The organism is Sphingomonas degradans (assembly GCF_053502645.1).
The window spans coordinates 4,351,508-4,409,178 of the sequence record NZ_CP177172.1 but is presented as its reverse complement, the minus strand read 5'-3'; the positions used below and the strand labels follow the sequence as shown (position 1 = coordinate 4,409,178).

Below are 57,671 nucleotides of genomic sequence, written 5' to 3'. Positions count from 1 at the left end.
AGGCGGGCGAGGATGTGGTGATGCGCGGATCGGTCGCGAAGGTTATCGCCCGCGCGCGCTACAGCGATCTCGCCGGTTCGCTGACGCTGGTCGACAGCACGCGCAGCGGCAGCGGCGGCAACCCCGACCTGAAGCCCTATGCGGCGACCAATTTCGGTTTCTCGACCGAATGGTATTTCGCACCGGGCAGCTTCCTCGCGGGTGAAATCTTCTACCGCGACATCTCGAACTACATCACCAATTCGGCCGACAATGGCCCCGATGGGGACGGCGTTCCGATCACGAACACCGCGACCGGCCAGTCGCTGAAATATTTCCTCACCCGCCCGGTCAACGGCGGCAAGGCATCGGTGACCGGCTTCTCGATCTCGGGCAACGCCAACCTGCTCTGGGGCTTCGGCATCCAGGCGAACTACACCTTCGCCGACGCCGACACGCCGGGTGCCTCGACCGGCCTGCCGTACCTGTCGCGCAACACGGTGACGATCTCGCCCTATTTCGAAAAGGGTCCGTTCCAGGCGCGCGTCAGCTACAACCGTCGCTCGAAGTATTTCTACCGCTTCGGTCGCCAGCAGTCGCAGGACTATACCGACGCCTATCGCCAGCTCGATGCGCAGATTTCGTACAACATCACCAAGATGATCTCGCTGACGGTGTCCGCGTCCAACCTGCTGGACGAAACCTATTACCAGTACAGCAGCACACCGGACGCGCCGACGTCGATCTACAAGAACGGCCGCGTCTTCTCGGCAAGCACGAGCTTCCGCTTCTAACCTAGTGAAACATCCCCGGTGGCCCTCGCGGGCTGCCGGGGATGCAGTTTTTGGATAGTAACGATTAAGCGTACGCGTATCTTTTTCCCGGCCAGCGCCGGTGCCCCACCGGGCCAGCGCCAGCAGCCGCAGCGACTATCGACCGGCCTGGGCACGCCCATGGCCGGCTTCGCGCTTCATGCGATCATGCGCCTCCTGCGCGCCGGAGCATTACTCCCGGCAGCGCGGTCGCAGGCGCGCGCCCCCCGATTCACGCAACTCCGGGCCTCAGGCTTCGGGGCGGCGCGATGCAACGACCAATAAAAACCAACCAAAGGGAAGCACCAATGAAGAGATTGAACAGCTTGCTGCTGGCGACGACGTGCGTCGCCGGATTGCTGACGACGCCCGCGATGGCGCAGGACACCGCCGCGCAGGCCACCACCACTGCCGCCGACGATAGCGATACCGCGACGATCGTCGTCACCGGCAGCCGCATCACGCGCCCCAATTCGGCCGCAGCCGCACCGATCACGTCGGTCACGGCGGATTCGATCCGCGCACAGGCAGCGGTGAACATCGAGGAAGTGCTGAACCGCGTTCCCCAGATCGCGCCGGACAGCCAGCAGAACTATCAGGATTCCGACGGCCGCCAGCGCATCAAGCTGCGCAACCTCGGCTTTGAGCGCACGCTGACGCTGGTCGACGGCAAGCGCCTGGGCACGATGAACGGCGTCGACGCCAACATGATCCCGACCGCGCTGATCCAGCGCGTCGACGTGCTGACCGGCGGCGCTTCGGCGGTGTACGGTTCGGACGCCGTCGCGGGCGTCGTCAACTTCATCATGAACGACGACTTCCAGGGCATCCAGCTCAACGCGAACTACAATTTCTACGCGCACCAGAACAAGGCGGGCCTCGTCTCGCAGGTCGCCAAGCAGTACGGCTTCGCTCAGCCTTCGACCGGCACCAAGACCGATGGCGGGCGCCAGGATCTGTCGCTGACCGTCGGCAAGAAGCTGTTCGACGATCGCTTCCACATCTCGGCCTATGTCAACTATCGCAAGGCGGATCTGGTCCCCTATTCGGCACGCGAGACCTCGGGCTGCCAGTTGACCGAAACCACCAAGGACGGCCCGCTGAGCTGCACCGTCTCGACCTACACCAAGACGGGCTATGTCTCGCCGAGCATCGGCGCGAACGCCGGCAACGCCTATGTCAACAACCCCAACGGCACGCGCACCTTCGTGCCGTATTCGACTTCCCTGGCCGAAAACCCGTATGACGGCTTTTCCTTCCAGCGCGCCAATGAGCGTTGGAATGCCGGCGGCTTCACGTCGTTCAAGATCTCGGACGCTGCCGAAGTCTATGCAAACGCGATGTGGTTCCGCGACAAGTCGAACAACGTCTATCCCGCGCGCATCCTCAGCTCGAGCAACTACGCGGCACCCTATCAGCTGCCGTGCAACAACCCGTATCTGTCGGCATCGCAGGCGCAGACCATCTGCGGCGCGGCGGCAGGCACCTCGACGGTTGTTCCGGTCGAACTGCGCTATCGCCTGACCGGCGTTCCCGATCAGGAAGATCGCTACCTCAACCAGGGCACCCGCATCTCGGGCGGCGTCCGTGGCGCCTTTGCCGAGGGCTGGAGCTACGATGTCGGCGGCGTCTATGCGCGCAATCGCCAGGACATCAGCTGGGCAATGCCGAGCTATGCCCGGATCAACAACGCACTGAACACGGTCAACAACAACGGCACGATCAGCTGCAAGAACGACGTCGCCAATGGCTGCGTCCCGTTCGATCCGTTCAGCGCCTATTCGGCGACGAACAACAGCGCGCTGTTCAACTACATCCTGGCGGGCACCTACGGCACCCAGACCACGGTCAGCACGCTGTATAACGGCATCGCCACCGTCCAGGGCGACCTGGGCACCTATGGCATCAAGAGCCCGTTCGCGGACCAGGGCGTCGCGATCGCGTTCGGCGCGGAATATCGCGAGGACAAGCTGCGCAGCTATGCCGACGCCAACTGGCGCGAGCAGAATGGCGGCAGCGACCAGAATCTGGGTCAGCATGTCTGGGAAGGCAACGTCGAGCTGCAGGCGCCGCTGGCGCAGCACAAGCGCTTCTTCGAACTGCTCCAGGTCAACGGCGCCTATCGCCTGTCGAAGTACAGCAGCAACCCGGACAAGTTCTCGACCTGGAAGATCGAAGCACTCTGGGCACCGATCCCGGACATCACGTTCCGCGGCTCGATCAACCGCGCCCAGCGCGCACCGACGGTGACCGAGGCCTATCAGGCATCGAACAACAGCTATGGCCGCATCGACGTGAACTCGTTCAGCGACTTCTGCGCGCCGACCGTCACCTACACCACGGGTGCGAACGGCCAGCAGGTGCCCGTCTATGGCGCTCCCAAGGCATCGCGCGCGGTCTGCGCCGCAACCGGCCTGGCGGACAATCTGTACGGCAGCCAGACGCTGCTGTGCCCGACCGACGTCGGCTGCACCTATCGCAGCGGCGGCTTCACGGTGGACCCGGAAACGGCCTACACCAAGACGTTCGGTGTCCTGGTGCGTCCGAGCTTCCTGCCGGGTCTCAGCTTCTCGGTCGATCGCTTCATGATCGATCTGAACGACTCGATCGGGTATAACGACCAGAGCTACTTCACGAACGGCTGCCTTGCGACCGGCAGCGACTTCTTCTGCAAGATGTTCGTGCGCAACGCGAGCGGCCAGCTGTTCAGCAACCCGACCAGCAATCCGACCGCTGGCTATATCCGCCAGGGCACGACCAACTACTACAAGAGCAAGTCCTATGGCTGGGACTTCCAGGGCCAGTACGCCCTGAACCTTGCAGCGGCCGGTCGTCTGGACTTCGACTTCTCGGGCTCGCTGACCACCCTCGCCGGTGGCCAGGATTCGCCGATCCTGCCGAAGTACAACTGTGCGGGCTATTACGGCGGCGGCTGCGGCCAGCTGATCCCGAAGTGGACGCACAACCTGCGCGGCACCTACACCACGGCGGACCAGTTCTTCTCCGCTTCGGTGAACTGGCGTCACCTGGGGCCGCTCACCAACGTCACCAACTCGGGCGACGCGTCGCTCGGCTGGACTGCCGCTGGCGAGCGTTCGACGTTCTACCGCATCGACGCCTATGACTATTTCGACCTGGCGCTGAACTTCCGCGTCAACAAGTCGTACTCGTTCCGCGTCTCGGCGAACAACATCCTCGACAAGACCCCGCCGATCCTGCCGAACTCGTACAGCTACGCGCTGTCGCGTGCGAACACGCTGTCGGCACGCTACGACTCGCTGGGTCGCCAGATCGCAGTGGGCGCCACGCTCAACTTCTGATCCGGCGCCTTCGGGCATCAAGATCGGGCCCGTCTCCCTTCGGGGAGGCGGGCCTTTTTTCAAGGTTCCTTGGCAGGAACCCGATCACCGCCCGCCCCGGGCGGTCTGCATCTGCACAGCGGCACTCCCCGGTCTTGCCCCTCGCCGCGACCAGGCGTAGCCCGCACGCATGACCGATACCGCATCCGCCCTCGCCTTTGCCGAGGATCATCTGGACGACAGCCTCGACCGCCTCTTCGCGCTGCTGCGCGTGCCGTCGGTGTCGACCGATCCCGCCTATGCCGACCATTGCCGCACCGCTGCCGCGATGCTGGCCGACGAGCTGACCGAACTGGGCTTCGATGCCCGCGTCGCACCCACGCCGGGCCATCCGATGGTCGTCGCGCACCATGCGGGCGACGGGCCGCATGTGCTGTTCTATGGCCATTACGACGTCCAGCCGGTCGATCCGATCGCGCTGTGGAAGCGCGATCCGTTCGATCCCGTGATCGAGACGCGCGCCGACGGGTCGCAGGCAATCGTCGCGCGCGGCGCATCGGACGACAAGGGCCAGCTGCGCACCTTTATCGAGGCGTGCCGCGCGTGGAAGCAAGCCACCGGAAAACTGCCCTGCCGGGTGACGATCCTGTTCGAGGGTGAAGAGGAATCGGGCTCGACCAGCCTGGAGCCGTTCCTCCACGCCCATGCCGAGGAACTGAAGGCCGATTTCGCGCTGATCTGCGACACGCTGATGTGGGATGCCGAAACCCCCGGCATCACCATCGGCCTGCGCGGCATGGCGGCGGGCCAGGTGACAGTGCGCGGCCCCAGCCGCGACTTGCATTCGGGCCTGTATGGTGGCCCCGCGCGCAACCCGATCCAGCTGCTGGCGCAGATGCTGGCGGACTTGAAGGATGCCGATGGCCGCGTGACGCTGCCCGGCTTCTATGACGGCGTCCATCCGATCAGCGCCGATGTCCGCGCCAGTTGGGACGCGCTGGGCTTCGATGCCGATGCGTTCCTGGGCGAAGTCGGCCTGCGCATCCCGGCGGGCGAGCGCGGCTATGACGCGCTGGAACAGAGCTGGTCGCGCCCGACGGCGGAAATCAACGGCATCTGGGGCGGCTATACCGGCGAGGGGTTCAAGACCGTGATCCCCGCCGAAGCCCATGCAAAGGTCAGCTTCCGGCTGGTCGGCGATCAGGACCCGGATCAGGTCTGGGCCGCGTTCGAGGGCCATGTCCGCGACCGGCTGCCCGCCGATTGCTCGGCGGAGTTCGTCACGCGCGGGCCCGGCAGCCACGCCATCAGCCTGGCGAGCGACAGCGGCCCGTTTAGCGCCGCGCGCGCCGCGCTGGCCGACGAATGGGGCAAGTCCGCGCTGCTCGGCTGCGGCGGATCGATCCCGGTGGTCAATTCGATCCGCTCGATCCTAGGCATGGACAGCGTGATGGTCGGCTTCGCGCAGACCGACGACAATATCCACTCGCCGAACGAGAAATACGCGCTGAAGAGCTTCCAGAAGGGCATCCGCTCCTGGGTGCGCATCCTCGGCGCCCTCGCGGCCTGAAGTCCCGCGCACCGCTAAACCCGTGCCCCTGCGGCTAAACCCCGTGCCCCTGCGAAAGCAGGGGCCCAGGGCCGCAAGCAAATCGCATGTAGGCGCAGCCCCTACCCCGCCACACGCAGGTGCAGCAGCGTCGCGTCGTCGGACGTCTTGAACCGCACGAACCGCGTGCAGTCGGCATCCTCCCGCTCGACTGCGCGCAGTTCCTGCGCCAGCGCCGCCGCGCCGCGCGTCACCACGCCCTGCGCCAGTCCGGCCTCGTCATAGCGGTCATAGCTGTCGCACAGCGCCGCAAAGCCATCGGTCATCAGCAGCAGCGCGTCGCCCGGCGCGCAAGGGTAGCGGGCGATCTCGACGCGGTCCGCCGCGCCATCGACGCCCAGCACGGCGCGTCCGGGGCGGGCGCGGGCTTCGCGCAGGCTGTCGATCAGCGGCCCCTCGCGCCCCTTCACCGTGCCCAGCCCGTGCGCGGCGTTGCTGGCGGCATGCGCAGTCTCGGCATCGCGGCTGACGCGGGGACGCCCCAGCCGCCGCGTGCCGGCGGGGCCGTGGAGCAGCCCCACGCAATCGCCCAGCCAGCCGCATTCGATCGCATCGCCCGCGTGGCGCGCCAGCATCAGCGACGCGCAGGGCAATTCCCACGCCCCCAGCGGATCGCGCCGCCGGGCAACGGCAAAGCGCGCGGCAAGCCGCGCGGTCAGATCGGCAAGCAGGTCCGCCACCGGCCGCGCGGCGTCTGCGCCGGCCAGCAGGGCATTGGCCTGGTCCGCCAGCCACGCCGCCCCGCCCTGTGCCCCCACCAGCCCGGCGGGGCCCAGATCGGTCGCGCCGTCGATCACCCAGGCGAGCCCGCCCGTGGACCCGGCACGGTCGTCATTGGCAATGGCGAAATCGCCGGGCAGGCACAGCGACTGGATCAGATCGAAGGTCATGGCGCGGCGTTACCACCGCGCTATGACAATCGCGCTATTCCAACGCTTTCGCGCCCTGTGCCCAGACCTTCAATCCGCGAAGAGCAGCACCGGCGTTTCCAGCAGCTTCTTCACGGCCTGGACATAGCTGGCGGCATCCCAGCCATCGACGACGCGGTGGTCGCAGCTGATCGACAGGTTCATCAGCTTGGCGCGAACGATGTCGTCGCCGCGAAACACGGGGCGCTCGACGATCTTGTTCGGGCCGATGATCGCCACTTCCGGCCGGTTGATGACCGGCGTGGTCGCGATGCCGCCCAGCGGTCCCAGCGAGGTGACCGTCAGCGTCGATCCGCTCAGCTCCTGCGACGTCGCCTTGCCGGTGCGCGCCGCCTCGGCCAGCCGGCCGATCTCGCTCGCCAGCTGCCAGACATTCCTGTCCTGCGCGTCGCGGATCACCGGCACCATCAGCCCGGCATCGGTCTGCGTCGCCATGCCCAGATGGACGCGGCCATGGCGCGTCACCACGCCGGCCTCATCGTCATAGCGGGCGTTGAGCATCGGGAAGTCGGGGATCGTGCGACAGATCGCTACGATCAGGAACGGCAGCATGGTCAGCTTGGGGCGCTGGCCGCGATTGGCGTTCAGGTCGGCGCGCATGTCCTCCAGCGCGGTCACGTCGATTTCGTCGACATAGGTGAAGTGCGGGATCGCGCGCTTCGATGCGGCCATATTCTCGGCGATGCGGCGGCGCATGCCGATGACCTTCACCGGCTGATCCTCGCGGGCGCGGGATGCGTGCGGCGCGTGATAGCCCTGCCCGCTGCCATAGCGCAGGAAGGCGTCGAGATCGGCATGGCGGATGCGATCGCCCTCGGCGGGCTTCACGCTCGCGAGGTCGATGCCGAGGTCCGCCGCACGCGCGCGCACGGCGGGGGAAGCGAGGACCTTATGATCCTCCCCGGAACGGGGAGGGGGACCATCAGCTGCAGGCTGATGGTGGAGGGGGGCCGCCACAGGCGAGTCCGGCGCGGTCGTGGCGGAATCGTCCAGCGGCACGCCCCCTCCACCACCGGCTCCGCCGGTGGTCCCCCTCCCCGTTCCGGGGAGGATGGCCTCTTCCACCCCCGGCGTTTCCGCCTCGACCTGCTCCTCGACCGGCGTCTCGCCCGCATCCTCGTCGGTCTCGACCACCATCAGCGCGGAACCGATCGCGACCTGATCGCCGACCTCGCCGGCCAGTTCGACCACCACGCCGGAGACGGGCGATTCCATCTCTACCGTCGCCTTGTCGGTCATCATGTCGGCGACCTGCTGGTCCTCCTCCACGCGCTCGCCGACGCGGACGTGCCAGGCGACGATCTCGGCCTCGGCAATGCCTTCGCCGATGTCGGGAAGGCGGAAAGTGAAGCGTGCCATGCCGGTCAGTCCTTCAGCAGTTTCTTGAGCGCCTCGCCGATGCGGACCGGGCCGGGGAAATAGGCCCATTCGAGGCTGTGGGGATAAGGCGTGTCGAACCCGGTGACGCGCGCGATCGGCGCCTCCAGATGATAGAAGCAGCGTTCCTGCACCAGCGCCGACAGCTCGGCGCCAAAGCCCGAGGTGCGCGTCGCCTCGTGCACGATCATGCAGCGCCCGGTCTTCTTCACCGATGCCTCGATCGCGTCGATGTCGAGCGGCACCAGCGTGCGCAGGTCGATGATCTCGGCATCGACGCCCATGTCCTCGACCGTGCTCGCGACGACATGCACCATCGTGCCATAGCACAGGATCGTCACCGCCTCGCCCGCGCGCACCGTCGCCGCCTTGCCCAGTTCGATGCGGTAATGCCCCTCGGGCACCTCGCCCGCCGGATGCGCGCTCCAGTTGCGCGACGGGCGGTCGTAATGGCCGTCGAACGGGCCGTTATAGATGCGCTTGGGCTCGAGGAAGAGGACGGGATCATTGTCCTCGATCGCGGCGATCAACAGCCCCTTGGCGTCATAGGGCGTCGACGGGATCACCGTCTTAATGCCCGAGACATGGGTGAAGATGCCCTCGGGGCTCTGGCTGTGCGTCTGCCCGCCGAAAATGCCGCCGCCATAGGGGCTGCGCACCGTGATCGGCGAGATGAAGTCGCCGTTCGAGCGATAGCGCAGCCGCGCCGCCTCGCTCACCAGCTGGTCGAGCGCGGGATAGATGTAATCGGCGAACTGGATCTCGGGCACCGGGCGCAGGCCGTATGCGCCCATGCCGATCGCCACGCCGATGATCCCGATCTCGGTGATCGGCGTGTCGAAGGCGCGGGTCTTGCCATATTTGGCCTGGAGCCCGGCGGTCGCGCGGAACACGCCGCCGAAATAGCCGACATCCTCGCCCATCACGATCACTTGCGGATCGCGTTCCATCATCACGTCCATGGCCGAGTTGATCGCCTGGATCATGTTCATGCGGGTGCTGGTCTCGCTCATATCCCCGCCGCCTTGCGCTCGGCGATCATCTGCTCGCTCTGTTCCTTCAGGTGCCACGGCATATGCTCGAACACGCCCTCGAACATCGTCTCGAACGGCTGGTGCATCCCATGGCCCAGGATGCCGTTCTTCTCGGCTTCCTTCTGCGCAGTCTTCACCTGTTCGGCGAGTTCGAGGTCCATCGCCTCGTGCCGCGCCTCGTCCCATTCGCCTATCGCGATCAGATGGTCCTTGAGCCGCCGGATCGGGTCGCCCAGCGGCCAGGCATTGGGCTCGCCGGCGCTGCGATAGGCGGTGGGATCGTCGGAGGTGGAGTGCCCCTCGGCGCGATAGGTGAAATGCTCGATCAGCGTCGGCCCCTGGTTGGTCCGCGCGCGCTCGGCGGCCCATTGCGTCGCGGCATAGACTGCAAGTGCATCGTTACCGTCCACCCGCAGCCCGGCGATGCCATAGCCGATCGCCCGCGCGGCAAAGGTCGTCGCCTCGGCACCGGCAAAGCCCGAAAAGCTGCTGATCGCCCATTGATTGTTGACGATGTTGAGGATCACCGGCGCCCGATAGACGCTGGCAAAGGTGCAGGCGGAGTGGAAATCGCCCTCCGCCGTGCTGCCCTCGCCGCACCAGGTGGCGGCGATGCGCGTGTCGCCCTTGGCCGCGCTCGCCATCGCCCAGCCGACCGCCTGGGGATATTGGGTGGTCAGGTTGCCCGAGATCGAGAAGAAGCCATGATCCTTCGCCGAATACATGATCGGCAGCTGACGCCCCTGCAGCGGATCGCCGCGGTTCGAATAGATCTGGTTCATCATCGTCACCAGCGGATAGCCGCGCGTGATCAGGATGCCCTGCTGGCGATAGCTGGGGAAGCACATGTCGTCGCTGGCCAGCGCCAGCGCCGCCCCAACTGACACTGCCTCTTCGCCGGTCGACTTCATGTAGAAGCTAGTCTTGCCCTGGCGCTGGGCGCGGAACATCCGCTCGTCGAACGCGCGGGTCAGCGCCATGCTGCGCAGCATCCTGCGCTTCGCCTCGCCGTCCAGCCGGGGGTCCCACGGGCCCACGGCCTGTCCCGCATCGTCCAGCACCCGCACCAGCGTATAGGCGAGTTCGTGGAAACTCTCGGCCTTGTCGGCGGTGTCGGGGCGGCGCGCGGCGCCGGCGGGCGGCACGGCCACGTCGCTGAAATCGGCTTCGTCCCCGGGGCGAAAGCGCGGTTCGGGAATGTGCAGCGACAAGGGCGGCAGATTGGCGCGCGAGGCGTCCATGGACTCTCCAGAAAATAGACTCGTTGCGCCGGTACAACGCGCGGAATCGGTTTCAGGACGTTGTTATAAAATTTCGCGGGCGCTGTCGAGTAGGTCAGCAGCGCTGACCTTGATGCACTGCGGCATGGCGGAACAAAACCAGCTTGACTCGATGCCCCAATGGAACAGAATAAGAACATTCTGCGCTGTCGAGTCGTGTATCCAATGGCTGATCCCGCCATATTGAAGCAATTGCGCGAGACGCTGGCCGGGCTGGAACCCAATGGATTCCGGCGGCGTCCGGTGCTGCCCTTCGGGCTGGAACGCGTCGATTCGCGGCTCGCCGATGGCGGGTTGCGGCTCGATGCGCTGCACGAAATCAGCGGCACCACCGGCGACATGGCCGATGATTGCGCCGCGACCCTGTTCATGGGCGGCATCGCCGCGCGCGCCTGGGGCCCGGTGCTGTGGGTGGTGCGGCGGCGCGATCTGTTCGCGCCGGGGCTGGCGCAGGTCGGGCTCGATCCCAAGCGCGTGATCTATGCCGAGGCGCGCGACGACGACGAATTGCTGGCGATCCTGGAGGAAGGATTGCGCCATCGCGGGCTGGGCGCCGTGATCGGCGAAGTGAAGCGGATCGGGATGCCCGCTACAAGGCGGCTGCAACTGGCGGCAGAGGGCGGGCGCACGATCGCGCTGCTGATGAAGCGCCACGCCCGCGAAGGCAGCGACCCGCTGGGCGCACCCTCTGCGGCGATCACGCGCTGGCGGGTGGCATCGGCTCCCTCGACACCGCTGCCGGTGGCGGGCGTGGGCCGCGCGCAGTGGCGGCTGACGCTGGCACGGCAACGCGGGGGAGAAGGTTTCGAACAGATTGTGGAGGCGTGCGATGCAACGGGTCGCTGCGCTCTACCTGCCGCATTGGGCCATCGAACGGCTGCGTCGGGCAGAGCGGACCGCCAGGCCGCCTGAGCCCGGCCCGCCCGCATCGCTGGATGCCCTCCACGCCGCCGTGGCCGCCGAACAGGAGCATGCCTGTTCGGTGCCGCGCGGCGGCGGCTGGCGCCCCGGCGCGCGCTGGGCCCGCGAGACGGGCACTCCCGCCCACCGCCAGCCGGCCAGACACGAAATAGGCCGCCGCAGCGAAGCCGCGCCCCCGCCCTTCCGCGCCATGCGCCCGGACGAAGGCGGCGTACCGGTCCCTTTCGCTGCTGCTCCCCTCCCGCCTGCGGGAGGGGCAGGGGGAGGGCCCGACATGGAGGCGGCGCGGCACCGGCGCAACCCGCGTGGCGACGCCGAACGCCTCTCGTTCCACGCGATGCACCTGAACCAACACGGCGGCTCGCTCCCTTCCGCTGCCCGGCACCCTTCCGCCCCCCTCCCGCCTGCGGGAGGGGTCGGGGGAGGGCCCGACATGGAGGCGGCGCAAGACCAGCGCCAACCGGCACACCGCCGACCCGGCACCCCACCCCTTTCCGCTGCCCGGCACCCTTCTGCCCCCCTCCCGCCTGCGGGAGGGGTCGGGGGAGGGCCCGACGTGGAGACGGCGCGGCACCGATGCCAACCGGGACACCACCAACACGGTGCCCCGGTACATCGCGTCACGGGCACATCCACCCCCCGTCATCCCGGCGAAGGCCGGGATCCATTGCCCGTTCCGTTGCACCAAACAGCCCCAGCCGAGCGGCGAATGGATCCCGGCCTTCGCCGGGATGACGGCAAAGAGGGGACGCCGGCAGGGCCCCGCCGTGGACTTCCGGCCCGTGCGACTGCCTCCCCGCCCCCTGTCGCTGGCGCCGTCCCCCCGCCGCCCACAGAGGCCCCCGCCCCCCTCGTCACCACGCTCCACACCGGCAACCGCGTCGAAATCGCAGCCGCCTGTCCGCAGGCCCGCGCGCTGGGGCTCTTCCCCGGCATGGCGCTGGCGCAGGCGCGCGCGCAGGTGGCGGGGCTCGACATCCGCCCGGCGGACCCGGAGGGCGATCGCGCCGCGCTCCGGCGGCTGGCGCTGCGCGCGGCGCGGCGCTGGTGTCCGCTGGTGATGCTGGACGGCGACGACGGGCTGCTGCTCGACCTGACCGGCACCGCGCATCTGTTCGGCGGCGAGGGGCGGATGGCGCGGCGGATCGTGCGCTTCCTCGCGCGCGCCGGGTTCACGGCCCGGATCGCCATCGCCGACACCCCCGGCGCCGCCCACGCGCTCGCCCGCCACACCGCTGGCGGCCTGTGCCCGCCGGGGCGCCAGGCCGAGGCGCTGGCCGACCTTCCCGTCGCCGCACTGCGCGTGGAACCCCGCGCCGTCGAGCTGCTCCAGCGGCTGGGCGTCGAGCGGATCGGCGCGCTGGCGGCGATGCCCCGCGCCCCGCTCACCCGCCGCTTCGGCAGTGCGCTGACGCTGCGGCTCGATCAGGCGTTGGGCGCGCTCCCCGAACCCTTCACGCCGATCGTCCCCACCGAACAGATCGTCGTGACCCAGCGCTTTGCCGAACCCATCGCCACGGCAGAGGCGATCGCGCACTGGATGGGCATGCTGGTCCCCCGGCTGGTCGCCGCGCTGGCGCAGGCGGGGCTGGGCGCGCGCCGGATCGAGCTGGTCGCCGAGCGCGTCGACGGCGTGCCCCAATGCGTGACGATCGGGCTGGCGCGGCCCAATCGCGACCCCGCGCACCTGTTGCGGCTGCTCACACGCCGGATCGAGGGGATCGAGCCCGGCTATGGCATCGATGCGCTGCACCTCCACCTGCGCCGCGCCGAGCCGCTGGGGGCGGAACCCTTTGGCGAGCGGCTGGACGAGGATGCGCCCCCCGATCTCGCCGCGCTGGTCGATACGCTGGCGACGCGGATCGGGCTCGACCGGCTCTGGCGCACCCGTCCGGTGGAAAGCGACGTGCCCGAACGATCGGTCGCGCCCACCGGGGTGCTCGACCCCCCTGCCCGCGCCGCCGCACGGCTGCGTGCCGACGATGTGCGGGGATTGAACCGCGCGGTCGAGATGCCGCCCTGGCACCCCGATTGGCCGCGCCCCGCCCGGCTGCTGCGCCGGCCCGAGCGGGTCGAGGGCGTCGTCGCGCTGCTCCCCGATCAGCCGCCCCGCCGCTTCACCTGGCGCGGCCAGACGCACCGCGTGGTGCGCGCCGACGGGCCCGAGCGCATCCATGGCGAATGGTGGCGCAGCCGGGCGGAGATGCACAGCATCCGCGACTATTTCCGTGTCGAGGACGAGGCCGGGCGCCGCTACTGGCTGTTCCGCCGCGGCGATGGCGAGCGCGCGGTGACGGGCGATCTCGGCTGGTATCTGCACGGGGTGTTCGGATGACCTATCCCGAACTGCAGGTGACGACGCATTATTCGTTCCTGCGCGGTGCCTCCGCCCCCGACGAACTCTTCGAAACCGCCGCGCTGCTGGGGCTGCCCGCGCTCGGCATCACCGATCGCAATTCGGTGGCGGGCATGGTCCGCGCGCTGGTGGCGAGCGAGGGGACGGGGGTAAAGCTGGTCGTGGGGTGCCGGCTCGACCTGGTCGATGGCAGTTCGGTGCTGGTCTGGCCCGAGGACCGCGCCGCGTGGAGCCGCCTCACCCGCCTGCTGACGCTCGGCAAGGCCCGCGCCGATCCCCAGCACGGCGAAAAGGGTAAGTGTTTCCTCCACTGGGAGGACCTGGCCGAGGCCGCCCAGGGGCTGGTCGGCGCGCTGGTGCCCGGTGCGCGCGATGTTCGGGAAGATCGCGCGCTCGAATGGATGGCCGATGTGTTCGGCAATCGCGGCCATGTCGCGCTGACGCAGCATCGCCGCCCCGGTGACGCGCTGCGGCTGCACCGGCTGTCGCAGGCGGCGGCGCGCTTCGGCCTGACGCCGCTCGCCACCGGCGACGTGCTCTACCACCACCCCGACACCCGCATGCTCCAGGACGTGATGACCGCGATCCGCGAGCGTTGCACGATCGACGCGCTGGGTTTCCGCCGCGAACGCAACGCCGATCGCCACCTGAAGCCGCCGCAGGAAATGGCGCGCCGCTTCGTCGATCACCCGGCGGCACTGCGCGCGGCGGCGGCGATCGCCGAACGCTGCACCTTTTCCCTGCGCGAGCTGGACTATCAATATCCCGACGAAATCGTCATGCGCCGCCACACCCCGCAAAAGGCGCTGGAGCGGATGGCGTGGCAGGCGCTCAACGCCCGCTTCCCCGCGCGCCCGCCGGGACGCTACCGGCGGCTGCTCCGCCACGAACTGCGGCTGGTGCGCAAGCTGCGCTATGCCCCCTATTTCCTGACGGTGCATTCGATCGTCGGCTTTGCCCGCAGCCAGCATATCCTGTGCCAGGGGCGGGGATCGGCGGCCAATTCGGTGATCTGCTTCGTGCTGGGGATCACGTCGATCGATCCCGTCCACCACAAGCTGCTGTTCGAGCGTTTCATCTCGGAGGATCGCGGCGAGCCGCCCGATATCGACATCGATTTCGAGCATGAGCGACGCGAGGAAGTGATCCAGTGGATCTACGAGACCTATGGCCATGACCATGCCGCGCTGACGGCGGTGGTCAGCCGATTCCGCTCGCGCGGGGCGCTGCGCGAAGTGGGCAAGGCGCTGGGGCTGCCCGAGGATCTGACTGCGGCGCTGTCGAGCCAGGTCTGGGGCTGGTCCAACGAAGTGAACGACGACCATGCCGACGCACTGAACCTCGACCGCAGCGACCCGCGCCTGGCCCTCACGCTGGAACTGGCGCGGGAACTGATCGGCACGCCGCGCCATTTGTCGCAGCATCCCGGCGGCTTCGTGCTGACGCGCGACCGGCTCGATTCGCTCGTCCCGATCGAACCGGCGGCGATGATCGCCCGCCGCGTCGTCGAATGGGAAAAGCTCGACATCGAGGAACTGGGGCTGATGAAGGTCGACATCCTCGGCCTGGGGATGCTCGGCTGCATGCGCCGCGCGTTCGACCTGCTGGAGACGCACAAGGGCGTTCGGCTGACGATGGCATCGGACACGCTGCAGGTCGACGATCCCGCCACCTTCGCGATGATCCAGCGCGCCGATACGCTCGGCACCTTCCAGATCGAGAGCCGCGCGCAAATGTCGATGCTGCCCCGGATGCGCCCGGCCAATTTCTATGACATCGCGATCCAGGTCGCGATCGTCCGGCCCGGCCCGATCCAGGGCGACATGGTCCATCCCTATCTGAAACGCCGCGAATTGCTGCGCAGCAATCCGCGCGCGGAGATCGACTACCCCTCGCCCGCGCTTCGGCAGGTGCTGGAAAAGACGCTGGGCGTGCCGCTGTTCCAGGAACAGGCGATGCAGGTCGCGATCATCGGCGCCGGCTTCAGCCCGGGCGAGGCGGACCAGCTCCGCCGCAAGATGGCGACGTTCAAGGCGACCGGCGGCGTCGGCGAATTTCACGAGAAGCTGGTGTCGGGGATGCGCGCCCGGGGGATCAGCGAAGACTTTGCCGAGCGGCTGGTGAAGCAGATCGAAGGGTTCGGCAGCTATGGCTTCCCGGAAAGCCACGCCGCCAGCTTCGCCAAGATCGCCTATGCGTCGAGCTGGATGAAATGCCACCACCCCGACATTTTCTGCGCCGCGCTGCTCAATGCCCAGCCGATGGGATTCTATGCCCCCGCCCAGATCGTCCGCGACGCGTGCGAGCATGGCGTGGAGGTCCATCCCGTTTGCATCAACGCCAGCGCGTGGGACACGCTGCCGATGCCGCGCGGCACGACGGCGGGGCGCCCCCGGACCGGATTTTGCGGGAGCGCGGCGGATTGGGCGCTGCTGCACCCCCTGCGGCTGGGCATGGGGATCGTGCAGGGGCTGGCCGAGGGGGATGCGCAAGCGATCCTGACGGCGCGGGCCGGCGGGGCTTTCACGTCGATCGAGGAGGTGTGGCGGCGGTCCCGCGTGAAGCCCGCCGCGCTAGAGCGGCTGGCGCGGGCCGATGCGTTTCAGGCGCTGGGGCTCAATCGGCGCCAGGCGCTATGGGCGATCAAGGGGCTGGCGGACAGGCCGCTCGACCTGTTCGACGCCGCCGATCTGCGCGCGCGCCAGGTGCGGCCCGAGAGCATCGAGGCGCCGGTCGCGCTGGTGCCGCTCAGCGCGGGGCGCGAAGTGGTGGAGGATTACCGCGCCACCCAGCTCAGCCTGCGCGCGCATCCGCTGTCGTTCCTGCGCGATCGGCTGGCGGCACAGCGGATCGCGCGGTGCGGCGACCTGCTCGGCATGAAGGACGGCGCCCGCGTCGAAGTCGCCGGGCTGGTGCTGGTCCGCCAGCGTCCGGGCAGCGCCAAGGGCGTTGTGTTCGTCACGCTGGAGGACGAAACCGGCATCGCCAATGCGGTGCTATGGCCCGACCGGTTCGAGGCGCATCGGCGCACCGTCATGTCGGCGACGATGCTGGCGATCCGGGGCCGGGTGCAGCGCGAGGGGCTGGTGATCCATGTCGTCGCCGATGCGCTGACCGACCTCACCCCATGGCTGCGCGCGGTCGGCGACCTCGATCTGCCGCGCATGACCGCGCCGGGCGACGGCGCCACCCATGGCGGCACGATCGACCCGCGCGAGCGGCGCGAGGGCGTGCTGCGAGTCAAGTCGCATGACTTCCACTGACGTCGCCGCCCCCTCAGTTCCAGCCGCCGCCCAGCGCCAGGAACACTGCGATCTGATCGGTCGCCAGAGACGACTGCGCGGTGGCATAGGCGACCTCGGCCTGGGCCAGGCTGCGCTGCGCGTCGAGCAGCGACAGGAAATCGCCGCGCCCGAAGCGATACAGCTTGCCCGCCTGCCCGGCGGAAAGCACCGCGCTGTCCCGCGCGCGGCGCAGCGCGTCGGTGCGCTCGCGATTCCGGGCATAGGTCTCCAGCGCAGTCTCGACATCGCGCAGCGCCGTGAGCACCGTCGCATCGAACTGCGCCAGATCGGCGGTGACGCGCGCATCCGCCTGGGCAATGCGTGCGCGCACCACCGGGCGATTGGGGAACGACCAGCTGATGAGCGGCCCGAGGCTGAACCCAAACACGCTGGGCGACAGATCCTTGGGCGATCCGGCGGCACCCACCGATCCGCCCAGGCTGACCTGCGGATACAGGTCCGCCGTCGCGACGCCGATCCGCGCGGTGTCGGCGGCGATGGTGCGCTCGGCGGCGCGGACGTCGGGGCGGCGCCGCAACAGCGCGGCGCCATCGCCCACCGGCATCGCGCGCGCCAGCACGGGCAGCGTCGCGCACCCGGCGACGTCCGCCGGAAACTCGGCCGGCGGCTTTCCCTGCAGCGTCGCCAGCAGATACAGATTCGCCTGGCGCTGCGCCGCATAGGCGGGAAGTGCTGCGGCGCTGCTTTCCACTGCGGTCTGGGCGCGGCTGACATCGAACGCCGTTGCGCGGCCGCCGCGCTGGAGCCGCCGCGTCGCCGCCAGCGTATCGCGCTGGAGCTTCACCACGCGCTGGTTCACCGCCAGCGCATAATTCGCCGTACACAGCTGCGCATAGGCACGCGTGGTCGCCGCCGCGACGCTGACGCGCACCGAATCGCGCGCCGCCTCGACAACGTCGCGATCCGCAGCGCTCGCTTCGATCGCCCGGCGGATCTTGCCGCGCAGGTCGAGCGGATAGGCGGCGGACAGCCCCAGACTATAAGTCACCGTGCCGGGCAGGCTGCCGCCCGTGCCCGATGGTCGCGCCAGATCGGCGCCGCCGCTGATGCCGGTGGTAATGTCGCGCCCCGCCAGCGCTTCGGCCACCACGGCATCGGCGCGCGCGAGATTCGCATCGGCCACGCGCAGATCGGCATTGGCGGCCAGCGCCTGCTCGACCAGCGCGTCGAGCCGGGGATCGTCATACAGCCGCCACCATTTGTCGGGCAGCGCCTCCTGCGCGAACGCGGGGCCTTTGGCGGAGACAAAGGGGGCGTTGGCCGCAGGCGCATTCGCCACCGCCGTCGCGGGCGGGCGATAGTCGGGGCCCGCCATGGCGCAGGCCGACAAGAGGATCGTGCTCCCGAGCGGAACGACGGCGCGGATCACTTCGCCACCGTCGGCTGGATCGTCACCGTCGCGGTGCGCCCGGCGATCAGCCGCACGCCCTGCGGCACCTGCAACAGCTTGATGCGCACCGGAATGCGCTGCGCCAGCCGCACCCAGGAAAAGGTCGGGTCGACGCTGGGCAGCAGATTGCCCGAATTGCTGCGGCTGGTGTCGTTGATGCCCGAGGCAATGCTTTCCACCCGCCCGCGCAGGTCCTGCGGCTCGCCCATCAGCCGCACCACCACCGGCGCGCCGACGTGAATCTGCGGCAGCTTGGTCTCCTCGAAATACCCCTCGACACGCAGGCTGTCGGTATCGACCAGCGCCATCGCCTGCTGCCCCGCGGCGACATAGTCGCCGGGATGCAGGTCCAGATTGGTGACCGTGCCGTTGACCGATGCGGTCACGCGGGTGCGGGCCAGATTGAGCTTGGCGGATTCGCGCTGCGTCATCGCCTGCGCCAGCGCGGCCTGCGCCGTCGCCACGCGCGCGACATTCTGTTCATGGCTTTCCGCCGCGACCAGATCGCCCAGCGCCAGATCGCGCTGCGCCTCGCGCCGCGCCTGCCCCAGCGTGGCGCGCGCGCTGGCGATCGCCGCATCCGCCTGTGCCAGCGCCAGCGAATAGCGGGGCCGGTCGATCACGAACAACAGGTCGCCGGCGCGCACCGGCTGGTTGTCGCGCACATGGACTTCGGTGATCAGCCCGCCAATGTCCGGCGTCACGCGCACCACATCGGCGCGCACGCGCCCGTCGCGGGTCCATGGGCTGCGCTCGTAATGGTTCCACATCCACCAGGCGACAACGATCGCCAGCGCGACGATCAGTATCGTCGCGGCGCTGCGGGTCAGGGTGGCGCGTAGGTTTTTCATAGTCGGATACCGCTAAGGGGAAGGAGCCAGGCCAGCAGGCCCAGGATCAGGATGAACAGGCACAGATCGACCAGCGCGCGATAGGCGACGAAGCGGTGCAGGCCGAACGCGGAAAGCAGGCGGATCAGCCCCATCGTCAGCATCAGTGCGACGATGGCGAGGATCAGCAGGGTGGGGACGAAAAGTCCGCCGATCGCGACTTCGCCGGTCATACTGCGGCCTTTCGATAGGCATGGGCGGTGGGAAACAGATTGCGCCGCAATGCCAGCAGCCCCAGCACGGCCGCGCGCCGCGCGTCGGGCACGGGATTGCGGATAAAGGCATCGAGCGCCGCGTCGATATGGTCGAGCAATGCCGGCTGGGCCGCCGCCGGCGCGCCGGGATCGAGCGCGCGATAATAGGCGCCGACATCCGCCAGCACGCTGGTGATGGGCGGGCGCTCGTCCAGCGGCAGGTCGCGGCGCAGCTGGCGCAGCTCGCCGATCGCCACGCCCGTGCGCAGGTCGCGCAGCGCATCGTACAGCGGCTTGCCCGGCGCCTCGCCCCGCGCCGCCAGCCGGGGGGCGAGCAGCGCGATACGATCGAGCATCCGGTTGATCCATCCGCGCAGGTCGGGCGGGGTCTCCAGGTTGCTGCGCGCCGCGATGTCGGTCCATCCGGCCTTCACCGTGCGCCGGATCGCCCCTTCGACGCCCGCCGACTGGAGCAGCCGCGCCATCACGATCGCGAACCAGATGCCGACGATCTGGGCGATGGCACCGTTGATGAAGGGGCCGAACGCACTGACATAATGATCCGCCAGCAGCGCCGGGCTGCCTAGCCCGAGCAGCGTCGGCAGCGCGATCGACGCATAGCGCGGCGACGCCATCAGCGCGCCGCAGACCAGCAGCACCGGCGCCATCGCCGCCGCCAGCATCGGAAATCCATCGAGCCGGGGCAGGATCGCATAGCCATAGATCGCACCGATGATCGCCGCCAGCGTGGTGCCGATCAGAAACGCGCGCAGCGGCGCCACCAGGTCGTCGCTCGCCGCGAACAGCGCAAGGAACACGCCCGCCAGCATCACTGCCGTCGATCCGTCGTTCCACCCGCTCGCGATCCACAGCGCGCAGCCGATCACCACGGTAAGGAACGCGCCCACCGCCCCGCGCAGCGCGCCGCCCACGTCGCGGTGGACTTCGCGGTTGCGCCGCCCCTCGATCAGCTCCGCAACGCGCGGCGTCACGGGCGCGCGGCGATGCGTCGCCATCTGGTCGCGCAAGTCGCGGCAGTCGCGATGCGCGGCGATCAGCGCGGACAAGCGGGCGAGCAGGCTCAGCTGGACCAGCGCGGTCCAGCATGCCCCGGCGTCGATCGCCGGCTCCAGCGCCGCACAGCGCGCGATCAGCTGCGCCGAAATCTCCGCACGGGCGTCGGGGCCGGCATCGGGCGCATCCAGCCATTGCTGGACATCGACCAGCAGCGTGCACAGGGCAGGCGTCAGCCCCTCCGGCTCGTCGCGCAGGATCGCCACGCGATCGGATACGGCCGCACCCAGCGGCAGCAGCAGCGAAAGCTGGTCCTGTAGCGCGCGCACCGTGCGCACGCGCGGTGCGATCCCGCTGGTCTCGAACGGCAAGTGGATCGAAAGCTGGTGCAGCTCGGTAATGTCCTGCGCCAGCCGCGCCCGCTCCGCATCCACCCCCGGAACTTCGGTCAGCGCGATGGTGTCGCGCGACCACACCTCGGCGTCGCGCAATATGGCGGAGACGCGCGCCAGCAGCCGCGCGGCCACCGATCCGGGCAGGATGAACCCGTGCACCAGGCTGCCGCACAGGATCCCGATCCCGATTTCCTGCACGCGCAGGATGGCAGTGGTAAAGACCTCGCCCGGCGCCTCGACGCTGGGGAAGCCGATCAGGCAGGCACTATAGCCTGCCAGCACGAACATGTACGAACGCGGCGTGCGATCGAGCAGCGACACGAACACGCACAGCGCCAGCCACAGCCCGATGGCGATGCTGAGCAATTCGGGGCTGTTATCGAGTGCAGGCACCATCAGCACCGCCACCGCAGCGCCGACGATCGTGCCGACGATGCGAAACACCGCCTTGGACAACACCGCCCCGGCCAGCGGCTGCGCGACGATATAGGCGGTGAGGAACGCCCAATAGGGCCGCTCGAGCCCGATCGACAGCGCGACATAAAGCGACAGCATCGCCGCCGCGAAGCTCTTGAGCGAGAAGATCGCGGTCGAAAGGCCGAACCGGTCGCTCATGCGCGCCAGTTCGCGATTCTATCGTTCAGCGCCGCGCACACGCGCAGCGCGGCCTCAAGATCGGCATCGGGCACGTCCGCCAGCAACTGGCGCCGCATATCCACCAGCCGCGCCTCGATCTCGGTGGCGCGCGCCTGCCCCAGTTCGGTCAGCCTCAGCTTGTTGGCGCGGCGATCCTCGGGGTCGCTCTGGCGCGTCACCAGCCCCGCCGCTTCGAGCTGGTGGAGCGTGCGGACGAGCGAGGCATTGGTGACGCCGATGGTGCGCGCCAGTTCGGCCTGGCCGACATCGGGGCCCAGCCGGTCGAGATAGATCAGGCACCATCCGCTGGAACTGGAGACGTTGAGGCTGGCCAGCACCTGGTCCGCCAGCCGCTGCCATGCGCGCGACGTGGGGCTGAGGACAGTGGCGAGCGAGCGTTCGAGGGCGGCGCGAGGCATCGCGGTTAGTTAGTGTGCTAACTAACCAATGCAACCCTTGCACTTGCCCTCAGCTGTCGCGCGCCACGCGCGCCAGATCCTCGGGCGCATTGATGTTCTCGGGCGGCGTATCGACCGAAATCGCGACTGCCCCGATCGCGGCGGCGAAACCGCGCATCGAGCGGCGGGGATCGTGTTCCACAAAGTGCGCCAGTGCCTCCGCCGCATCCGCCGGCCACAGCCCGATCACCGGCTGCGCGGCGAGATAGCAGGGCGCACGCGTCAGCATCGCGGCGGGAAAGCGCACCGCATCGACGCTGCAGCTCAGCACCCGCGCGAACCCCTGCGCGCGGGCATGGCGCAGTGCCCCCGCCAGCCCGCCCAGCGGCCCCAGCCCCGCCGCCGGATAATCGGGAATGCTCGCGACACCCGTGACCCCGCCGGCATAGGTTCGCCCGGCCACCGCCAGCGCATCGACATGCGGCGCCAGCGCGGCCAGCGCATGATCGATCAGCGTCCGCCCCGCCAGCAGCGCCACTGCCTTGTCCGAACCGAACCGGCGCGATTCGCCCCCGGCCAGCACGACGCCCAGCGTCCTCACGCGATACCCGCATGCGGATCGTTCAGCACCAGCATCGAATCGCGCCGCGCCAGCGCGACCAGCGCCAGCCCGGCGTCGCGCGCGCGATCGACCGCCAGGCTGGTCGGCGCCGAAATCGTCACCAGCAACGGGCAATCCGCACGCACCGTCTTTTCGACCAGCTCATAGCTGCACCGCGAGGTCAGCAGGAAAAACCCGTCCCCCGCCGAAAGTCCCTGCCGCGCGAGCGCCCCGATCAGCTTGTCGAGCGCATTGTGCCGGCCGACATCCTCGCGCACGCACACAATCGCCCCGTCGGGCGTGCAGAACGCGGCGGCATGGACCGCGCCCGTCGCGGCGGCCAGCGGCTGGTGGGCGTCGAGCGCGGCCAGCGCCGTGTGGATCGCCGCGCGGCTAGTGGCGATCCGCGTCGTGACCGGGGGCAACGGGCGCAGCACCTGTTCGATGCTCTCGATCCCACACAGCCCGCACGAACTCTCCGACACGCGCCGCCGCGCCCGCGCCAGCACCGGTTCCAGCCGATCCTGGGGCAGCGTAACGCGCACGATCATACCGCCCTGAAGGGCATGGACGTCGATGTCCACGATCTCGCCGGGCGCCGCCAGCCCTTCGGTCAGCATGAATCCGGTGGCGAAATCCTCCAGCGCCGCCGGGCTCGCCATCATCACGGCATAGCCGATCCCGTTGCATTCGATCGCGATCGGCACCTCGGCGGGCACGCGCCGGACGCCGGGACGTGGCGTGCCGACGTCGAACGATCGATCCACGGCGACGGGGTGCGCCTCCACCAGCGGCTCATGTGCCATCGGAACTCCCTTCACGGCGCGGACGCGGCCACAGGCCCGACATGGGCCGCCGCCACGCGGCGAAGCGATCCGCTGCACCCGATACCGGCTGATAGGCAACCCCCGCCGGCAGGCTGAACGTCACGGTCGTGCCGCTCCCCGGCGCGCTGTCCAGCGTTAGCGTCGCGCCCACCTTTCGCGCGCGCTCGTGCATGCCGATCAGCCCGAAATGCCCCTCGCGCCCCGCGCGCACCAGCCGCTCGGCATCGATCCCGACGCCATCGTCGTGAAAGCTGACCTTCAACCGCTTGCGCCCATAGCCGACGCGGACCACCACCTTGTTCGCATGCGCGTGGAGCGCGGCGTTGAACAGCGCCTCGCCTGAAATCCGGACGATCTCGTCGAGGATCACGGGCTGCAGCGGCCGCGGCGTGCCCTCGGCTGCAATCTCCACGCTGGTGTGCACCTCGAAAGGCTGTTCATGCGCGATTTCGTCCAGGATGACTTCCAGATTGCGCCGGTCGGCACTGCGCAGGTCGCGCACCCTGTCGCGCCCTTCGACCAGCATCTGGTCGGCACGGTCCAGCGCCTTGTTGATGACCGGCTTGGCGGGGTGGTCCTCGGCGATATGGTCGGCGACCGACTGGAACCGCAGCATCAGGCCCTGCACGCTCTGCAACAGCGTGTCGTGCAGCTCGCGCGCGATCCGCTCGCGCTCCGACGTCCGCTCCTCGAGCCGCGCGCGAATCCGCTCGGCCAGCTGCCGCAGCCGCAGCGTGTAAGCGAACCACACCAGCAGGCCGAGCGCGATGACGCAGGCGATGCGAAACGGCCAGGTCTGGAGAAAGGTCGGCGGCACGGTGATCGTCACGCTCGCGCCCGCCCGGTTCCACACCCCGTCATTGTTCGCGGCGATGACGTGGAACCGGAACGTGCCGGGGTGGAGATTGCCGTACACCGCCTCACGCCGCGTGCCGGGGTCGATCCAGGCCGAATCGACGCCCTCCAGCCGATACCGAAACCGCACCCGATCGGGCACGCTCAGGCTGAGCGCGGTATAGTCGATCGCCATTTCGGTCGTGCCCGCCGCCAGGCGAAGCGCGCCGGGATCGCGAAAGCGCAGTCCGTTCGCCACCACCGCGCGGATCATCACCGGCGGCGGCGCCGCGTTCGTCGAAAGCCGCGCGGGATCGATGCGGACGACGTTGCGGCGCGTCAGGAACCACAGCAGCCCGTCCCCGCCCAGTGCCACCTGCGCGCCCGGCGCCTTTTGCGCGAAACTGTTCAGCCCGTCGCGAAAATCGAAGACGCGGTGGGGCAGCGCGGTGCCGGGCGCGGCGAACGCCCGGTCCAGCGCGGCGCTGGCCATCCGCACGATGCCCGCATCGCCGATCGCCCAGCTCTCGCCGCGCGGCGTCTGCACCATGCCGTTGACCGATGCGAGCCAAGGATAGCGTTCGCCGTCGAGCCGCTGGATCCGGCCGCCGGCAATGCGCGCCATGCCCCGCGCGCCGCTGACATACAGCGCGGCGCGTCCCGGCAATATGCCTTCCAGCCCGCCAATCCCCAGCTGCTCGCGCACGAGCGGAGTGAACGGCGTGGCGCCGAGCAGGGGCAATGGGCTGCGAAACAGGATCGCCGCCAGACCATCCGGCCCCACCGCCGTGTTTCCGGGAACGCCCGCACTCGCCGACAATCCAGGCCAGGCATGCCATGCGCCGCGCTCGTACCAGAACAACCCCCGCGAGAGACCTGCGAACCACAGCCGCCCCCGCCGATCCTCCGCACAGCCATAGGCGCTGGCACCCAGCGGCTTGCGCAGCGTGCGGGTAACCCGGCCGTCCGGCGCGACGCGCAAGACCCGATCGCCCAGCGTCACCCAGATCGCGCCCCCCGTCGCTTCGCACAGCGAACCCGGCGTGTCAGCGACCTTCAGCATCGGTCGGGGGCCGGCGCCCGGCAGGATCCGATAGATCGTGTCGGTATCCGAGATGTACACCGACCCGTCGACAGTCGACGCGATGCGATAGCCCTGCGCCGAATTTGGCGGGATCGCCGGCTCCACCACCGCACTGGCGGGGCGCAGCATGTCGAGCCCCAGTTCGGTGCCGATCCAGATATTGCCTTCGCGATCCTGGAACAGCGCGTGCGACTGGTCGGACGAAAGCCCGTCAGCCGCCGTAAAGGTCTCGACCTGCGCGGGCCGCCCGCCCCCCATCGGCGCTGCGATACGGAACACGCCATTGGTCCAGGTCGTGCTCCACAGGGCGCCGCTGGCATCGAACATCATCCGGCTGCCGCCGACCTCCGCTGCGTTGCGATACGCGCGCGTCAGCCACTGCGTCGTGGCAACGGCGCCGGTTTGCACCGCGCGCGTGCCGCTTCCGTCCGAAACCCAGATCCGGCCGTTGCGGTCCTCGGCCAGCCCGGCGCGCCGCGACACTGCCTCCCCGGTCGGCAGAAAGCGCCGCGAGCCCGGCGGGCGGCGCAGGATCGTGCGATCCAGCACCACCCACATCGTCCCGTCGCGGGCGAACAATATCTGCCACACCTGCTGCTCGGGCAGCCCCCAGTCGTCGCCTAGTTCCTCCCAGCGGCCATTCTGGAAGCGCGCAATCGTATCGCGGCTGCGCCCGCCGCGCGCGACCCAGATGGCGCCGTCGCGGTCCTCGGCGATGTCGGTAACCTCGCGCGACGGATTGGGCATGCCCGCATCGACAAGCCGCCCGCCGCGAAACACGACCACGCCCCCGGTGCGCGCAAGCCCGACCCAGACGTCGCCGGAGCGCGCGCCCATCACCTGCGCCACCACCATGCGCCCGCCGTCGCTCTGCGGGCGCTCGATGCGCTCGAACGTCACGCCATCGAAGCGGAACAGGCCATCGACGCCGCCCAGCCACAGATAGCCGTTGCGGCCTTGTCCGATCGCGTTGATCCGGCTCGGCGCGCCGTCCTCGATCGACCATCCGACATGCTTGAAATCGACAAGCGGCGGCGCGCGATCGGCCTGCGCATGCGCCGCGATCGCGAGCAGGGCCAGCAGCGCTGCGGCTGCCAGACCGCGCATCGCGGCAACGGGGCGCGGCAGCCCCGCCATCACAGGTCGATGATGCCTCGCCGCGCGGCCACCGTCACGGCGTGGGTCCGGTCGCTGACATAGAGTTTGGCGAAGATGCTCTTGATATGCGACTTGATCGTATCTTCGGAAAGCTGGAGGGCGCGGGCGATCTCCTTGTTCGCATTGCCCCCCGCGATCAGCTGCAAAATGTCGATCTCGCGCGGCGAGAGCGCATCGTCGATCGCGTGCAGCGCAATGTCCGCCGCGATTTCGGGCTGGAGGTGACGGCGCCCGGCATGGACGCTGCGGATCGCGTCGAGCAGGTCGCGGCGCAGGCTGCTCTTGAGCAGATAGCCCGAAGCGCCCGCGCGCAGTGCATGGAGCGCCTGAGCATCGCCGGTAAAGGTCGTCAGCACGATGATCCGCGCATCGGGGTGCTTCCTGCGGATCGCCTCGATCGCGGTCACGCCGCTGGTGCCGGGCATGCGCAGGTCCATCAGAGTGATGTCCGGGCGCAGTTGCTCGTATCGGGCAATGGCTTCCTCGCCATCTTCCGCTTCGCCGACGATTTCCATGTCGGCCTGCATCTCGATGACGGCGGATACACCCTCGCGCAACATGGGATGATCGTCGGCGATCAGGATGCGGATGCGCGGCGGGAGGCCGGCGTCGTCGCCTGCCGCAAAATCTGGGTACTCACTCATCGCGCAAAGGCCCGGGCAAAATAGGTGCATTGCATCAATGCCACTCGCACGGGCCATCCGGCTAGACACTTTCAGGTGAAACCCACTCCCCTAAATGGGGCTTAGATTCGCTGCCCTTTCCGCAGATGATGCGCCCCGACTCCAGCGAGGACGACATGCATGAGCGGCAATGCGACGAATTGCTCGGTGCCCGAAGCAGTATCGAAGCCAGCGACGCGGACCTACGCCGCGGGCGCGCCCCGGCGTGTCGCCGCGCCAGAGGCGTCCGCCGCGACCTATCCCGTCGGCGATTCGGCGCTCCCCCCCGGCTTTCGCGATCAGTTGCAGAGCATCGTCATGGCCAGCGCGGCGGCGATCCAGTGGAGCGCGCAGGATTGCGTCGATGCCGATGAAATCGCCCACGCCCTGCACCTTATCGTCGCGGCCGCGCGACGATCGCAGCAGATTCTGGCCGATGCCGGACTGGGCGGCAATGGCTCCCCTATCGACGCTCCCAAACGGGCACTGGGCTGAGAGGCCGCCTCGAAACCGTTTCAGGCGTCGCGCTGGCGCGGCCCGAAATTGAGCCGCCGGGTGACGTTATAGTCCAGCACGGCCATCACGAAATACGCACAGAATTGCTTGATCCGCGTCCAGCGCCCCGTCCGCGCCGCATAGACGTCCGACGTGATCCGCTCCGACTGCGCGATCTCGCCCTCCACATAACGGCGGACATGCGCGGCAAAGGCGGCGTCTTCGACGCGCAGCATCAGCTCCAGGTTCAGGAACATCGAGCGGATGTCGAAATTCGCCGAGCCGATGTGCACCACATCGTCGATCACGAAGAGCTTAGTGTGCAGCTTGGTCGGCTGATATTCGTAGATCTGCACCTTCTTGCGCAACAACCCGGCATAGGTGAAGCGCGCGGCCCAGATCGCCGCGCCGTGATCGAGCTTGGACGGCAGCACCAACCGCACGCGGCCCCGCCGCCCGACCTTGTCCAGCCGCCGCAGCATCGACGGATTCGGCGCGAAATAGGCTGCGATCAGGTCGATCGCGCGAGCGCGATCCATGTCGTGCTTGACCACGCGTGCCCAGGGCGACAGCCGCCGCGTCGGCCCGCCGAACAGCCAGCGCGCCGCGCCTGCGGGCTCGCTCCACGCCTTCAGCGTCCGGGTCAACGCGCGCATCGGCGGCTTGCTGCGGCTCGCCCACTGCGCCAACGCATCGAAATAGCCGACCAGCCGCCCCGCCGCCGGCCCTTCGACCAATAGCCCCAGGTCGCGCCACGCCGCCTGTTCGATCGTGCCGAAGTAACTGTCCTCGATATTGAAGCCGCCGATGATGACGCGCGATTCGTCGGCCAGCGCCAGCTTCTGATGATTGCGCAACAGATAGCGGCGTCCCCAGCGCGGCACGAACCGGCACACCCGTACGCCGGCAACCTCCATCGGGTCGAAGAAGTGGTTGCTCGCCGCCTGCTCGCTGCCCAGCCCGTCGACGATCAGCTGGACCGCGACGCCCCGCGCCGCCGCTTCGATCAGCGCCTGGCGCACAGCGGCGCCCGCCGCGTCATCGACATAGATGTAATACAGCACCCGCAGCGATCGCGTCGCGCCCCGGATGAGCCCCAGCAGCTGCGCCATCCGCTCCGGCCCGTCGGGCAACATCGTGAGCCGATTGCCCGCTACCGTGAAGCTGGGCTGCAACGCCGCGTCCATCCCGGCGTGATGCGGGAGCGCATCGCCCGGCGCAAGGGTGTCTGGCGATCGTTCAGCAGGCTGCGGCAAGGGCATGAGGCGGCAAATCCGATACGACAGGGCGACAGCGACCTAAACTCGGAACGGCATCGTAAAGTTCATCCCGGACCGGCGCGCCCGCTTTCCTTGACAAGCGTGCCCCCCCTGCGTACATGCCCGGCCTTTCCAGACACCATTAGTCCAAGGAGTGCGGTGATGGCGCGCGTAACCGTCGAGGATTGCGTCGACAAGGTTCCAAACCGGTTCGACCTGGTGCTGTTTGCAGCGCAGCGCGCCCGGCAGATTTCCGGCGGCGCCGAACTGACGCTGGATCGTGATCGCGACAAGAACCCGGTCGTCGCCCTGCGCGAGATCGCCGAAGAGACCGTGCACCCGCGCAATCTCGAGGAATCGGTAGTTTCCAGCCTCCAGCGCGTCCAGGTGGACGACGAGGAAGCCCCGGACGAAATCGGCTCGCTGTCGGCGTCGGCAGAGGCGCTGCGCCTGACCGCGGCGGCCCCTCCCCGCAACCAGAATCTGGGCGCCGATTACGAGGGCTGATTCAGCCCATCGCTATGGCAACCTGAAGAAAATGGGGCCACGGACGCAAGTCCGGGCCCCTTTTTCGTGCCCTGAGTGGGTCATACCAAGGTTCATTGACATGAACCCATGCACCGCCCGCCCCGCCTCCCCACCCGACCACCATAGCCTGATGGTATCCTTGGTGGTCGGGTGGGGAGGCGGGGCGGGCGGTATGAGCGCTCAACGCGACTTGGTATCAGCCCTCCGGATCGTCGCGATAGGTCGAATCCCATTCGCCGTCGTCGGGATCGACGCGCCCCTTGAACCCCTGTGCCACCACGAACCACTCGACCGAACCCTTGCGGCTCGACGGCGGCTTGGCGTGCTTCACGGTGGTGAAGTTGCGTTTCATCTCCGCGACCAGCTGCGAATCGGCGCCGCCGGCGAACACCTTGGACACAAAGGCGCCACCGGGCTGGAGCGTGTGGATCGCGAAATCGAGCGCGGTCTCGACCAGCGCCATCGTGCGCAGCGCGTCGGTCTGCGGATGGCCCACGGTGTTGGCCGCCATGTCCGACAGCACCAGGTCGGGCGCGCCGCCCAGCGCGTCGATCAACAGCCCCGGCGCGGCATCGTCCATGAAATCCATCTGGAAGATCGTGGCCCCCTCGATCGGATCGACTGGCAGCAAATCGATGCCGACCACCGCCGCCTTCGGCAGCCGCCGCCGCACCACCTGCGTCCAGCCGCCCGGCGCGATGCCCAGGTCGACGATGCGCTTCGATCCCTTCAGGAAGCCGAATTTCTCGTCCAGCTCGATCAGCTTGTATGCCGCCCGGCTGCGATAGCCCTCGGCCTTGGCGCGCTTCACATAGGGGTCGTTGAGCTGGCGCTCGAGCCAGCGATTCGATTGCGGCGTCCGCCCCCGCGCCGTCTTGACGCGCGTATGCCCGCCCCCTCCGCCTCTGCTCACAATGTCTTCCCATTCATCAAACGGCGCAAAATGCCCTCGCGGATGCCGCGATCGGCCACGCCCAGCCGTTCCGCCGGCCACAGGTCCAGAATCGATTCGAGGATGGCGCATCCGGCCACTACCAGGTCGGCGCGCTCGTTGCCGATGCACGGCACCTGCCGCCGCTCGGCCATGCTCATCGCCGAGATGCGGCGGCTGACCTCGCGCATTGCTGCTGCGGGCACGATCAGTCCGTCCACGACCGACCGGTCATAGGCCGGCAGCCCCAGATGGACGCTGGCCAGCGTCGTCACCGTGCCACTGGTGCCGAGCAAGCGGGGCGTGCCGCGCGGCTTGCGCAGCCGGGCGACGAACGGGGCGAAGCTGGCGGCCACCCGCGCGCGCATCTCGGCATAGGCCGCCGCGCGCCCCTCGACCGATTCGAACTGCCCGACCGATTCGGTCAGCGACACCACGCCCCAGGGCGCGCTGTGCCAGTCGAGGATGCGCGGCACGGGCTCGCGCGAATCGACCAGCACCAGCTCGGTCGATCCGCCGCCGATGTCGAATACGAGTGCGGGGCCGTCGCCGGGCTCGAGCAGGGCATGGCAGCCCAGCACCGCGAGCCGCGCCTCTTCCTCCGCCGTGATGATGTCCAGCGCGATGCCGGTCTCGCGATAGGCGCGCTCGATAAAGGCGGCGCCATTGCTCGCCTGGCGGCATGCCTCGGTCGCGACCGAGCGGGCGAGGGCGACATTGCGCTTCTTCAGCTTCTCGGCACAGATGCGCAGCGCCGCCAGCGTGCGATCGATCGCCGCGTCGGACAGCCGCCCCGTCGTCGCCAGCCCCTCGCCCAGCCGCACGATGCGCGAAAAGGCATCGACCACGGCAAAGCCCGAGCCTTGCGGCCGCGCGATCAGCAACCGGCAATTGTTCGTGCCCAGATCGAGCGCGGCGAAATGTCGGGATTCCGGCCAGCGCGCGCGCGCGGGACGGTCCTGTGGCGGTGATTCGGGCCGGGCGGAGCCACTATTCCGCTGGCGGGGCAGTCTGGCGGAGCCATCCCCCATTGCATACACTCACTTATGTTCTGTCCGTCCCGGCAAAAATTCGCCGCCCGGTGCTTGGATTCAGGCTAGCCCAGCACGCGGCCAAGGGCAAGGCGAGCGCTCTGCGCACACGCTCGCACAAACGCGCGCGCACCCGTTTTGCCGCACCGTGCGGCAAAACCATGCCGCACGGGGTTCGCATCAAATCCCTTGACCGGCGGATTTCCGCGCCCTAGAGGCACCCGCCTGTTGCCCCGTCGTCTAAAGGTAAGACTACGGACTCTGACTCCGTCAATTGAGGTTCGAATCCTCACGGGGCATCCAGACTACCGAAAAATTCCGTTGTGTTTCAGCGGGTTGTGAGAGCGAAGCCTAAACCGGCCCCTCATCGGCTCCCATATGCGTTAGCTATTTGATTTGTAGTGCTTCGCAGCCCGAATCTTGCCCTCTGCGATTCGCACAGCGGATTTGCCGTCGACCTTGGAAAGCGCGGGACGACGTTGACGCCCCCGAATAACGTATTGAAATAATTGCAAGACATGGGGGCGTGGCTACGCAGCCCCCCTTCCTACCACCGTGCGCGCTATTCTCTGGCCCAACATGGAGCTACTTGGGGCTGCTATGCGCCCTAGGGCGGATCGACATTCGGCGTTGATCTCCCCGTATCGACAGGCGAAACGCATAGGGACCGGGACGCGCCCCCTCCCCTGTCCGTCATGCTGAATTTATTTCAGCATCCATCGGGCAACAGGCCGTGGCGTCGCCCGTGGAGGGTTGGGCCCTGAAACAAGTTCAGGGCGACGGCGTATTTTGGATGCGATCACTCTGCCCTCCGGGGGGGCTTCCTGAATGTCGATCGGCCCTAGCCGCGGTGCGTTTGCGTATCTAGGCTGAACGCGGAACGGGGGAGGGCGACGCTGGACTGGTTTGCGGCACTGCGACATATTCTGTCACTGTACCAGCGCGGCGAACTGGCGGCGGCGTGGACGGAATGCCGGGCGGCCCTCGAACATTCTGGCGATCGGCCCGAATTGCTGCTGATGCTCGGCGCGATCGAAGCCGCGAAGGGCGAGCCTGCGCGGGCGGTCGCTGCATTTCGGCGCTGCATCGTTCTGGCGCCCGGATTGGCCGACGCCTATGCGAACCTTGGCGGCCAGTTGCTCGGCACCGGACAGGCGACCGCGGCAATCTTGGCGCAGTCGCGCGCGCTGAGGCTGGCGCCGGACAATCCGGAATTCTGGACCATGCTGGCCAACACGCATCTGGCGCTGCGCGACGGTACGGCGGCGCAAGCCGCCTTTGCACAGGCCCTGCGCCTGAAGCCGGACGCTATTTCCGCGCTTTTGGGATTGGGGAAGGCATTGCGAGACGAGGGCGGGGCTGGACAGGCGGTCTCGGCACATCGCGCCGCCGTCGCGCTGGCGCCGGATTGGGCCGAAGCCTGGCAGGAACTGGGCCATAGCGCCCGCCGACATGATCCTCCGCTGGCGGCCGATGCCTATGCGCGGGCGGCGCGGCTGGCCCCGGATAACGGCCGGATACTGAGCGCGCTGTTCGCGGCCCGTCGCTCGATTTGCGACTGGCGAGATCATGCCCCGATCGAAGCCAGCCTGCGCGGCATGATCGAAGCCGATTGCAGCGCCCTGTTGCCGCTCGCCGACCTTCTCCTCGATCTCAGCCCTGCCCAGCAGCACAAGGCCGCGCGACGGTTCGCGCGGGATTTTCTGGGCGAGGCACGGCCATGGAAGGCCGCAGATCCGCTGCCTGATCCTGAAGCGCGGCTGACCATCGCCTATCTGTCCGGGGACTTCCACGATCACGCCACGGCCTATCTGGCGGCCGAAATTTTCGAGAAGCACGACCGAAGCCGCTTCCGCGTGCTGGCCTATTCCCACGGCCCGGTCGATCAGGGGCCTATGCGCCAGCGGCTCACGGCGGGCTTCGACGCCGTCCGGGATATCCGCCGGCTGGATGCCGATCAGGTCGGATCGCTCGCCGCCCGTGACGGCGTCGATATCCTCGTCGACCTCAAAGGCTATACCGCCGGCGCGCGGCTGGATCTGCTGGGTCGGCGCCTGGCACCGATCCAGATCGGGTGGCTGGGCTATCCGGGCACGCTGGGCACGAAGACATTCGACTATATCTTCGGAGATCAGACGGTTACCCCGCCGGAGCATCAGCCATGGTTCGCGGAGGCCATCGTCCGGCTGCCCGACAGCTATCAACCCAACGACCGTCAACGACCGCTGCCTGGCGCGATCGATCGGTCTCAACTGGGATTGCCCGCACAAGGCGTGGTGTTCGGCGCGCTCCATGCGCCGCACAAGATCGGACCGGCGCATTTCGCGGACTGGATGCAGATCCTGCGCGCGGTGCCGGGATCGGTGCTGTGGCTCTATGCGGCGAACGACAGGGCGCGCGACAATTTGCGGCGATATGCAACCGACGCGAGTGTCGCGGCCGACCGGCTGCGGTTCGCAGCGCCGGTCCCGCAGGCCGAACATATCGCCCGGCTCGGCGCAGCCGACCTGATGCTCGACAGCTTTCCCTATACCGGCCACACGACCACGTCCGACGCCTTATGGGCGGGCGTGCCGGTCGTCACGCGCCGGGGAGAGGGCTTTGCCGCGCGCGTTGCGGCGGGCCTGTTGCGCGCAGCGGGTGCGCCTGAACTGGTGACGACATCCCGCAAGGCGTATGTCGATCTTGCCATCGGCCTGGCGCAAGACCGCGATAAGATCGCCGAATGGAAAAGACGACTGGCCGACAGCCGCTGGTCCTGCCCCTTGTTCGACAGCAGCCGCTTCACTCGTCACCTGGAGGCTGCCTATCGGATGCTGTGGCGCCGTCATGCGGCGGGTCTGCCGCCACAATCCATCGACGTTCCGCCACTTCACTGAGGCCGGCCTGCACCCGCGCGAGCACCGCGCTCCAGGGCTCCCCGAAAGCGCGCCGCCACAAACGCATTTGCGGATACCAGGGCGTGGCCTCGCCCGTCTCGCCCCAGCGCCAGTCGCCAAATGGCGGCAGCAGTACCCAGGTTGGACGACCCAGCGCTCCGGCCAGATGCGCCGGCGCTGAATCCGCACAGAGGATGACATCGAGCGAGGCCATGATCGCGGCCGTATCCGCAAAGTCACCGATACCATCGCCTACATCATGGAAATTGCCGGGCAACGGTTCGCAGAGCGTCTCCAGATCCCGCCGTCCATCGCCTTTCTGTAACGCAACGAACGTCAGGTGCGGCAAGGCGCGAACCATGGGCAGCAGCATCGAAAGATTCAGCGAGCGCTCGGCATCGCCGGGAAAGGATGCGTTCCCTGCCCACACCACGCCGACGCGCAATCCGCAGGCGGCCGGAAGTCGGGTGCGCCATTTCGCGACCAGCGCCGGATCGGCCGTCAGATAGGGCCCATCCGCTGCCACGTCGCAGATCGCGCCGAGATAGGGGACACTCAGCAGCGGTGCCTGCAACGCATGCGGCGGCATCGGCCCGTCATTGTCACACGCCCCGGCAATGCCCGGCACCGACGCCATCACGCGCACAAGCTGGGAATCACAGGCAATCCAGAGCTTTGCGCCCTCTCGGGCAAGCGACGCGGCGAAGCGGGCGAACAGGATCACATCGCCCAGGCCCTGCTCGGCGTGCAGCAGGATCGTCCGCTGACCGATCGGCTGCCCCTCCCACTCCGGCACGGGATCGGGGTCGCTGCCGGGCCGAAATGCAGGCAGCCGGCGGCGCCATTCATATTCGCGGAATCCCTCCGCCCATGCCCCCCGGGTCAGCAGCAGCATCGCCAGCGTCACATGGGCGGCGACATGCTCCGGATCGCGCATTATGGCTTCGCGACAAAGGGCTTCTGCCTCGGCGGTACGCCCGGCGCGGCGCAACGCCTGGCCTAGTCCCAGCCATGCCTGCGCCTCGCGGGGCTCCAACGCGATACGGCGCGACTGCAGCGCAATGGCCTCCTCGACGCCATCCGGGCGCAGCACGACGGCGTTCGCCAGATTGCCGAGCAACTGCGGATGGTCGGGCGCCATGGACAGTGCGCGCCGATAGGCATCCTCTGCCTCCTGCACGCGCCCCGCCTGCTTGAATGCGACGCCAAGGTTGACCTGCGCGTGCCAGTTTTGCGGTTGCTCTCGCAATGCCGCCTCGAAACAGCCGATAGCCGGGTCGGAGCGACGCGCGTGCAGATGCTCCAGTCCACGCTCGAAATGGTGCGACACCATTTCGCGCCGTGGCAATTGGGCAAAGACGTGCGCATCGACCGCGCTATGGCGCAGCGCTCCCAGCAGCAGGGTTCGCCCAGCCTCCACGATACCCGCCGCCAACGCGGCCCTTCCCGTCACGAGCAGCGCGGGCACATGCGCGGGCATCTCCGCCAGCACCGCAGCGCCGATCGCGAAGGCGCGCCGGGGATCGCCGCCCTCCAGCGCAGCCTCGGCCTGCGCCAGCCGCGCGTCGGCGATCACCGCGACGTCACGGGCACAGCCAGCCGCGCGCCCGAAACTGATCCACCTGTTCGCGAATCCCGACCGGGAAGGTCTCGTCGACAGCCACCCGGCTGAGATCGCTCCACATGCCCGGCACCAAGCCGGCGTCGAACGTTCCGGTCGCATAGAAACGCTTCAGCCTGGCCTCACTATCCCCGACAGCCTCGAAACCGGCACTATTCTCGCGGTGGGCGTATGCGCGCATCTTCTCCCGAAAACCGTCCAGTCCGCCCATCCACGTCAAGTGCCAGCCCGCATCCTCGATCGTGCGACCGATGCCCTGTTTCACCAGATAGCGGACAGGATTCACACCGATGCGCCGGATCAGTCGGCCCGGCGCGGCAGCCGCCGATATCCAGGGTTCCGGCGACTTCAGGTCCAGAAAATAGAGGTGGATTGCCAGTTGCAGCGAATAAAGATCGGCGGGCATCTCGCGCAGCGCGGCGATTACGCGACGGCGCGGAATCTCGTCCACGTCGCTGATCAGGACCATGTCGTCATCCGCCAGATCGGGAATGCCGCGTGCAATCGCCTCGCGCTGATGGCCTTCGCGCTTCCACGAAAAACCGCCCGGATCATCCTCGACGATCACATGGTCGATGCGATCCAGATAGGCTGCGAATCGATGCCGGTTCTGATCGAAATACAGCGGCTTCGGATCGCCTGCATGGGTGTAGCGCGCCTCGACGAGCACGAAACGCTCCACCACCGGGGCAAGCTCGGCAAGGCGGATTTCCAGCAGGTCCAACTCGTTGTAGAACTGAAAACAGTCGATGATGCGCCGCTCCGGCGTCGCGGGCGTTGGCGGGCTCGGCACTTCGCTAAAGCGGAGCCAGGCATCAAATCCCCGCACCGTACCCCAGGATTTGCTGCGATTGTCCTCGCCATTATGCTCCAGCAGCAGCGATTGATCGACATGGGCGATCATGTCTGCCGCACTGCGGCGCCACCCCGCCGGCCCCTTCCCCTGCCGCCCCGTTTCCATCAGAAGATGAATCGCATCCAGCAGCACGCGCTGCGACTGGGCGATACTGGCGTCCAGGAGCGATGGCGTCACTGCCGCCCCGGCGCCCCAGTCCACCGCCCTTTTCAACAGCGGCAGGGCATCGGCGGGGCGGCCCTGAGCAAGGCGTCGGCGGCCCAGCACGAACACGATCAGCAGCGCCGCGTTCGCGGTGTCGTCCACGTCGAGCAGGTCCAGTTGATCGGCGGTGCTGCGTAATTCTCGCGCGCCCTCGCCCAGCGCTTCGCACAGCGCGGCGACCTGCCGGAGCGTCGTCGCTGCATAGGGTGGCGTTGCATTGACGAGCAGCGCCTGTTCCGCGCTCTCTATGCTACGCCGCGCTGACTTGCGCGCCTGATCACCCGCCAACGCCTTCGCGCCAAGCGCGGATACCATGGCATTCAGGAGACCCAGGCTCTCTGCATGGCGTCCGCTTTGCGTCTCTGCCCAGGCGCGCGATACCCATTGCAGGGCATCCTCCGGGTCCGTGGCGACACCCGCGCAGCGGCTGGCCAATGCACGTGCAGCGGACGGTGCGAAACGCGCAAGCGCCGCCGCGGCAGCAAGACGATCGTCCAGCGGATCGCTCGCCAGATTGCGCGCCAGCCCGTCAAGGAGTGCAGCGGGCACCGCCACCGTCCCGGAAAGATGCGCGGCGCGGGCGAGATGGCGCGCCGCCGCAGTCCAGCGGGCGCGGGCGATATCCGCTTCGGCCAGTTGGCGCCATGCCACGCCGTCCTGCGGCGCGGCCACGATCGCCCGACGACACAATGCGGCCGCCCGATCCGGGTCGCGCGCCTGCAACGCCCGCCCGATCGCCATCGTGGAGGGTACGGTCAATCCGTCCTGGATGTCTTGGATCCATGCAATCCATGCGTCGGCGCGGTTGGCCCAGGTAACGGCTGCATTCACATGATCCACTTGCGCACGCAGTCGCCGCTCGGTCCCCTCCCCTTTGCGATAGTCGCGCAGGGCCCCGATCATATGCTGTGCGTAAAGCGCGGCGTGCTGCGCCGGATCGGACGGTACGGGCGTCAGATGCGCAAAGCCCATCCCCGTTTCCGGCAACGCACCCAGTCGGCTGGACACCACCAGACACCCGGCCGCCAGCGCTTCCATCACCGAGATGCAGGACGTTTCAGCAAAGCGGTTTAGATATGCGAGCGCCGTCACGCCACGCAGGCGATCGGCCAGGTCCGCCTGCGATACCGCGCCGACATAGTCGACGCCGTCGGTTTCCGCGCAGCGCCGGTACAGCGCCCCGTAGGGGTCCGCGGTTGCCGCGACCCGATAGGGTGCCAGACTGGAAAAGACCTCCAACCGAACCCCGGGCACCGCAGAACGGATGGTCGGGAAACTGTCCAGCAGCACGTCCAGCCCCCGAAAGGGCGTACTGGTATATGCGAGCGTCGGGGGCCACGCCTTGGCGTCCATGATCCGCTGGCCGGCGGCAAACAGGTGCGCAAAGCTTGGCGCTACGGCATTGCGCAGGACCGTGCAGCGCGCCGGGCGAATGCCGAAGGCACGGACATACGCGTCCCGCTGCCACTCGCTTACAAACGCAAAATAGTCCCAGACATCGCGCATTGCCGCGTCGCGCAGGGCAGCGATGGCAGGTTCCCCATGGGCATGCTGGGTCCACAGGACCAGCCGGGCATCGATCGAGAGGCTGGCCCGCAGCTTGACCGCCATTTCCGGCGGGCATTCGTTGAGGACAACGACCAGATCTGCGCCTGCGACATGATCCCAGGGCCTTTGCGCGCCATTTACGCAGACAACGCCACGGACGAAGCCCGGCGCGCTTGTGCCCGTGATGAGCGTGACGTTCACGCCCCGCGATGCGAGCGCTTCGCTAAGATAGCAGAGCGCGGACTGCGAGCCTCCCAACGGCATCTCCCGCGGAGTCTGGGGGGTGTAGTCCCAGCCGAGGGGGTCGATGAACATGATGTTGGTCATTGGATTGGCAGTATCAAATCTGTACGAAACCTCCACCAGGCACAAGCTGTGGCAAGTCCGCTGCGGACGAACGGGAATGACGGGACGTGGAATTGCGAGAGGCAGACCATCGGCGAACGATTGTCGCCAATCCCGCCGATACCAGCGCGCTTCAGGCCATTGCGATCATCGCGCTTCACGCCGGCGACGGTCTGCGCGCGATGCGCCAGTTCTGGCGGGCATTTCTGATCCACGGCGACAGGGCCGTATTCGATCAACAGGCGCACGCCGCGCTTGATATCCTGCTTGAGCAGCTTCTGGCCCGGACGCAGACCGAGGATGTGGACGATGCCGTCGCTCAACTGGAATGGTTGACCGAATTTGTGCCGATCAGCAGCGCATTCGCCCGCGTTCTCGGCGCCTTTCGGCTGATCCAGGGCCGCGATGAGGACGCCGCGCAACTCCGGCCGTTCATCCCGCCGGAGGAAAGCGACGGCAGCTTCGTTCGTGCGCTGGAAGCACTGCAGACGTCCCGGCGCGAGCGGGACTTTCTGGGCAGCGTGGTCATTCCCGCCCATAATGCGCAGGCTACCGTCGTACGTGCCCTCGACAGCGTGATGGCGTGCATCGCGCGCTATCGTGCCGAGACGGGCGACACCGAGGCAAAGGTGCATATCAGCATCGTTGACGATGGGTCGAAGGACGATACGCTTGCGACGATCCGGGGGTGGTCCGCGCGATATCCCGATCAGAGCCTTTCCCTGACGATACATGGCATCAATCGCGGCGCGGGGGCTGCGCGCAACGCAGGGGCGGCGGCCGCCATGGGGCCATTGTTATGGTTCCTGGACGCAGACGACTATTTTCTGGACCACCATTTCCTGGTGACGGCGCGAGCGCTGAGGGAGCATCCCGATGCCGCCTTCGTTCGGACCGGGATGATATTTGACCGGATCGATGATCAGGTCACGCCGGGCTGGCGGGCAGCGTCCGAGGGCAGCTACCCCTGCAACCTGTGTATTCGTCGTGAAGCGCATGAGAAGACCGGCGGGTTTCCCGACGAGCCACCCTTTCGACCGGCGATGGCGGAGGATGTCGGCTATTCCCGTGTCATCATGGCCCGGTTCGCCGGCCTGACCACGCCGAGCAAGACCGTATTCTACAGCATGAGTCCCGGAAATGTGCTGGACAAAATGCATGCGGACATGACCAGTACGCCGGGCGTTCCCACCGATCCCTACCGTGACATTTCACCGCGCTATCGCGCTGCGGAAATCCTCATGCGCCGACGGATCTATGCGGCGCGGCGCGAGGCGGCGCTTGCGGAGGAGCAGACGGAACTGGCGCGCCTCTGCGCATTGCTGGTCGATGACGCCGCTGGCGGGGCGCCGCCCGTTGTTGAACTGGCCCAGATGTGGCTTGATCGCGATCAGCACGGTCGTGCGCTGCCGTTGCTGCGTGCTGCCATCGCGATCCGGCCGACGGATGCGCGCCTCCACCTCGCGCTGGCGCAAGCACTGGTCCGCGACCTTCGCTTCTGGGAAGCGATGAGCGCGCTACGCGTCGTCGCCGACGCGCCCGGCGCAGCCGGGGCCTGGTTCGATCTGGGCGTTGCCGCCCATCGCGAGGACAAGCGAGAGGCTGCCCTTGAGGCATTCCGCAACGCCGCGCGGTTGCAGCCCGATCTGGTGAGCGCACAGTATAATGTCGGAGCGCTGCTGATGGAGACGGGCGACATCGATGCGGCGATCCCATGCCTGCAGGCGGCACTGGATCGGCAGCCCGACCATGTGAATGCGCTGTATCAGCTGGGGCTCGCGCTTCGGCAACGCGGCAACGAGCAGAGCGCGCTGACTCATCTGTCGAAGGCATCCGTGCTCGCGCTGAAACGGGGAGACATTGCGGCGGAGACGTCGGACACGCTGCGTATGCTGGGCCGCTACGATGAAGCCGCCGCCGAGGCCGAGCGCGCCGCCTCGATCGCGCCGACGCTGTATCAGGCCCAGGCGAGCTGGGCCAAGGCATTGGAGGCGGACGGCCGCGACGACGATGCGCTTGCAACCTGGGATCGGGCGATCGCATGCAATCCCGGCTTCGGAGAGGCCTTTACCCGGCGAACGTTGCTGCTGCTGAAACGCCGCTGGGGGCCCGCATGCCCTCCCCGCCCGCCGGCGGCGCAAGGAGGACGGATTTCCGCGACCCGGCTGGGGCTGGATGGACGGTTCGGCAACCAGTTGCTGCAATACGGATTTCTGCGGCTCTATGCCGAACGTCACGGCCTGACGCTGGAGACCCCGGACTGGCTTGGCCGTCACCTGTTCGACCTGGACGATCCGCTGCCCGGAGACCCGCTGCCGGCGATCGACGAACAACGGATCGACCTGGCGGCCGACCGCACAGGCTGCTTCGCGCAACATGACATACGCGGCTATTTCTGCGGCGATGTCAGCGGTTGGGCCGGGGATCGCGCGCGGTTTCGTGCGCTTTTCAACCCCGGCCATCACGCAGCACCGATTTTGAACGACGCGCTTTCGCAAGTCCGGCGCGCGGGCCGCACGCTTGTGGCGATTCATCTGCGACGTGGCGATTATGGATGGGGTCCATTCTGGATCGCCCCCACGGCATGGTATCTCGACTGGCTGTCCAAAATCTGGTCTGACCTGGATGCGCCGGTCCTGTTCATCGCAACCGATGCGCCGGATATCGCCGACGCCTTTCGCAGCTATCACCCGATCATCGGTCGCGATCTGCCGGCGGCGCCGGAGGGTATCGAGTTTCTGCCGGATTTCCACATCCTCTCCCATGCAGATATCGTCGCGACATCGAACAGCACATTTTCCGGCACCGCCGCTCTGATCAATCCGGCGGCGAGCACGTTTTTCCGTCCCGACCGAAACGGCGGATCGCTCGTGCAATACATCCCCTGGGACGCACCGATCCTTTTGTAATATTTGAGGATTTTTTAAGCCAGGCACCCGGACGGCGATCCGGAACCACAGCATGGCGCAAGACGAGCGAATGACAGCCTCCAGCCTTGAGGCGCAATTAGCCAACGCGCTTACGCGAGAACGCAATCGGCAATATTTTCCGCTTTCTCCAACCTTGGCTTCAAAAGGCGGGAATCTCTCGTTAAACGACGATGCTTCGTCGTGGGGGGGAATATCGAGTTATGGCCGCTGGTGGAACCCTGACCCTATCGGGTGGCGCGGACGTTACCCTTACGACGGGAGCCGTCTATTCGTTCGTCAAGGGCGTAAGCAGCGGCACGCAGGGTCTGGTTCTAAACTCCACTGGCCAGACGATGACCGTCACCAGCGTCGACCATGTGTACGCCGTAAAAACTATAACAAACAAGGAAATCATCACGCTGGGTGGCACGGCCGGCAACACGCTGGGTGTCCAGTTCATCGACACTATCATCGGCAACACCGGCAAAGACGTCCTGACGTTGACGACGGGCGGGTCGACGATGCTGGTCAGCGATATCCAGACCTTGATCGGCGCCGGTACCGGAACCGACTTCATCACACTGGCCGACGCCGGCGGCAGTTCGGTGAGCATCAGCTACATCAAATCGATAATGGGGGGAGTGGGCAACGACGTCCTCAGTATCGCGAACACGCTCGGTACGACGACGACCATCGGAGCGATCGAAACGATCCTTGGCGCCAGTGGCAATGATATAATTGCTACGAGCACTGCGGCGGGTGGCAGCACCGTCATGGTCTCCAGCGTCGAGGTTCTGGTCGGCAATGGCAGCAAGACGGATGTTCTCACGCTTGCCGATGGCGGCGCCACGATTGGCATTGGGTTTCTCGAAACGCTGATCGGCAGCAGCGGCTATGACCTCGCTGCCAACGCCTTTAAGACCGGCACCATCAACTTCCTCACCGGCGGCATGACGCTGGGCGTGTCGATGATCGACCGTATCGTTGGCGGCAGCGGCGCCCGCGATGCGTTGGTGCTGCTCGATACCGGCAATACCTTTGCGGTCAGTGACATCGACACCTTGATCGGTTCGTCGGGCAACGACGTCATCACGGTTCTGGAACGCTCGACGACCGCGGTGATCGGGGAGTCCCCCCTCGCCGCCGCCACCAGCACCGGCACCGTGCTGGTTGCCCAGATCGAGACGATCCTCGGCACCGCGCAAGCCGACGTGGTGGCCATGTCCGCTTCCTTGGCTGCCGGTGGCAGCACCTTGAGCGTTTCGAGCATCGAAACGATCGTCGGCGTTCTCGCCAGTACCAGCGACATAGTGCAACTGCAGGATACAGGCAACACCGTCAGCGTCGCGCTTGTCGAGACCCTCGTTGGCAGTTCCGCCTCAGATACCCTTGTCTTTTCCAAGATCGGCACCGCGGCGAACGCGACGAGGCTGATCGGGATCGAAACGGTCTACGGCAGCGCGAACGCCGATTCGGTGAACGTCGGAGACGGCGGGTCGACGACGCAGCTATTGGGCATCGAGACATTCACGGGCGGCGGCGGCAGCGACGTTTTGACGCTCCTGTCGACTCCGGCCGTTGCGAACACACTCACCGTCGATGCAGTCGAAACCATCATCGGCAGCGCCGAGATCGACGCGATCGTGCTTCAGGGTGGCCAGACGCTCAGCGTCAGCGCGCTGGATACGGTCGTCGGCAGCACCGGAACCGACGTCCTGCTGGTCGCTGCGGGTGGCGCCACCCTGCAGGTGACCGATGTCGAAACCATCATCGGCAGCGCCGACGCGGATATCCTCGCGGTCGGCACGATCAACGGCACGACCATGCAATTGACGAGCGTGGAAACCGTCATTGGTGGCGATGGGAACGATGTCTTCGACTTTACCGACACCCAGGCGACGATCTATGTCTCCGGCGTCGAGACCGTTTACGATAACGGAGTCGCCCGCACGCTGACCGGCAGCGGCCAATATGTCGTGCTGGGACCGGTCGTCAGCGATACGCTGCAACTGCCGAACGGCGGCAATACGGTTTCGGTCAATTCCTACGCGACCGTCATCGGTGGCACCGACAACGACGTCGTCTCGCTCACGCGGACCGAGGGTACGACGATCGCGGTCGACGCTCTGGAGACGCTGACCGGCAGCGGTCAACGCGAAGTCGTAACCATCACGGGGACGAGCGGCTCGACCCTGCTGATTTCGTCGATCGAGGATCTGACAGGCGGCAGCGGAAACGACGCGGTCCTCCTTGCAGGCGGCGGCCAGACCCTCTCGGTGGCCGGCATCGAGACCTTGAGCGGCGGCGGTGAAAAGGATGTGGTTAGCGCCCCGTCCGGCTTCACCATGGCGGTGTCACAGATCGAAACGCTGATCGGCAGCACGGTGCGTGACGTCGTCACCAGCACCGGCGAGACCGGCAGCACCATCGCCATAGCGGCGGTGGAATTGGTCACGGGCGGCATCGGCAATGATGTCCTCGCCCTTGGCGATGGTGGCCAGACCATTGCCCTTACCAATGTGGAAAGCGTGATCGGCAGTGCCGGCCAGGATCAGCTTTCGCTCGGGGATGGCGGTCAGACGATCACGATAACCGCCGTGGAATCGATCACTGGCGGCACCGGCACTGATGCGCTGGCGCTGGGCGATGGCGGGCAGACCATCACCGTGGTGGCCGTGGAGTCGGTCACCGGCAGCAGCAGTTACGACACGGTCACGCTGGGCGCTGGCGGCCAGACCATCCATATTGCCGGCATCGATTTCGCGACCGGCGGAAACGGGAACGACGCCATCACGCTCGGCAGCGGCGGCTGGTTGAGCGTCACGGGTATCGAATCCGTCACCGGCAGCACCGGAGACGACACTCTCATCTTTGCCGATGGCGGCCAGACGGTCACGGTCTCCGCCGTCGATACCCTGATCGGCGGCAGCGGCAACGACACTCTCATCTTGGCGGATGGCGGTCAGGCGATCACGGTCTCCGCCGTCGAGACCCTGACCGGCGGCACCGGCAACGACTCGGTCACGCTCGAGGGAGGCTCGACCGACGGCATGACGCCCGGCAGCGGCCAGACAGTGCGCGTAGGGGGTGTCGAATCCGTCATCGGCAGCATCCAAGACGACAATGTCACCTTGGCGGATGGCGGACAGACGATCACGATAACCGCCGTCGAAATCCTGTCCGGCGGAAGCGACAACGACTCGGTCACGCTTGGCAGCGGCGGCCAGACGTTGCGCGTTACGGGTATCGAATCCGTCACCGGCGGCACCGGCGCCGACAATCTTACCTTGGGGGATGGCGGCCAGACGATCACGGTCTCCGGCGTCGAAATCCTGTCCGGCGGGACCGGCAACGATTCGGTCACGCTCGGCGACAGCGGCCAGACGCTGACGATCACCGCCGTCGAAAGCGTGACGGGCGGAAGCGGAAACGACCGCGTCCTACTCGGCAGCGGCGGCCAGACGGTGCGCCTCTCCGGTATCGAATCCGTCATCGGCAGCACTGGAGCCGACGTTCTTACCTTGGCGGATGGCGGCCAGACGATCACGGTCTCCGGCATCGAAACCCTCGCGGGCGGCAGCGGCAACGACTCGGTCGCACTCGTTAGCGGCGGGAATACCCTGGCGGTCACCGCCATCGAAAGCCTGACGGGCTCCAGCGGAAGCGACAAGATCTGGCTGGGCAATGGCGGACAGACGCTGAGCATCTCGACGATCGAAACCGTCACCGGCGGCACCGGAAACGACACTCTCATCCTGGCCAGCATCGGCAATACGGTCGCCACCTTCGGTATGGAAACCATCATCGGCGGGCTCAATCGCGACGTCGTTTCCCTTCAGGGCGATCAAACCGTCTTCGTGACCGGCATTGAGACGATCACCGGCAGTACGGGCTATAACGCAATCACGCTGGGGGCTGGCGGGGAAACACTGTTCGTCTCCGCCATAGAGGCCGTCACGGGAGGGGCCGGACTCGACCGGCTTGTCCTTTCCGCCAGCGGCCAAACGATTGCAGTCAGCCAGATCGAGACACTCGCCGGCGGCACCGGACTCGACATAGTCTCCGCAACAGCCGGCGCGACGATGAACGTCTCGCTGGTCGAGACGCTCATCGGCAGTGCGTTTAACGACATCGTCAGCCTGGCTTCGGGCGCTACGGTGACGGTCGCTGGCTTCGAAACCGTGCTCGGCAGCACCGGCTTGGATCGGATCGTGCTTGGCGCGGGCAGCCAGACTGTCTCCGCGACGAACGTTGAAACGATCATCGGCAGTACCGGCAACCATGCGGTAACGCTGGGCGACGGCGGACAAACGGTCAACGTATCCGGCCTGCAGTCCGTTGCCGGCGGCAGCGGGATCGACCGGGTTACCCTATTGACGGGCGGGCATACGATCGCGGTCAGTCAGATCGAGACGCTCGTCGGGGGCAGCGGACTTGACATCATCACCGCAACAGCCGGCGTGACGATGAATGTCTGGCGGATCGAGACGCTGATCGGCAGCGCGTTCGACGACGTCATCAACATCACCGGCGGCGCCACATTGGCGGTCTCTGCCATCGAAACCGTGTTGGGCAGCACCGCCAACAACAGCATCATGCTTGCGGGCAGCGGCCAGACCATCGCGCTTTCAGACACAGAGACCGTTATCGGATCGGGCGGGCTGGACCGTGTCCAGCTCAATGCCGCATCGACCATCACCGTCACAGCGGTTGAGTCGATCACGGGCAGCACCGGCAACGACAGCATCGTGCTTGCCGGCAGCGGCCAGACCATTGCGCTTTCGGACGCGGAGACCGTGATCGGATCGGGCGGACTGGACCATGTCCAGATCAATGCCGCATCGACCATGACCGTCACAGAGGTTGAGTCGATCACTGGCAGCACCGGCGCGGACCACATCACCGTGGCATCGGGCTCCCTAACGGCGGTCACGCTGGACGGCGGCGATGGCGACGACACGATCATCGGCGGCGATGGCAACGACACGATCATCGGCGGTGGCGGCGACGACACGATCGTCGGCGGTGGCGGTGCGGACACGCTGACGGGCGGCACCGGCGCAAATCTGTTCGACGTCACCGACGGCGACATCGTTACCGACTTCAAGATCAGCGGCGACAGTTTGCGCCTCAGCGGCGCGACCTTCGCCGCCAGCGACGTGTCGATCGCCAGCAATGGTGCGGACGCAGTGCTGACCATCGGCAGCGCCAGCCCGATCGTCGTCACGCTCCAGGGGCAGGCAGGCCTCACCGTTGCGGACCTCGTCGTGGCCAACAGCAACGGCGCCACGCTGCTCACCTTCGCGGTCGACCCGCCCGCGGTGGACAGCATCACTGTCGACGGCACACCCGCCGCAAACGCCACCAGCATCACCTACACGGTGGTGTTCACCAAGCCGGTGACCGGTGTCGACATCTCGGACTTCGCGATCGGTGGCAGTTCCACGCTTGGCGGCACCATCGTTGCGGTCTCGGGCAACGGCACCACCTATCAGGTAGCTATCGATCAGGTCGCGGGCGAAGGTACGCTGCGTCTTGATTTCGTCGGGAACGGATCGGACGTCGTCGACGGACTGGGCATTGCGATAGCCAGCACGACTGTGCAGGGCGGTGCCATCGCGCTCGATACCGTCGCGCCGACCAATCTGGACGGCACGCTCTATGCGACGGCAGCCGCGCCGGCGGGATTCGTGGTCGGCACGGTTTCGGCGCAGGACGGCAATCCACTGACCTACAGCCTCGTCGACGATGCAGGCGGCGCATACCTGATCGACGCCGTCACCGGCGTGGTGACGATCGCCAACCCCTCGGCAGTCCAGTTCGCCAGCGGGGTGCAGGTCATCCGGGTCCGCGCGAGCGACGGCGTCAACGCCACGACGCTCGACCTGAACGTTCGGGACGCGGTACCGGCCACGCCCTCCGATACAGACACCAATAGCGATGGCGTAATCGAAGGCGCCGCCAGCGGAACGACGGTGGGAATCACCGCCTCGGCAGTCGACCCGCAAGGAAAGACGATCACCTACTCGCTCGTTGACGACGCGGGCGGGCGCTTCCAGATCGACAGCCAGACCGGCGTCATTACCGTGCGCGACGGCACGCTGCTCGACCATGAGACGGCGACCTCGCACACCGTGACGGTCAAGGCCGACAATGGCGCCTATGGAACCTCGACTCAGAGTTTCGCCATCGCCGTGGCGAATGCTGCACCGAGTGCACCGACCGACGCCGATACCGCCGCCAACACCGTGCTCGAAGGCGCGGCGGGCGGTACGGCGGTCGGCATCACGGCGGCCGCGGCCGATCCGAACGGCCCGGCGGTCAGCTATGCGCTGGCGAGCGCGGATACCGATGTGTTCGCGATCGACGCGGCCAGCGGAGTCGTGACCGTCAAGCAGGGCATTGCCTGGACCCCGTCGATGGCGGGCACCCGCACGATCACGGTCACGGCGAGCGACGGCGTGGGCGGATCGCGCCAGTCGAGCTTCGACGTGGTCATCACCCCGCTGGCCACGCCGGCGGCACCGTCGGCCCCGGCGCTGGCCGCGATCAGCGACAGCGGCAGTTCGGCGAGCGACGGCATCACCAACGCGACCAGCCTGCAGCTGGGCGGCACCGCAGAGGCGGGCACCAGCGTGCGCCTGTTCATCGACGGGGTCGACAGCGGCCAGACCGTGACCGCCGACGGCAATGGCGCGTACAGCTTCACGCTCGATGCCAGCGCGCTGACCGGCGCGCACAGCTTCACTGCCACCGCGACCGGCCCCACCGGCCGGACCAGCACGGCCAGCAGCGCCGCGAGCGTCAACCTCGACCGGACGGCACCCGGCATCGCCGGGATCGCGCTGCAGGGCACCCCGGCCACCGACACGACCACGCTGAGCTGGACCGTGACCTTCTCCGAGGCGGTCGACGCGCTCGATGCGGGCAGCCTCTCGCTCGCTGCCACCGGCTCGGCCAGCGGCACGATCGCCACGATCACGCGCATCGACGACCACAGCTTCACGGTCACCGCCACCGGCATTGCGGGCAACGGCACGCTGGCGCTCGGCGTCGGCGGCACGCTGATGCGCGACACGGCGGGCAATGCGCTGTCGGGCACGCTCGCCAGCGGTGGCGTGGCGGTCGCGCCGACCGCGATCGCACTGGCCAACGCCACCGCGACCCGCAGCTATCTGGAAGACAGCGGCGCGGTCGGCCTGGGCGCGCCCTCGATCGACGCCGCGCCTGCGGGCTCGACGATCACTGCCACGCTGGCGCTCGCCAGCCCGGCGCTGGGCGCGCTGACCACCAGCGGGGTTGCCACCTACGACGCCGCCACCGGCATATGGACGGCCACCGGCACCCAGGCACAGGTCAACGCCGCGCTCGCCGCGGTGTCGTTCACGCCGGTCGCCGATAACGAGACCGACACCAGCGTCACGATCACGGTCAGCTCCAGCGCCGTGGGCAGCACCCCCGCCACCGGCACCATCACGCTCGACGTGACCCCGGCGAACGACGCGCCGCGCATCGGCACCACGCTCGCCGACCAGCAGATCGCCGAAGGCGGCACCCTGGCGTTCGCGGTCACCGCCGGCGCGTTCACCGACATCGATGCCGGTGACAGCCTGACCTATGCCGCGACACTGGCAGACGGCAGCGCGCTGCCGTCCTGGCTGACGTTCGATCCGGCAACCGGCGCGTTCACAGCCCAGCCCGGCTATGCCGATGCCGGCACCGTGTCCGTAAAGGTCATCGCCGCCGACCGCACCGGCGCCACCGCCAGCCAGACGTTCACCCTGGCAGTCCACGATACCCCGCCCAGCCTGACGATCGACGCCGATACCGCCGCCAACACCGTGCTCGAGGGCGCGGCGGGCGGTACGGCGGTCGGCATCACTGCGGCCGCGGCCGATCCGAACGGCCCGGCGGTCAGCTATGCGCTGGCGAGCGCGGATACCGATGTGTTCGCGATCGACGCGACCAGCGGGGTCGTGACCGTGAAGCAGGGCATTGCCTGGACGCCGTCGATGGCGGGCACCCGCACGATCACGGTCACTGCGAGCGACGGCTTTGGCGGATCGCGCCAGTCGAGCTTCGACGTGGTCATCACCCCGCTGGCCACCCCGGCGGCACCGTCCGCCCCGGCGCTGGCCGCGATCAGCGACAGCGGCAGTTCGGCGAGCGACGGCATCACCAACGCGACCAGCCTGCAGCTGGGCGGCACCGCAGAGGCAGGCACCAGCGTGCGCCTGTTCATCGACGGGGTCGACAGCGGCCAGACCGTGACCGCCGACGGCAATGGCGCCTACAGCTTCACGGTCGATGCCAGCGCGCTGACCGGCGCGCACAGCTTCACTGCCACCGCGACCGGCCCCACCGGCCGGACCAGCACGGCCAGCAGCGCCGCGAGCGTCAACCTCGACCGCACCGCACCCGGCATCGCCGGGATCGCGCTGCAGGGCACCCCGGCCACCGACACGACCACGCTGAGCTGGACCGTGACCTTCTCCGAGGCCGTCGACGCGCTCGATGCGGGCAGCCTCTCGCTCGCTGCCACCGGCTCGGCCAGCGGCACGATCGCCACGATCACGCGCATCGACGACCACAGCTTCACGGTCACCGCCACCGGCATTGCGGGCAACGGCACGCTGGCGCTCGGCGTCGGCGGCACGCTGGTGCGCGACACGGCGGGCAATGCGCTGTCGGGCACGCTCGCCAGCGGCGGCGTGGCGGTCGCGCCGACCGCGATCGCACTGGCCAACGCCACCGCGACCCGCAGCTATCTGGAAGACAGCGGCGCGGTCGGCCTGGGCGCGCCCTCGATCGACGCCGCGCCTGGGGGCTCGACGATCACTGCCACGCTGGCGCTCGCCAGCCCGGCGCTGGGCGCGCTGACCACCAGCGGGGTTGCCACCTACGACGCCGCCACCGGCATATGGACGGCCACCGGCACCCAGGCACAGGTCAACGCCGCGCTCGCCGCGGTGTCGTTCACGCCGGTCGCCGATAACGAGACCGACACCAGCGTCACGATCACGGTCAGCTCCAGCGCCGTGGGCAGCACCCCCGCCACCGGCACCATCACGCTCGACGTGACTCCGGCGAACGACGCGCCGCGCATCGGCACCACGCTCGCCGACCAGCAGATCGCCGAAGGCGGCACCCTGGCGTTCGCGGTCCCCGCCGGCGCGTTCACCGACATCGATGCCGGCGACAGCCTGACCTATGCCGCCACGCTGGCAGACGGCAGCGCGCTGCCGTCCTGGCTGACGTTCGATCCGGCAACCGGCGCGTTCACGGCCCAGCCCGGCTATGCCGATGCCGGCACCGTGTCCGTAAAGGTGGTCGCCGCCGACCGCACCGGCGCCACCGCAAGCCAGACGTTCACGCTGGCAGTCCACGATACCCCGCCCAGCCTGACGATCGATGCCAATACCGCCGCCAACACCGTGCGCGAAGGCGCGGCGGGCGGTACGGCGGTCGGGATCACGGCGGCCGCGGCCGACCCGAACGGCCCGGCGGTCAGCTATGCGCTGGCGAGCGCGGATACCGATGTGTTCGCGATCGACGCGACCAGCGGGGTCGTGACCGTGAAGCAGGGCATTGCCTGGACGCCGTCGATGGCGGGCACCCGCACGATCACGGTCACTGCGAGCGACGGCTTTGGCGGATCGCGCCAGTCGAGCTTCGACGTGGTCATCACCCCGCTGGCCACCCCGGCGGCACCGTCCGCCCCGGCGCTGGCCGCGATCAGCGACAGCGGCAGTTCGGCGAGCGACGGCATCACCAACGCGACCAGCCTGCAGCTGGGCGGCACCGCAGAGGCAGGCACCAGCGTGCGCCTGTTCATCGACGGGGTCGACAGCGGCCAGACCGTGACCGCCGACGGCAATGGCGCCTACAGCTTCACGGTCGATGCCAGCGCGCTGACCGGCGCGCACAGCTTCACTGCCACTGCGACCGGCCCCACCGGCCGGACCAGCACGGCCAGCAGCGCCGCGAGCGTCAACCTCGACCGCACGGCACCCGGCATCGCCGGGGTCGCGCTGCAGGGCACCCCGGCCACCGACACGACCACGCTGAGCTGGACCGTGACCTTCTCCGAGGCCGTCGACGCGCTCGATGCGGGCAGCCTCTCGCTCGCTGCCACCGGCTCGGCCAGCGGCACGATCGCCACGATCACGCGCATCGACGACCGCAGCTTCACGGTCACCGCCACCGGCATCGCGGGCAACGGCACGCTGGCGCTCGGCGTCGGCGGCACGCTGGTGCGCGACCTGGCCGGCAATGCGCTGTCGGGCACGCTCGCCAGCGGTGGCGTGGCGGTCGCGCCGACCGCGATCGCACTGGCCAACGCCACCGCGACCCGCAGCTATCTGGAAGACAGCGGCGCGGTCGGCCTGGGCGCGCCCTCGATCGACGCCGCGCCTGCGGGCTCGACGATCACTGCCACGCTGGCGCTCGCCAGCCCGGCGCTGGGCGCGCTGACCACCAGCGGGGTTGCCACCTACGACGCCGCCACCGGCATATGGACGGCCACCGGCACCCAGGCACAGGTCAACGCCGCGCTCGCCGCGGTGTCGTTCACGCCGGTCGCCGATAACGAGACCGACACCAGCGTCACGATCACGGTCAGCTCCAGCGCCGTGGGCAGCACCCCCGCCACCGGCACCATCACGCTCGACGTGACCCCGGCGAACGACGCGCCGCGCATCGGCACCACGCTCGCCGACCAGCAGATCGCCGAAGGCGGCACCCTGGCGTTCGCGGTCCCCGCCGGCGCGTTCACCGACATCGATGCCGGCGACAGCCTGACCTATGCCGCGACGCTGGCAGACGGCAGCGCGCTGCCGTCCTGGCTGACGTTCGATCCGGCAACCGGCGCGTTCACGGCCCAGCCCGGCTATGCCGATGCCGGCACCGTGTCCGTAAAGGTCGTCGCCGCCGACCGAACCGGCGCCACCGCAAGCCAGACGTTCACGCTGGCAGTCAACGATACCCCGCCCAGCCTGACGATCGATGCCGATACCGCCGCCAACACCGTGCGCGAGGGCGCGGCGGGCGGTACGGCGGTCGGCATCACTGCGGCCGCGGCCGATCCGAACGGCCCGGCGGTCAGCTATGCGCTGGCGACCGCAGATACCGATGTGTTCGCGATCGACGCGACCAGCGGGGTCGTGACCGTGAAGCAGGGCATTGCCTGGACGCCGTCGATGGCGGGCACCCGCACGATCACGGTCACCGCAAGCGACGGCTTTGGCGGATCGCGCCAGTCGAGCTTCGACGTGGTCATCACCCCGCTGGCGGCGCCGGCGGCACCGTCCGCCCCGGCGCTGGCCGCGATCAGCGACAGCGGCAGTTCGGCGAGCGACGGCATCACCAACGCGACCAGCCTGCAGCTGGGCGGCACCGCAGAGGCAGGCACCAGCGTGCGCCTGTTCATCGACGGGGTCGACAGCGGCCAGACCGTGACCGCCGACGGCAATGGCGCCTACAGCTTCACGGTCGATGCCAGCGCGCTGACCGGCGCGCACAGCTTCACTGCCACCGCGACCGGCCCCACCGGCCGGACCAGCACGGCCAGCAGCGCCGCGAGCGTCAACCTCGACCGCACCGCACCCGGCATCGCCGGGATCGCGCTGCAGGGCACCCCGGCCACCGACACGACCACGCTGAGCTGGACCGTGACCTTCTCCGAGGCCGTCGACGCGCTCGATGCGGGCAGCCTCTCGCTCGCTGCCACCGGCTCGGCCAGCGGCACGATCGCCACGATCACGCGCATCGACGACCGCAGCTTCACGGTCACTGCCACCGGCATTGCGGGCAACGGCACGCTGGCGCTCGGCGTCGGCGGCACGCTGGTGCGCGACACGGCCGGCAATGCGCTGTCGGGCACGCTCGCCAGCGGTGGCGTGGCGGTCGCGCCGACCGCGATCGCACTGGCCAACGCCACCGCGACCCGCAGCTATCTGGAAGACAGCGGCGCGGTCGGCCTGGGCGCGCCCTCGATCGACGCCGCGCCTGCGGGCTCGACGATCACTGCCACGCTGGCGCTCGCCAGCCCGGCGCTGGGCGCGCTGACCACCAGCGGGGTTGCCACCTACGACGCCGCCACCGGCATATGGACGGCCACCGGCACCCAGGCACAGGTCAACGCCGCGCTCGCCGCGGTGTCGTTCACGCCGGTCGCCGATAACGAGACCGACACCAGCGTCACGATCACGGTCAGCTCCAGCGCCGTGGGCAGCACCCCCGCCACCGGCACCATCACGCTCGACGTGACTCCGGCGAACGACGCGCCGCGCATCGGCACCACGCTCGCCGACCAGCAGATCGCCGAAGGCGGCACCCTGGCGTTCGCGGTCCCCGCCGGCGCGTTCACCGACATCGATGCCGGCGACAGCCTGACCTATGCCGCCACGCTGGCAGACGGCAGCGCGCTGCCGTCCTGGCTGACGTTCGATCCGGCAACCGGCGCGTTCACGGCCCAGCCCGGCTATGCCGATGCCGGCACCGTGTCCGTAAAGGTGGTCGCCGCCGACCGCACCGGCGCCACCGCAAGCCAGACGTTCACGCTGGCAGTCCACGATACCCCGCCCAGCCTGACGATCGATGCCAATACCGCCGCCAACACCGTGCGCGAAGGCGCGGCGGGCGGTACGGCGGTCGGGATCACGGCGGCCGCGGCCGACCCGAACGGCCCGGCGGTCAGCTATGCGCTGGCGAGCGCGGATACCGATGTGTTCGCGATCGACGCGACCAGCGGGGTCGTGACCGTGAAGCAGGGCATTGCCTGGACGCCGTCGATGGCGGGCACCCGCACGATCACGGTCACTGCGAGCGACGGCTTTGGCGGATCGCGCCAGTCGAGCTTCGACGTGGTCATCACCCCGCTGGCCACCCCGGCGGCACCGTCCGCCCCGGCGCTGGCCGCGATCAGCGACAGCGGCAGTTCGGCGAGCGACGGCATCACCAACGCGACCAGCCTGCAGCTGGGCGGCACCGCAGAGGCAGGCACCAGCGTGCGCCTGTTCATCGACGGGGTCGACAGCGGCCAGACCGTGACCGCCGACGGCAATGGCGCCTACAGCTTCACGGTCGATGCCAGCGCGCTGACCGGCGCGCACAGCTTCACTGCCACTGCGACCGGCCCCACCGGCCGGACCAGCACGGCCAGCAGCGCCGCGAGCGTCAACCTCGACCGCACGGCACCCGGCATCGCCGGGGTCGCGCTGCAGGGCACCCCGGCCACCGACACGACCACGCTGAGCTGGACCGTGACCTTCTCCGAGGCCGTCGACGCGCTCGATGCGGGCAGCCTCTCGCTCGCTGCCACCGGCTCGGCCAGCGGCACGATCGCCACGATCACGCGCATCGACGACCGCAGCTTCACGGTCACCGCCACCGGCATCGCGGGCAACGGCACGCTGGCGCTCGGCGTCGGCGGCACGCTGGTGCGCGACCTGGCGGGCAATGCGCTGTCGGGCACGCTCGCCAGCGGCGGCGTGGCGGTCGCGCCGACCGCGATCGCACTGGCCAATGCCACCGCGACCCGCAGCTATCTGGAAGACAGCGGCGCGGTCGGCCTGGGCGCGCCCTCGATCGACGCTGCGCCTGCGGGCTCGACGATCACTGCCACGCTGGCGCTCGCCAGCCCGGCGCTGGGCGCGCTGACCACCAGCGGGGTTGCCACCTACGACGCCGCCACCGGCATATGGACGGCCACCGGCACCCAGGCACAGGTCAACGCCGCGCTCGCCGCGGTGTCGTTCACGCCGGTCGCCGATAACGAGACCGACACCAGCGTCACGATCACGGTCAGCTCCAGCGCCGTGGGCAGCACCCCCGCCACCGGCACCATCACGCTCGACGTGACCCCGGCGAACGACGCGCCGCGCTTCGGCACCACGCTCGCCGACCAGCAGATCGCCGAAGGCGGCACCCTGGCGTTCGCGGTCCCCGCCGGCGCGTTCACCGACATCGATGCCGGTGACAGCCTGACCTATGCCGCGACGCTGGCAGACGGCAGCGCGCTGCCGTCCTGGCTGACGTTCGATCCGGCAACCGGCGCGTTCACAGCCCAGCCCGGCTATGCCGATGCCGGCACCGTGTCCGTAAAGGTCATCGCCGCCGACCGCACCGGCGCCACCGCCAGCCAGACGTTCACCCTGGCAGTCCACGATACCCCGCCCAGCCTGACGATCGACGCCGATACCGCCGCCAACACCGTGCTCGAGGGCGCGGCGGGCGGTACGGCGGTCGGCATCACTGCGGCCGCGGCCGATCCGAACGGCCCGGCGGTCAGCTATGCGCTGGCGAGCGCGGATACCGATGTGTTCGCGATCGACGCGACCAGCGGGGTCGTGACCGTGAAGCAGGGCATTGCCTGGACGCCGTCGATGGCGGGCACCCGCACGATCACGGTCACTGCGAGCGACGGCTTTGGCGGATCGCGCCAGTCGAGCTTCGACGTGGTCATCACCCCGCTGGCCACCCCGGCGGCACCGTCCGCCCCGGCGCTGGCCGCGATCAGCGACAGCGGCAGTTCGGCGAGCGACGGCATCACCAACGCGACCAGCCTGCAGCTGGGCGGCACCGCAGAGGCAGGCACCAGCGTGCGCCTGTTCATCGACGGGGTCGACAGCGGCCAGACCGTGACCGCCGACGGCAATGGCGCCTACAGCTTCACGGTCGATGCCAGCGCGCTGACCGGCGCGCACAGCTTCACTGCCACCGCGACCGGCCCCACCGGCCGGACCAGCACGGCCAGCAGCGCCGCGAGCGTCAACCTCGACCGGACCGCACCCGGCATCGCCGGGATCGCGCTGCAGGGCACCCCGGCCACCGACACGACCACGCTGAGCTGGACCGTGACCTTCTCCGAGGCGGTCGACGCGCTCGATGCGGGCAGCCTCTCGCTCGCTGCCACCGGATCGGCCAGCGGCACGATCGCCACGATCACGCGCATCGACGACCGCAGCTTCACGGTCACTGCCACCGGCATCGCGGGCAACGGCACGCTGGCGCTCGGCGTCGGCGGCACGCTGGTGCGCGACCTGGCGGGCAATGCGCTGTCGGGCACGCTCGCCAGCGGTGGCGTGGCGGTCGCACCGACCGCGATCGCACTGGCCAACGCCACCGCGACCCGCAGCTATCTGGAAGACAGCGGCGCGGTCGGCCTGGGCGCGCCGTCGATCGACGCTGCGCCTGCGGGCTCGACGATCACTGCCACGCTGGCGCTCGCCAGCCCGACGCTGGGCGCGCTGACCACCAGCGGGGTTGCCACCTACGACGCCGCCACCGGCATATGGACGGCCACCGGCACCCAGGCACAGGTCAACGCCGCGCTCGCCGCGGTGTCGTTCACGCCGGTCGCCGATAACGAGACCGACACCAGCGTCACGATCACGGTCAGCTCCAGCGCCGTGGGCAGCACCCCCGCCACCGGCACCATCACGCTCGACGTGACCCCGGCGAACGACGCGCCGCGCATCGGCACCACGCTCGCCGACCAGCAGATCGCCGAAGGCGGCACCCTGGCGTTCGCGGTCCCCGCCGGCGCGTTCACCGACATCGATGCCGGCGACAGCCTGACCTATGCCGCGACGCTGGCAGACGGCAGCGCGCTGCCGTCCTGGCTGACGTTCGATCCGGCAACCGGCGCGTTCACGGCCCAGCCCGGCTATGCCGATGCCGGCACCGTGTCCGTAAAGGTGGTCGCCGCCGACCGCACCGGCGCCACCGCAAGCCAGACGTTCACGCTGGCAGTCCACGATACCCCGCCCAGCCTGACGATCGATGCCAATACCGCCGCCAACACCGTGCGCGAAGGCGCGGCGGGCGGTACGGCGGTCGGGATCACGGCGGCCGCGGCCGACCCGAACGGCCCGGCGGTCAGCTATGCGCTGGCGAGCGCGGATACCGATGTGTTCGCGATCGACGCGACCAGCGGGGTCGTGACCGTGAAGCAGGGCATTGCCTGGACGCCGTCGATGGCGGGCACCCGCACGATCACGGTCACTGCGAGCGACGGCTTTGGCGGATCGCGCCAGTCGAGCTTCGACGTGGTCATCACCCCGCTGGCCACCCCGGCGGC

At 68.4% G+C, this 57,671-nt stretch carries 29 protein-coding genes and 1 tRNA gene (2 of these 30 running past the window's edge); 12 read left to right on the top strand and 18 right to left on the bottom strand.

Annotated elements, in window-relative coordinates; all coding sequences use genetic code 11:
• The 3 genes from ACG3SL_RS20265 to ACG3SL_RS20255 all read left to right on the top strand — a co-directional run.
• Positions 1–773: the final stretch of a TonB-dependent receptor gene (locus ACG3SL_RS20265; protein WP_448662945.1), read on the top strand. It extends 1,981 nt beyond the left edge of the window; the window shows 773 of its 2,754 coding nt (coding positions 1,982–2,754); its start codon lies off the left edge, out of view; the stop codon is at positions 771–773.
• A gap of 326 nt (positions 774–1,099) precedes the next feature.
• Positions 1,100–4,111 (top strand): TonB-dependent receptor domain-containing protein, encoded by a 3,012-nt coding sequence (locus ACG3SL_RS20260; protein ID WP_448662944.1) that lies wholly within the window; start codon positions 1,100–1,102, stop codon positions 4,109–4,111.
• 169 nt (positions 4,112–4,280) lie between these two features.
• Complete coding sequence (locus tag ACG3SL_RS20255; RefSeq protein WP_448662943.1) at positions 4,281–5,660, top strand: M20/M25/M40 family metallo-hydrolase; 1,380 nt, start codon at positions 4,281–4,283, stop codon at positions 5,658–5,660.
• A 101-nt stretch (positions 5,661–5,761) separates the two neighbouring features.
• Here ACG3SL_RS20255 and ACG3SL_RS20250 read toward each other — a convergent pair whose 3' ends face one another.
• The 4 genes from ACG3SL_RS20250 to ACG3SL_RS20235 form a co-directional block, all read right to left on the bottom strand.
• On the bottom strand, positions 5,762–6,589 hold the full coding sequence (locus ACG3SL_RS20250) for a protein phosphatase 2C domain-containing protein (RefSeq protein ID WP_448662942.1): 828 nt from the start codon (positions 6,587–6,589) through the stop codon (positions 5,762–5,764).
• A gap of 69 nt (positions 6,590–6,658) precedes the next feature.
• The gene (locus ACG3SL_RS20245; RefSeq protein WP_448662941.1) at positions 6,659–7,987 is read right to left on the bottom strand and encodes a dihydrolipoamide acetyltransferase family protein; all 1,329 of its coding nucleotides are present in this window, start codon (positions 7,985–7,987) and stop codon (positions 6,659–6,661) included.
• A gap of 5 nt (positions 7,988–7,992) precedes the next feature.
• A complete protein-coding gene (locus tag ACG3SL_RS20240; protein WP_448665186.1) occupies positions 7,993–8,997 on the bottom strand; it encodes an alpha-ketoacid dehydrogenase subunit beta in 1,005 nt (334 codons plus the stop codon).
• 17 nt (positions 8,998–9,014) lie between these two features.
• Positions 9,015–10,280 (bottom strand): thiamine pyrophosphate-dependent enzyme, encoded by a 1,266-nt coding sequence (locus ACG3SL_RS20235; protein ID WP_448662940.1) that lies wholly within the window; start codon positions 10,278–10,280, stop codon positions 9,015–9,017.
• A gap of 204 nt (positions 10,281–10,484) precedes the next feature.
• On the opposite strand from ACG3SL_RS20235, the gene ACG3SL_RS20230 reads away from it, so the two are divergent.
• The 3 genes from ACG3SL_RS20230 (at position 10,485) to ACG3SL_RS20220 (ending at position 16,859) form a co-directional block, all read left to right on the top strand.
• A complete protein-coding gene (locus ACG3SL_RS20230) occupies positions 10,485–11,231 on the top strand; it encodes an ImuA family protein (protein ID WP_448662939.1) in 747 nt (248 codons plus the stop codon).
• A 718-nt stretch (positions 11,232–11,949) separates the two neighbouring features.
• Complete coding sequence (locus ACG3SL_RS20225; protein WP_448662938.1) at positions 11,950–13,575, top strand: DUF6504 family protein; 1,626 nt, start codon at positions 11,950–11,952, stop codon at positions 13,573–13,575.
• The gene (locus ACG3SL_RS20220; protein ID WP_448662937.1) at positions 13,572–16,859 is read left to right on the top strand and encodes an error-prone DNA polymerase; all 3,288 of its coding nucleotides are present in this window, start codon (positions 13,572–13,574) and stop codon (positions 16,857–16,859) included. The genes ACG3SL_RS20225 and ACG3SL_RS20220 overlap by 4 nt, the downstream gene beginning before the upstream one ends.
• A 13-nt stretch (positions 16,860–16,872) precedes the next feature.
• Here the strand turns inward: ACG3SL_RS20220 and ACG3SL_RS20215 are convergent, their stop codons facing one another.
• The 9 genes from ACG3SL_RS20215 to ACG3SL_RS20175 are packed head-to-tail and all read right to left on the bottom strand — an operon-like array spanning position 16,873 to position 26,966.
• Complete coding sequence (locus ACG3SL_RS20215; RefSeq protein WP_448665185.1) at positions 16,873–18,267, bottom strand: efflux transporter outer membrane subunit; 1,395 nt, start codon at positions 18,265–18,267, stop codon at positions 16,873–16,875.
• On the bottom strand, positions 18,267–19,142 hold the full coding sequence (locus ACG3SL_RS20210) for an efflux RND transporter periplasmic adaptor subunit (RefSeq protein WP_448662936.1): 876 nt from the start codon (positions 19,140–19,142) through the stop codon (positions 18,267–18,269). The genes ACG3SL_RS20215 and ACG3SL_RS20210 overlap by 1 nt, the downstream gene beginning before the upstream one ends.
• Positions 19,139–19,354 (bottom strand): DUF1656 domain-containing protein, encoded by a 216-nt coding sequence (locus ACG3SL_RS20205; RefSeq protein WP_448662935.1) that lies wholly within the window; start codon positions 19,352–19,354, stop codon positions 19,139–19,141. Before ACG3SL_RS20205 ends, ACG3SL_RS20210 begins: the two co-directional genes overlap by 4 nt.
• Positions 19,351–21,399 (bottom strand): FUSC family protein, encoded by a 2,049-nt coding sequence (locus tag ACG3SL_RS20200; protein ID WP_448662934.1) that lies wholly within the window; start codon positions 21,397–21,399, stop codon positions 19,351–19,353. The genes ACG3SL_RS20205 and ACG3SL_RS20200 overlap by 4 nt, the downstream gene beginning before the upstream one ends.
• Positions 21,396–21,839, bottom strand: coding sequence for a MarR family winged helix-turn-helix transcriptional regulator (locus ACG3SL_RS20195; RefSeq protein WP_448662933.1), 444 nt, complete (start codon positions 21,837–21,839; stop codon positions 21,396–21,398). The genes ACG3SL_RS20200 and ACG3SL_RS20195 overlap by 4 nt, the downstream gene beginning before the upstream one ends.
• A gap of 49 nt (positions 21,840–21,888) precedes the next feature.
• Positions 21,889–22,419, bottom strand: coding sequence for a molybdenum cofactor guanylyltransferase (gene mobA / locus ACG3SL_RS20190; protein WP_448662932.1), 531 nt, complete (start codon positions 22,417–22,419; stop codon positions 21,889–21,891).
• A complete protein-coding gene (fdhD, locus tag ACG3SL_RS20185; protein ID WP_448662931.1) occupies positions 22,416–23,225 on the bottom strand; it encodes a formate dehydrogenase accessory sulfurtransferase FdhD in 810 nt (269 codons plus the stop codon). Before fdhD ends, mobA begins: the two co-directional genes overlap by 4 nt.
• Positions 23,215–26,301 carry a sensor histidine kinase gene (locus ACG3SL_RS20180; RefSeq protein ID WP_448662930.1) on the bottom strand — a complete coding sequence of 1,029 codons (3,087 nt, stop codon included), beginning with the start codon at positions 26,299–26,301 and terminating at the stop codon, positions 23,215–23,217. Before ACG3SL_RS20180 ends, fdhD begins: the two co-directional genes overlap by 11 nt.
• Entirely contained in the window at positions 26,301–26,966 is a 666-nt protein-coding gene (locus ACG3SL_RS20175) for a response regulator (RefSeq protein ID WP_448662929.1), read from the bottom strand. Before ACG3SL_RS20175 ends, ACG3SL_RS20180 begins: the two co-directional genes overlap by 1 nt.
• Positions 26,967–27,125: 159 nt before the next feature.
• Here ACG3SL_RS20175 and ACG3SL_RS20170 point away from each other — a divergent pair, with 159 nt between their 5' ends.
• On the top strand, positions 27,126–27,479 hold the full coding sequence (locus ACG3SL_RS20170) for a hypothetical protein (protein WP_448662928.1): 354 nt from the start codon (positions 27,126–27,128) through the stop codon (positions 27,477–27,479).
• A 20-nt stretch (positions 27,480–27,499) separates the two neighbouring features.
• Here ACG3SL_RS20170 and ACG3SL_RS20165 read toward each other — a convergent pair whose 3' ends face one another.
• Positions 27,500–28,666, bottom strand: a complete 1,167-nt coding sequence (locus tag ACG3SL_RS20165) for a phospholipase D-like domain-containing protein (RefSeq protein WP_448662927.1) — start codon at positions 28,664–28,666, stop codon at positions 27,500–27,502.
• A gap of 234 nt (positions 28,667–28,900) precedes the next feature.
• On the opposite strand from ACG3SL_RS20165, the gene rpoZ reads away from it, so the two are divergent.
• Positions 28,901–29,245 (top strand): DNA-directed RNA polymerase subunit omega, encoded by a 345-nt coding sequence (gene rpoZ / locus ACG3SL_RS20160; protein WP_448662926.1) that lies wholly within the window; start codon positions 28,901–28,903, stop codon positions 29,243–29,245.
• Positions 29,246–29,462: 217 nt separating this feature from the next.
• Here the strand turns inward: rpoZ and ACG3SL_RS20155 are convergent, their stop codons facing one another.
• Positions 29,463–30,179 carry an RlmE family RNA methyltransferase gene (locus ACG3SL_RS20155; RefSeq protein WP_448662925.1) on the bottom strand — a complete coding sequence of 239 codons (717 nt, stop codon included), beginning with the start codon at positions 30,177–30,179 and terminating at the stop codon, positions 29,463–29,465.
• Complete coding sequence (locus tag ACG3SL_RS20150; RefSeq protein ID WP_448662924.1) at positions 30,176–31,228, bottom strand: Ppx/GppA phosphatase family protein; 1,053 nt, start codon at positions 31,226–31,228, stop codon at positions 30,176–30,178. Before ACG3SL_RS20150 ends, ACG3SL_RS20155 begins: the two co-directional genes overlap by 4 nt.
• A 229-nt stretch (positions 31,229–31,457) precedes the next feature.
• On the opposite strand from ACG3SL_RS20150, the gene ACG3SL_RS20145 reads away from it, so the two are divergent.
• Together ACG3SL_RS20145 and ACG3SL_RS20140 are read left to right on the top strand one after the other, a co-directional pair.
• Positions 31,458–31,531 (top strand) — tRNA-Gln (locus tag ACG3SL_RS20145).
• Positions 31,532–32,247: 716 nt separating this feature from the next.
• On the top strand, positions 32,248–34,107 hold the full coding sequence (locus ACG3SL_RS20140) for an O-linked N-acetylglucosamine transferase, SPINDLY family protein (protein ID WP_448665184.1): 1,860 nt from the start codon (positions 32,248–32,250) through the stop codon (positions 34,105–34,107).
• Here ACG3SL_RS20140 and ACG3SL_RS20135 read toward each other — a convergent pair.
• On the bottom strand, positions 34,013–35,683 hold the full coding sequence (locus ACG3SL_RS20135) for a tetratricopeptide repeat protein (protein ID WP_448662923.1): 1,671 nt from the start codon (positions 35,681–35,683) through the stop codon (positions 34,013–34,015). The genes ACG3SL_RS20140 and ACG3SL_RS20135 overlap by 95 nt on opposite strands.
• A 7-nt stretch (positions 35,684–35,690) precedes the next feature.
• Positions 35,691–38,663, bottom strand: coding sequence for a glycosyltransferase (locus ACG3SL_RS20130; RefSeq protein ID WP_448662922.1), 2,973 nt, complete (start codon positions 38,661–38,663; stop codon positions 35,691–35,693).
• A gap of 86 nt (positions 38,664–38,749) precedes the next feature.
• On the opposite strand from ACG3SL_RS20130, the gene ACG3SL_RS20125 reads away from it, so the two are divergent.
• Both ACG3SL_RS20125 and ACG3SL_RS20120 read left to right on the top strand, forming a co-directional pair.
• Complete coding sequence (locus ACG3SL_RS20125) at positions 38,750–41,590, top strand: glycosyltransferase (RefSeq protein WP_448662921.1); 2,841 nt, start codon at positions 38,750–38,752, stop codon at positions 41,588–41,590.
• Between the two features lie 221 nt (positions 41,591–41,811).
• Positions 41,812–57,671, top strand: partial view of a beta strand repeat-containing protein gene (locus ACG3SL_RS20120; protein ID WP_448662920.1) — the 5' portion only. It continues 4,462 nt past the right edge of the window; the window shows 15,860 of its 20,322 coding nt (coding positions 1–15,860); it begins with the start codon at positions 41,812–41,814; the stop codon falls past the right edge of the window.

Bases quoted from the DNA above. Each gene is read 5' to 3' on its own strand.
- ACG3SL_RS20260 (WP_448662944.1), top strand. From the start codon at position 1,100: ATGAAGAGATTGAACAGCTTGCTGCTGGCGACGACGTGCGTCGCCGGA.
- ACG3SL_RS20255 (WP_448662943.1), top strand. From the start codon at position 4,281: ATGACCGATACCGCATCCGCCCTCGCCTTTGCCGAGGATCATCTGGAC.
- ACG3SL_RS20250 (WP_448662942.1), bottom strand. From the start codon at position 6,589: ATGACCTTCGATCTGATCCAGTCGCTGTGCCTGCCCGGCGATTTCGCC.
- ACG3SL_RS20245 (WP_448662941.1), bottom strand. From the start codon at position 7,987: ATGGCACGCTTCACTTTCCGCCTTCCCGACATCGGCGAAGGCATTGCC.
- ACG3SL_RS20240 (WP_448665186.1), bottom strand. From the start codon at position 8,997: ATGAACATGATCCAGGCGATCAACTCGGCCATGGACGTGATGATGGAA.
- ACG3SL_RS20235 (WP_448662940.1), bottom strand. From the start codon at position 10,280: ATGGACGCCTCGCGCGCCAATCTGCCGCCCTTGTCGCTGCACATTCCC.
- ACG3SL_RS20230 (WP_448662939.1), top strand. From the start codon at position 10,485: ATGGCTGATCCCGCCATATTGAAGCAATTGCGCGAGACGCTGGCCGGG.
- ACG3SL_RS20225 (WP_448662938.1), top strand. From the start codon at position 11,950: ATGGATCCCGGCCTTCGCCGGGATGACGGCAAAGAGGGGACGCCGGCA.
- ACG3SL_RS20220 (WP_448662937.1), top strand. From the start codon at position 13,572: ATGACCTATCCCGAACTGCAGGTGACGACGCATTATTCGTTCCTGCGC.
- ACG3SL_RS20210 (WP_448662936.1), bottom strand. From the start codon at position 19,142: ATGAAAAACCTACGCGCCACCCTGACCCGCAGCGCCGCGACGATACTG.
- ACG3SL_RS20205 (WP_448662935.1), bottom strand. From the start codon at position 19,354: ATGACCGGCGAAGTCGCGATCGGCGGACTTTTCGTCCCCACCCTGCTG.
- ACG3SL_RS20200 (WP_448662934.1), bottom strand. From the start codon at position 21,399: ATGAGCGACCGGTTCGGCCTTTCGACCGCGATCTTCTCGCTCAAGAGC.
- ACG3SL_RS20195 (WP_448662933.1), bottom strand. From the start codon at position 21,839: ATGCCTCGCGCCGCCCTCGAACGCTCGCTCGCCACTGTCCTCAGCCCC.
- fdhD (WP_448662931.1), bottom strand. From the start codon at position 23,225: ATGGCACATGAGCCGCTGGTGGAGGCGCACCCCGTCGCCGTGGATCGA.
- ACG3SL_RS20180 (WP_448662930.1), bottom strand. From the start codon at position 26,301: ATGGCGGGGCTGCCGCGCCCCGTTGCCGCGATGCGCGGTCTGGCAGCC.
- ACG3SL_RS20175 (WP_448662929.1), bottom strand. From the start codon at position 26,966: ATGAGTGAGTACCCAGATTTTGCGGCAGGCGACGACGCCGGCCTCCCG.
- ACG3SL_RS20170 (WP_448662928.1), top strand. From the start codon at position 27,126: ATGAGCGGCAATGCGACGAATTGCTCGGTGCCCGAAGCAGTATCGAAG.
- ACG3SL_RS20165 (WP_448662927.1), bottom strand. From the start codon at position 28,666: ATGGACGCGGCGTTGCAGCCCAGCTTCACGGTAGCGGGCAATCGGCTC.
- rpoZ (WP_448662926.1), top strand. From the start codon at position 28,901: ATGGCGCGCGTAACCGTCGAGGATTGCGTCGACAAGGTTCCAAACCGG.
- ACG3SL_RS20150 (WP_448662924.1), bottom strand. From the start codon at position 31,228: ATGGGGGATGGCTCCGCCAGACTGCCCCGCCAGCGGAATAGTGGCTCC.
- ACG3SL_RS20140 (WP_448665184.1), top strand. From the start codon at position 32,248: ATGCTCGGCGCGATCGAAGCCGCGAAGGGCGAGCCTGCGCGGGCGGTC.
- ACG3SL_RS20130 (WP_448662922.1), bottom strand. From the start codon at position 38,663: ATGACCAACATCATGTTCATCGACCCCCTCGGCTGGGACTACACCCCC.